This window comes from Streptomyces sp. NPDC059785 (genome assembly GCF_042732375.1).
Taxonomy (GTDB): Bacteria; Actinomycetota; Actinomycetes; order Streptomycetales; family Streptomycetaceae; genus Streptomyces.
Genome location: NZ_JBHWHV010000061.1, coordinates 1 through 56,124, shown reverse-complemented (window position 1 = coordinate 56,124; position 56,124 = coordinate 1). Strand labels below are relative to the sequence as shown.

The following is a 56,124-nucleotide window of genomic DNA, read 5'->3' as shown; positions in this document are numbered from 1 at the left end:
GTCTGCGTCGTCTCCACCAAGTGCTTCACCAACACCACGGTCGCCTTCGCGCTGCTCGCGCTGCACCTGGGCCGCACCCGTGACCTCTCCGTCCGCGACGGCAAGCGGATCATCGAGGGCCTGCGCCGCCTCCCCGCCCAGATCACCGAGATCCTGGAGCAGGAGGACGAGATCAAGAAGCTGGCCGAGCAGTACGCCCAGGCCCGCTCGATGCTCTTCATCGGCCGCGTCCGGGGTTACCCGGTGGCCCGCGAGGCCTCGCTGAAGCTGAAGGAGGTCTCGTACATCCACGCCGAGGCGTACCCCGCCTCCGAGCTGAAGCACGGCCCCCTCGCGCTGATCGAGCCCGCCCTGCCGACGGTCGCGATCGTCCCCGACGACGACCTCCTGGAGAAGAACCGCGCCGCCCTGGAGGAGATCAAGGCCCGCAGCGGCAAGATACTCGCGGTCGCGCACCAGGAGCAGCCGAAGGCCGACCAGACGATCGTCGTGCCGAAGAACGAGGACGAGCTGGACCCGATCCTCATGGGCATCCCGCTCCAACTCCTCGCCTACCACACGGCGTTGGCGCTCGGCCGGGACATCGACAAGCCCCGCAACCTCGCCAAGTCCGTGACGGTGGAGTAGCCACCGGTCCCGTCAGGGACCCTGCCCGGTCCTCGCCCGGACATGGACGATCCCTGCGCATGCCACCATCGCGCAGGGATCGTCCGGGGAGACCGGGGCCGCCCATTGCCCCGGCCGCCGGGAAGCGGGAGCCGCCCTCCCCCGGCTCCGGCGGAGCCAGGGGTGCATCCCTTCCCGGCCGGCGTCCGGTCAGCCGGTGACGGTGACGCCCCGGCCTCCGGCGTGTGCCGGCAGTGCGGTGGGCCAGTGGGCGAGGACCGCCGTGCCCGCGTACCAGGCGAGTGCCCCGTCGGCGACGGCGAACCAGCCGCCGGCCTGGGTGAGCCAGCCGGAACCGCGGAACTGGCCGAGGGCCAGCAGCACGAACGCCAGGAACAGCAGCACGTACAGCGCCCGGGTGAGCAGCGGGGCACCGCCCGATCCGGCCGTCAGGGTGAGCGCGACGAGGGCGAACAGCAGCAGGAAGAGACCGGCCGCGCCGGACGGCATCCGCTGGTCCGCGGAGACGCCCCAGGTGAACCAGAGCGCGCCGAGCAGCGCGAAGGCCGTGCCGGTGAGCACGTCGCGCTCACGGAGCGCGAACAGCCCGGCGATGAAGAGCGCGACACCGCCGACGTAGGTGGCGAGGGAGACGGAACCTGCCGCCGTGACGCCGTCTATCACTCCGGTGTTGCCGAGGCCGAAGGCCAGCAGGCTGATTCCGAGGGCGAGTTGGCCGAAGGCGGAGGTGCTGCTTCCCGCGGGAACTTCCTTGTCCACGGCGGGCTCCCTTCTTGCATGTGGTCGTGCGGGTGGTGCATGTGCGGTCGGGCTGTGCCCGATCGACCGGTACAGGAGGACCGGCGACCGGTATATGCCCTTCACAAAGGCACAAACACCCCTACGCGCGGGTAGATTTATGCAGTGGAGTGCGGAAAGCCGGTGCGCGCCCCACAACGCACGCCCGGCGAGCCGGAGTTGCGCACGGCGGCGGCGCCCGGGGGTTCGGGAAGCGAGAAGTGAGCCGGCAGCGGCTACGGAATGACGATCACGGGGCGTTTCGCGCGTTTCGCGAGCCGGCCCGCCACCGAGCCGAAGATCCGCCCGACGATGCCGTGCGTGGAGCCGACGACGATGGCGTCCGCCTCGTACTCCCGCCCCACCTCTTCGAGTTCGTGGCAGATGTCGCCGCCGCGCTCGACGAGGATCCACGGCACTTCGGACAGATAGTCCGCACAGGCCAGTTCCAGCCCGAGCACCTCGGTGCGGTGGTCCGGCACGTCGACGAAGACAGGGGGCTCGCAGCCCGCCCACACCGTGGTGGGCAGCCGGTTGGCGACATGCACGATGATCAGGCCCGAGCCCGAGCGGTGGGCCATGCCGATCGCGTACGCGAGGGCGCGCTCGCTGGACGTCGAGCCGTCGAAGCCGACGACGACACCGTGCTGGAACGCGGGATCGCAGGAATGACGTGGTTCTTCCGCCGCCGAGGGCTCGGCCGCCGTGGGGTCGGCGACGGGGCGCTTGCGGTCCGCGGGATCGAAGAATTCGTGACCGGCCATGGGTGTCTCGGCGTCTGGATCCTCAGTGGGTGGGACGGCAGAGTGCGGCGGAGCTGTGTCCGGGAATCATCTTCCCAACCCCATACCCCCAAGGGTACGGCGGCACGCCTCCTCCGCCCAGATCCCGCGCCTGCTGCGCGGGGTTCCAGGGAGCATGCATGAGGGGGCGCCCGTAACGCAATGGTTGCTGCCTCGTACAGGCGATTTGCACAGGGTTCACCCGCGCGGAGGGGTCGCGGCGCGGCCGTCCGGCGGACATCTCGCGCGCGTAAGCGGGAGCCGGGCCGCCCGGCAGTGACCGGCCGGTCGAACAGACGTTGAAGCGGTGAGCCGCCGCCCCGGAAGGCACGGGAGAGGCACGGGACAGGACGAGGGAGCACAGCGTGCCCGGAACAGAGACCGCGCCCGAGGCCGCCGACGCGACGCGGGCCGCCGCGCCGGACCGGACCGCCGGGGCGTCCGCGCCGGACGCGACGCCCGCCGCGGACGCGACGACCGGCATGGTGCGCTGGGCCGCCTTCAGCTGCGTCCTGGTCCCCGTGGTACTCGTCTGGTACGGCGCGTCCCTCGCCGGAGCGGCCGGCACGGCGCTGGGTCTGGCCGCCGTGACCGGGATCTGCCGGCTGCTGCTGCGGCAGTCCGAGCGGGGCTCGGTGCCGCTGCTCGAGGAGGAGCCGCTGCCGCACCGCGGACGGCACGGCAGGAGCGGCCCGCGGAGCCCGCGGGGCGGCCACGCGCGGGGCGCCCGTCCGGGGCGGTCCGGGGCCTCCGGCAGGGCCGGTTCCGGGGCCCGTCGGAGCGGCCGGCGAAATGGCGGGCATTCGCCGGTCGACTGACCGGTTTGTGCGCACACTCCCGCTTGTTTTCAGCCAACTTCTGCTACCCGTGCATGCCTTGGCCGAAGGACCCCCCAACTACCGTTCCACCTGCACAAAAGAGGTCTCGCAAGGTGCGCGCACCCTACGGGGACCGGCCACTGGGACGAGGCGCACTTCCCTGCACGGCCCGCGAGTGCAACGCTTCGTGATCGAATGCTTCACGCCAAGTTGCCATGTCGACAATGTGCCGGATGGTGAACTGGTCACGCCGGCACTGCGAGACACAGTAGATTCGATCTTGACTGTCTTACGGCGGGGGACTCGTGCAGGACCGAGGGGAAACGTGTTGGAGCGACAGACCCGAAAGGTTATGGGTGCCGCGACCACCGAGGGGGGCTTAGCAGTATGAGCCACGACTCCACTGCCGCGCCGGAAGGAGCGGCCCGGAAGCTTTCCGGGCGCCGCCGCAAGGAGATCGTCGCGGTGCTGCTGTTCAGCGGCGGCCCCATCTTCGAGAGTTCCATACCGCTGTCGGTGTTCGGCATCGACCGCCAGGACGCGGGCGTCCCGCGCTACCGGCTGCTGGTGTGCGCCGGCGAGGAAGGTCCGCTGCGGACCACCGGCGGCCTGGAACTCACCGCACCGCATGGGCTCGAGGCGATATCGCGGGCGGGCACCGTCGTCGTGCCGGCCTGGCGGTCGATCACCTCGCCGCCGCCGGAGGAGGCGCTCGACGCGCTGCGCCGGGCGCACGAGGAGGGCGCCCGCATAGTGGGTCTGTGCACCGGCGCCTTCGTCCTGGCCGCCGCCGGCCTGCTCGACGGCCGCCCGGCCACCACCCACTGGATGTACGCGCCGACGCTCGCCAAGCGCTACCCGTCGGTCCACGTCGACCCGCGCGAACTCTTCGTGGACGACGGCGACGTGCTGACCTCGGCGGGCACCGCGGCCGGAATCGATCTCTGTCTGCACATCGTGCGCACGGACCACGGCAACGAGGCGGCCGGCGCGCTCGCCCGCCGTCTGGTGGTCCCGCCGCGCCGCAGCGGCGGCCAGGAGCGCTACCTCGACAGGTCTTTACCCGAGGAGATCGGCGCCGACCCGCTCGCGGAGGTCGTCGCCTGGGCCCTGGAACACCTGCACGAGCAGTTCGACGTGGAGACGCTGGCGGCACGCGCGTACATGAGCAGGCGTACGTTCGACCGCCGCTTCCGCTCGCTCACCGGGAGCGCGCCGCTCCAGTGGCTGATCACCCAGCGGGTGCTCCAGGCGCAGCGGCTGCTCGAGACGTCCGACTACTCGGTGGACGAGGTCGCGGGCCGCTGCGGCTTCCGCTCGCCGGTGGCGCTGCGCGGGCACTTCCGCCGCCAGCTCGGCTCGTCGCCGGCCGCGTACCGCGCCGCCTACCGGGCGCGCAGGCCGCAGGGTGACAAGCCCTCCGACGGGGACGGCGCGACGGGGCCCTCGGGACCCCCGCTGTCGCTGCACCCGGAGGGACCCGTGCCGCTGCAAACCCGGCGTACGGCGGCGGCGAGCGCCTTCGGGCCGGCCGCCTCGCTGTCGACGGAGGCCGCCCGGCACCACGGCGACCTGTACGCGGCGGGACGGGCGAGCCTGCCCGGCCAGCGCAGCGCGCCGTAGCGGTGTGAGGACGGTTCCGGGCGGGGCCCCCGCGGCCGCCGCCCGGGCCGTCCGCGCGCCCGCCCGCGCGCAGGGGCGGCCCGGCCGCGCCGGGCGGGCCGTAGGGTAAGACACATGAACGATCGCATGGTGTGGATCGACTGCGAGATGACCGGACTCTCGCTGTCCGACGACGCGCTCATCGAGGTGGCCGCGCTGGTCACCGACTCTGAGCTGAACGTGCTCGGCGAAGGGGTGGACATCGTGATCCGCCCGCCCGACGCCGCGCTGGAGACCATGCCCGACGTGGTGCGCGAGATGCACACCGCGTCCGGCCTCCTCGACGAACTGGCCGGCGGCACGACGCTGGCGGACGCCGAGGAGCAGGTCCTCTCCTATGTGCGCGAGCACGTCAAGGAGCCGGGCAAGGCCCCGCTGTGCGGCAACTCGGTCGGCACGGACCGCGGCTTCCTCCTCCGTGACATGCCGACCCTGGAGGACTACCTGCACTACCGGATCGTGGACGTCTCCTCCGTCAAGGAGCTGGCCCGCCGCTGGTATCCGCGGGCGTACTTCAACAGTCCGGAGAAGAACGGCAACCACCGCGCCCTCGCCGACATCCGCGAGTCGATCGCCGAGCTGCGCTACTACCGCGAGGCCGTCTTCGTCCCGCAGCCGGGACCCGACTCGGACACGGCCCGCACGATCGCGGCGAAGCACGTCCTGCCTGCGCGGTAGGCCCTCCCCCGCCTCCCGCCCGCCACCGCAGAAAGGCGGGCGCGAGCACCCCTTCGGACCCTGTACACTTTTTCTCAGCCGGTCGGGGAACCACGCGGAGAACCGCCGGTCATGGTGGGTGTAGCTCAGCTGGTAGAGCACCTGGTTGTGGTCCAGGATGCCGCGGGTTCAAGTCCCGTCACTCACCCTGATCAGTCAGCCGGTGACCTGTTCGTCAGGTCACCGGCTGACTGCGTATCCGGCGAGGATTGGTGTGTGCCCCGCATGACCCCCCGGCTCCTCCGGCTCCTTCCCGCTCCCCGCCTGGACCTGGTCCCCCTGCGCGTGGCGCACGCCGGGGAGATGGCCGCCGTACTGGCCGACCCCGCGCTGCACACCTTCATCGGCGGCGCCCCGCTCGGCCCCGACGCCCTGCGCGCCCGGTACGAGCGACTGGTGGCGGGCTCTCCCGATCCCGGCGTGAGCTGGTGCAACTGGGTGCTGCGGCTGCGCACGGAGGACTGTCTGGTGGGCACCGTCCAGGCGACGGTCACCGCGGCGGAGGCGGAGATCGCCTGGGTGGTGGGCACGGACCGGCAGGGCCGCGGTTACGCCGTCGAGGCGGCCCGTACGCTGGTCGCCGCCCTGGTGGAGCAGCCGGAGGTCCGTACCGTCGTCGCCCATGTCCACCCCGGCCACAGCGCGTCCGCGGCCGTCGCCGCGGCGGCGGGCCTGGAGCCGACCGGCCGGGAACAGGACGGCGAGGTCAGGTGGGAGCTGCGGACCGGGGGCTGAAAGCCTGTGTCTAAACCCTGGTCGGATCAGCGCGCGGCGTCATGGGGGTCCCCCCTGCTCATGGGGGTCCCCCCGCTCGAGCGAAGCCGAGAGTGGGGGAGAAGCCGAGAGTGGGGGAGAAGCCGAGAGTGGGGGAGAAGCCGAGAGTGGGGGAGAAGCCGAGAGCTTGGGGGAGCGTGCGATCGCAAGGCGCCGGAGCGTCCTCGGTGGGGGTCCCCCTGGTCCTTAAGACCTTGGGGGAGGAGCTACCAGGGCGTTTCGGCAACGCGGCTGGGGGTCCCCCTGCTCGCAGAGCTAGGGGGAGTGCGTGCCAGGCGTCGCACGCCCGGCCGGGGTTCAGACACAGGCTCTGGACCCGGTGGGTCAGGACGACGCCCGGGGCACCAGTTCCGTGGGCAGGACGAGCTGGCGGCGTTCCAGGCCCCGGGAAGCGGCCGGGCGGCGGTCGGCGATCTCGCCGAGCAGGAGGTCGATCATCGCGCGACCCATCTCCTCGATCGGCTGGCGCACGCTCGTCAGCGGCGGGTCCATGTGCCGGGCGATGGCCGAGTCGTCGTAGCCGACCAGGGCCACGTCGTCGGGTATGCGGCGGCCGGCCTCGCGCAGCACCTGCCGGGCGCCGGCCGCCATCACGTCGGAGCCCGCGAAGACCGCGTCGAGCGCCGGGCAGCGCTCCAGCAGCTCCGTCATCGCGCGCCGGCCGCCCTCCTCGGTGAAGTCCCCGGGGACGATCAGCGACTCGTCGACCTCGCGCCCGGCCTCGTGCAGCCCCAGCCGGTAGCCCTCGATACGGCGCTGGGCGCCGAAGACGTCGAGGCGTCCGGCCAGGTGGGCGATGGTGCTCCGGCCCCGGGCGACCAGGTGCTCGACGGCGACCCGGCCGCCGCCGAGGTTGTCGGAGTCGACCGACGCCAGCGTCTCGTCCGCGGACCTGCGGCCGGAGATCACCGCCGGGATCTCGAGCTGGGACAGCAGGTCGGGCAGCGGGTCGTCGGCGTGCACGGACACCAGCAGCACGCCGTCCACCCGGTGCGCCGCCAGGTACTGGGCGAGGCGGCGGCGCTCCCGGTCGTTGCCCGCGAAGATCAGCAGGAGCTGCATCTCCGTCTCGGACAGCTCCGCGCCCACGCCGCGCAGCATGTCGGAGAAGTACGGCTCGGCGAAGAAGCGGGTCTCCGGCTCGGGGACGACGAGCGCGATGGCGTCCGTACGGTTGGCGGCGAGCGCCCGGGCCGCCGTGTTCGGCACATAGCCGAGCTCCGCCACCGCCGCCTCGACGGCCGCGCGCGTGGCGTCGCTGACCCTGGGTGAACCGTTGATCACCCGGGACACCGTGCCGCGGCCCACCCCGGCGCGGGCGGCGACCTCCTCGAGGGTCGGCCGTCCGCCGCTCCGGCCCCGCGCTCCGTGGCCTGCCATGGTCCGCCTCTCATCACACCGCTCGGCCTTGGAATCTAACAGCCCTGATCGAGGGCCGGTCGCCCGGAAGGGCCGGGGGCGCTGTCGGCCCGGTTCCCGCCCGGCGCCGCCTCGCACCGCGGCGGGCCCGGCCGGCGCCCGTCCGTTCCGCCGTTCGTGGCGCAATCGCTTGCGTCCCGCGGCCCGATCACCTTCCATGCTGTGAAGCATCTTTGTGGTCCGCCACCCCGCACCCGGACCACCGAGCGCGGTTAGTTAACGGGCCGATAACTGAAGACAACTGCGCCCTCCCCCACCCTTGACACCCTCGCTCGAACCGACGACTCTTCAACACATCACTTGTGGGAGCGCTCCCACGGTACCTGACACATACACAACCCGCACGTTCCCCGCCCGAGCCGCAGCGAGAAACCAACGGGCCCAACAATGCAGTTGGCCGGGGGGTCGGCACGTCAGGGCAACAGGAGGACGCAAAGATGCGAGCACGAACCCTCCCCCTCTCTCGGCTTCGTTCGAGCGGGGGGATCCCGATCGTCCGCAGGGCACTGGCCGTCACGGCCGTGGTGTCGCTGGGCGCCGGGCTGCTGGCCGGCTGTGCCGACGACGGAGGCGACGATTCCAGTTCGTCGTCCGGTGACAGCAGTGGCAAGACCGTGATCTCCATGGGCCTGTTCGGCACCCAGGGCTTCAAGGAGGCGGGGCTCTACGCCGAGTACGAGAAGGCCAACCCGGACATCAAGATCCAGGAGAACGTGGTCGAGCGGAACGAGAACTACTACCCCGCTCTCGTCAACCACCTGACCACCAACAGCGGCCTCCAGGACGTCCAGGCCGTCGAGGTCGGCAACATCGCCGAGGTGGTGCAGACCCAGTCCTCGAAGCTGATGGACCTGTCCAAGGTCTCCGGCGTGAAGTCGAGCGACTGGCTGGACTGGAAGTGGAAGCAGGCCACCACCAAGGACGGGCAGACCGTCGGTCTCGGCACCGACATCGGCCCCATGGCCATCTGTTACCGCAAGGACCTCTTCGAGAAGGCCGGTCTGCCCAGCGACCGCGAGGAGGTGGGCAAGCTGTGGGCGGGGAGCTGGGACAAGTTCGTCGAAGCGGGCGAGAAGTACCAGAAGAACGCTCCGAAGGGCACCACCTTCCTCGACTCCCCCGCCGGTCTGATCCAGGCCGTCCTCGGCGGTGAGAGCGAGAAGTTCTACGACTCCTCCGGCAAGGTCATCTACAAGACGAACCCGGCCGTCAAGGACGCCTTCGACCTGACCGCCAAGGCGGCCAAGGAAGGGCTGACCGGCAATCAGACGCAGTTCCAGCCCGCCTGGGACACCACGATCGCCAACAGCAAGTTCGCCGCGATCTCCTGCCCGCCGTGGATGCTCGGCTACATCAAGGGCAAGTCCAAGCCCGAGTCGGCCGGCAAGTGGGACGTGGCCGCCTCCCCGAAGGCCGGCAACTGGGGTGGCACCTTCCTGGCCGTGCCCAAGTCGGGCAAGCACGCCGAGGAGGCCGCCAAGCTCGTCGCGTGGCTGACCGCGCCCGCGCAGCAGGCCAAGCTCTTCGCCAAGCAGGGCAGCTTCCCGAGCGCCCCGGGCGCGTACGACCTGTCGCAGGTCACCGGTGCCAAGAACGACATGACCGGTGACGCCCCGATCGGCACGATCTTCGCCGACGCCGCCAAGCAGATCCCGACCCAGGTCATCGGCCCGAAGGACCAGATCATCCAGCAGGGTCTGACGGACAACGGCGTCGTCCTCGTCACCCAGGGCAAGTCGCCCGAGGAGGCGTGGAAGAACGCCGTGAAGACCATCGACAACAACCTGGAGAAGTGACCGGAATGTCCACCCGGCACGACACCGCCGCGCCCCCCGTCGAGGGGGGCGCGGCCCCGGGTCGCCCCCCGGCCGACGCCGTGTCCGAGGAGGCGGCGAGGAAGCGGGCCAGGCTCTCCCGCCGCTGGCAGCGGGACATCCGCTGGAGCCCGTACGCGTTCGTCTCGCCCTTCTTCCTGCTGTTCCTCGCGTTCGGCCTGTTCCCGCTGATCTACACCGGCTGGGCCTCGCTGCACACGGTGGAGCTGACGGCGCCCACCGACATGGAGTGGGCGGGCCTGCGCAACTACACCCGCATCTTCGACGACGACTTCTTCTGGAACGCCGCGAAGAACACGCTGACCATCGGCATCATCTCCACCGTCCCGCAACTGCTGATGGCGATGGGCCTGGCGCACATCCTCAACTACAAGCTGCGCGCCTCGACCTTCTACCGGGTCGTCATGCTGGCCCCGTACGCGACGTCGATCGCCGCCGCGTCCCTGGTCTTCGTGCTGCTCTTCGGCCGCGACTACGGCATGATCAACTGGGTTCTGAACAGCATCGGCATCGACTCGGTCGACTGGCAGAACGACAAGTGGCCCTCCCAGATCGCCGTCTCGTCCATCATCATCTGGCGCTGGACCGGCTACAACGCGCTGATCTACCTGGCCGCGATGCAGGCGATCCCGCAGGACCTGTACGAGTCGGCGGCGCTCGACGGCGCCAGCCGCTGGCAGCAGTTCCTGCACGTCACGCTGCCCTCGCTGCGCCCGACGATCCTGTTCACCGTCGTGGTGTCGACCATCGGCGCCAGCCAGGTGTTCGGTGAGCCGCTGCTCTTCGACGCCAGCAAGGGCGCCTCCGGCGGCTCCCAGCACCAGTTCCAGACGCTGGGCCTGTACCTGTACGAGCAGGGCTGGGTCAACCAGCACCTGGGCCGCGCCTCCGCGATCGCCTGGACGATGTTCCTGATCCTCATCGTGATCGGGCTCGTGAACTCCGTCATCTCGCGCCGGCTGCGCGCCAGTAGTTAGGAGAACTGGCCGTGACGACGACCATGACACCGACCCCGCCTCCGCCGGAGGCGACCGCGAAGAAGAAGCCGGAGCGCGTCCGGCTGTCCAAGGCGGCCCGGGCCGGCGGGCAGCTGCACGCCGGGCCGATCGCCTACATCATCCTCGCCCTGTTCACCGTCGGCTCGCTGTTCCCGCTGGTGTGGACGGCGATCGCCGCCTCGCGCGACAACCAGCGCCTGGCGGAGAACCCGCCGCCGTTCTGGTTCGGCGCCAACCTGTTCGACAAGCTGGAAGTGGCCTGGACCGAGGCCAACCTGGGCGAGGCGTTCCTCAACACCACGCTGGTGGCGGGCATTTCGGCGTTCACCATCGTGTTCCTCTCCACGATCGCCGGGTTCGCCTTCGCCAAGCTGCGCTTCAAGGGGCGCAACGCGGCGATGCTCATCGTGATCGGCACGATGATGGTGCCGCCGCAGCTCAGCATCATCCCGCTGTACATGATGGTCGCCAAGCTGGACTGGACCGACCAGCTCCAGGCGGTCATCTTCCCGTCGCTGGTCAGCGCGTTCGGTGTGTTCTTCATGCGGCAGTACCTGATCCAGGCGCTGCCGGACGAGATCATCGAGGCCGCCCGGGTGGACGGCGCGAGCAGCTGGCGCGTGGTGTGGCACGTGGTGTTCCCGGCGGCGCGGCCCGCGATGGCCGTGCTCGGCATGCTGATGTTCGTGCAGACCTGGAACGACTTCCTGTGGCCGTTCCTGGTGCTCACCCAGAACGGCAACCCGACCGTGCAGGTCGCGGTCGCGGGCCTGGGCCGCGGCTACACCCCCGACCAGTCGCTGATCATGGCGGGCGCGCTGCTCGGCACGCTGCCGCTGCTGCTGGTCTTCGCGATCTTCGGCAAGCAGATCGTGGGCGGCATCATGCAGGGTGCCGTCAAGGGCTGACCTCCGGACCGAAACCCCGGGGCCGTTCCCTTTGTTGCGAGGGGGCCGGGCCACCGCCGACCCGGCCCCCGTTGTTTCCCGTACCTCGTCCCTTCCCGAACCCCCACCCCCGTCGGTCATCCGACCTCCAATGGGAGCGCTTCCATGTCAGACTCCGTGGCATCTGTCACTTTTCCTCCCGCCTTCCTCTGGGGCGCGGCGACCTCCGCGTACCAGATCGAGGGGGCGGTGCGGGAGGACGGCCGTACGCCCTCGATCTGGGACACCTTCAGCCACACGCCCGGGAAGACGGCCGGCGGCGACACCGGTGACATCGCGGTCGACCACTACCACCGCTACCGCGACGACGTGCAGCTCATGGCGGACCTCGGCCTTGGCGCGTACCGCTTCTCGGTCTCCTGGTCCCGGGTGCAGCCCACCGGGCGCGGTCCCGCCGTCCAGCGCGGCCTGGACTTCTACCGCCGTCTGGTCGACGAGCTGCTGGCCAAGGACATCAAGCCGGCCGTCACCCTCTACCACTGGGACCTGCCCCAGGAGCTGGAGGACGCGGGCGGCTGGCCCGAGCGCGACACGGCGTACCGCTTCGCCGAGTACGCGCAGATCGTCGGCGAGGCGCTCGGCGACCGCGTCGAGCAGTGGATCACCCTCAACGAGCCCTGGTGCAGCGCCTTCCTGGGCTACGGCTCCGGCGTGCACGCGCCGGGCCGCACCGACGCCGCGGCCTCGCTGCGCGCCGCGCACCACCTCAACCTGGCGCACGGCCTGGGCACCACCGCCCTGCGCGCCGCGATGCCCGCCCGCAACTCGGTCGCGGTGAGCCTCAACTCGGCCGTCGTCAGGCCGCTTTCGCAGGACCCGGCCGACCTGGACGCCGCGCGGCGCATCGACGACCTCGCCAACGGTGTCTTCCACGGCCCGATGCTGCACGGCGCGTACCCGGAGACGCTGCTCTCGGCGACCTCCTCGATCACCGACTGGTCGTACGTCCAGGACGGCGACCTCGCGCTGATCAAGCAGCCGATCGACGCCCTCGGCCTCAACTACTACACGCCGTCGCTGGTCTCGGCCGCCGAGAACGGGCCGAGCGGCCCGCGCGCGGACGGGCACGGCACGAGCACCTCCTCGCCCTGGCCGGGCGCGGACGACGTCGCCTTCCACCAGACGCCGGGCGAGCGCACCGAGATGGGCTGGACGATCGACCCGACGGGGCTGCACGACCTGATCATGCGCTACAACCGCGAAGTGCCGGGGCTGCCGATCTACGTCACCGAGAACGGCGCCGCCTACGACGACAAGCGGGACGCCGACGGACAGGTGCACGACCCGGAGCGGATCGCGTACCTGCACGGCCACCTCTCCGCCGTGCGCCGGGCGATCGCCGACGGCGCCGACGTCCGCGGCTACTACCTGTGGTCCCTGATGGACAACTTCGAGTGGGCGTACGGCTACGAGAAGCGCTTCGGCGCGGTGTACGTGGACTACGCGACGCTGGCCCGCACGCCGAAGTCCAGCGCCCACTGGTACGGCCGGGCGGCGAAGACCGGCACGCTGCCGCCGGTCACCGCCGCCGAATAGACCGTTCACCGCGGGGGGAGCGGGGGAACGGAGCGCGCCCCGGCCGGGTGGGGGGAAGACCGGCCGGGGCGCGTGCCCCCCCCGTAGGGAGGGTGCCTACCGCGTGGGGCTACCTGTAGGCACCGCAGGACCGCGGGACTGACGGGGGCCGCTGGGGGTGTGCTCGGGGTTGCTCGGGGCTGCTACTTGTAGGCGCCGAAGGCCTTGGAGAAGGCGTTCGCGTCCTGGACGATCGAGCTGCACGTGGCGTCCGCGGTGTCCTTGGCGCCGCCCGAGCACTGCTTGTCGCGGGTCGCGGACCACATGGAGAGCCAGCCCAGGCCCTTGGACTCGGCGAACTGCACGAGCTGCGTGGCGTCCTCGACCTTGAAGATCTCGCTGGCGACGTCGTTCACGCCGATCATCGGGGTGACCGCGACGGCCTTCCAGGCGGCGCTGTCGGAGAGCCCGAGGACGCTCTTGACCTGGGCCTGCGTCGCGGTGGCCGCCTGCTCGGCGTAGGTGCCCATGTCACCGCTGTACGAGGCGCCGTAGTCCATCGCCATGATGTTGACGGTGTCGATGGCCACGCCGTTGGTCTTGGCGTTCGACAGCAGGTTCACGCCGTCCTGGGTCAGGCCCTCGGGCATCACCGGCAGCGTGAAGGAGACGTCCAGGTCCGGGTGGTCCTTCTGGAGCTGGGCGATGGCCTGGGCGCGGCGGGTGTTGGCGGCCGTGTTCGGCAGCGCGCCGCCCTCGACGTCGAAGTCGACCTTGGTGAGGTCGTAGGCGGCGACGACCTTCTCGTACGCCGCCGCGAGCGCGTCCGCCGAGGAGCAGGTGGTGGCCAGCTCCGAGCCTGAGGCGCCGCCGAAGGAGACCCGGACGTCGCCGCCGAGCGCCCGCAGGTCGCCGATCTGGGCGGCGACCGCGTCACTGCCGAGGTCGCTCACGCCGCCCCACTTCGGGGTGCAGCCGCCGCCGTCGGTGACGAAGGCGAGGTTGTAGTTCTTGACGCCGGTCGCCTGGGCCGTGCCGACCAGGTCGAAGGCGGGGTAGAGCGAGGTGTCGACGTAGGGCGCGAAGCCGGCGCTGGTGGTGGTGCCGCTGCCGCTGTCGCCGCTGCCGGAGGTCTCGGAGGCCGTGGGCTCGGCGGTGGCGGTCTCGCTCGCCTCGGGGGCCGCGCTTGTGGTGGGGCTCGCGCTCTGCGTGGGCTCGGTGGATTCGGTCGGGCGGCCGCTGGGCTCGGGCGTCGCGCCGGTGTCCACCGAGCAGTCGGCGCCGTCGATGAGACAGCCGGTCGGGTCGTCGGAGCCGTTCACGACGAAGCCGACGGTGACGGACTCGCCCGCGGCCAGGCCGTCCTTGTCCCAGGACGGCGCGGTCACGGTCACGTGCTGCCCGCTCACCTTCGACGAGGCGTTCCACAGCGAGCTCAGCTTGGCACCGGCCGGCAGGTCGAACTCCAGCTTCCAGTCGGTCTTCACCTGGTCGCTGTCGTTGGTGACGACGTACTGCCCGGTGTAGCCGGTCTCCCAGTCGCTGGTCTTGGTGTACGCGGCACCGACCCCGGCCGCCTGCGCGGTGCCGGTGAACAGGAGGGCGCCGCCGCCGACCACGGCCGCCGCGACGACGCCGCCTATCGCCTTGTTCCTGCCACTGACCTTGCGCCGGTGCGTACTGCTCATCGCGTGCCTGCCTTCGCCGTTCGCGGGGGATCGCAGGGAGGCCGGACGCCGGTGACGGGTGCGGATTCCCTGGGTGGGTGCGGCAGCACGCTAGCGATCCGGAACCCGGCAAATCGCCTGATCCGGACGGCGGTCGGGGATCTTAGGGTGCGCTTAAGGAAGGCATCGGGGACGGTTAAAGGTCGAGACCATTGGGGTCCGTTCGGGCGGCGTGCGGTCGCGATGGCGCGGCGTGCGGGGTCGGCTCGGGACGGCGCCCGGTGTCGGCTCGGCGCCGCGTCCGCGGCGCGGGCCGCGCGCCCGGGGACCTTGTCCGCGTCCGCGTCCGTCTCCGCGTCCGGGTCCGGGTCCGCGTCCGGGTCCGGGTCCGGGTTGGAGTTCAGGTCCTGGTTCGGGTCCGGGCCGCGCGCCTGGGGCCAAGTCCGGTGCCAGGTCCGAGTTCGGGGCCGGTGCCGGGTCCGGGGCCGGGTTCGGATCCGGGGTCCGGGTCGCGGGCCCCGGGTCCCCGGTCAGCCGACGGTCGCGCCGCGTCTGCGTCGTCGTACGGAACCGCGGTGGCCGCGGCGGACCGGTGCGCGGCCGTCGAGCTGGATCCAGATCCGGACCTCGGTCCCGCCGAGCACGGACGAGCCGATGCGTACGTCGCCGCCCGTCGACTCGGCGAGCCGGCGCACGATGTCGAGGCCGAGGCCGGTCGACCCGTCGCTGCCCGAGCCGCGCCCGCGCGCCATCGCCGCGTCGGGGTCCGCGATCCCCGGGCCCGCGTCCGAGACCAGGACGATCACCGCGTCCTCGCCGTTGTGCACGTCGACGGCGAAGGCCGTGCCCTCCGGGGTGTGCCGGAACACGTTCCCCAGCAGCGCGTCGAGCGAGGCCACCAGGTCGGCACGGGCGACCGGTATGCGCACCGGGCGGTCCACGCCCGCGACCCGCACCTTGCGTCCCTCGTCCTCGGCGAGCGCCGACCAGAAGTCCATCCGCTCCCGGACCACCTCGGCCGCGTCGCACCCGGCGCCCGCGCCGACCGCCGCCGTCTGCGGCTTGGCGTCCCGGGCGGTCCTGATGATCGTGTCGACCTCGCGCTCCAACTGCTCGACGGCGGCGCGGGTCTGCTCGGCCGCCGGACCGTCGCCCAGCGAGGCGGCGTTCAGCCGCAGCACGGTCAGCGGCGTACGCAGCCGGTGCGAGAGGTCGGCGGCCAACTCCCGTTCGTTGGCCAGCAGTTGCACCACTTGGTCGGCCATCGAGTTGAACGCGACGGCGGCCAGCCGCAGTTCGGTCGGGCCCTCCTCCGGCACCCGGGCGCCGAGCTGCCCCTCCCCCAGCTCGTGCGCGCCCTCGACCAGGCGCTGCGCGGGCTGCACCATCCGCACCCCGAGCCGGTCGGCGACCGCGACCGAGCCGATGACGAGCGCGACGCCGACCCCGGCGAGCACCGCCCAGGCCGTGTTGACGCCGTTGGTGACCTCGGACTCGGGAACGTACACCTCGACGACCGCTATCACAGTGGAGCTGAGCGCGGTGGGCTGGAGCAGCACGGAGCCGCCCGCGACCTCCGCGGTGGAGGCCCGGCCCAGCTTCCGGGTCATGGTGATGTCCTTGCCGGCGGCGCGCTGCTCGCCGATCTCGACGGCGGGGCTGTCCCCCGCGGCCGGTATGTGCACCGCCATCCCGGAGTCGGAGCCGGCCGAGGCGACCACGCGCTCGAGCTGTTCCCGGTCGGTGGTGATGGACAGCGCGGGCGCGAGTGTCGCGGCCTCCCGCTCCGCGTTCGAGAATGCCCGGTCCCTGGCCATCTCCTTGACGACGAGGCCGAGCGGGACCGCGAAGGCCACCACCACCATCGTGGTGACCGCGACGCACACCTTGACCAGCGCCCACCTCATCGCGCGCTCCCCATCGCGCGCACCTCACCGCAGAGTCCGCGCCTCATGGCGTGGCCTCCGCGCGCGGTGGCTCCAGCTTCACGCCGACGCCGCGCAGGGTGTGCAGATAGCGCGGCTTCGCGGCCGTCTCGCCCAGCTTCCGGCGCAGCCAGGAGAGATGCACGTCTATCGTCTGGTCGTCCCCGTACGCCTGCTGCCAAACCTCGGCGAGCAGCTCCTTGCGCGGCACGACCACGCCGGGGCGTCCGGCCAGGAACGCCAGCAGGTCGAACTCACGGCGCGTCAGGTCAAGGCGTACGCCGTCCAGCTCGGCCTGGCGGCGCAGCGGGTCGATCGACAGGCCGCCGACCCGGATCACCCGCGACGGCGGGGCCTCGCCCACGACCGCCCGCGCGCGCCGCAGGACGGCCGCCATCCGCGCGGACAGGTGCTCGACGGAGAAGGGCTTGGTCAAGTAGTCGTCCGCGCCCGCGTTCAGCAGCCGGACGATCTCCGTCTCGTCGTCCCGCGCGGTCGCGATGATCACCGGGACGTCGGTGATCCCGCGCAGCATCTTCAGCGCCTCGGACCCGTCCAGGTCGGGCAGTCCGAGGTCCAGGATGACGACGTCGAAGGAGAAATGGGCGACCTCGCGCAGCGCCTCCAGGGCCGTCCCGACGCTGCGCACGGTGTGCGCGGCTTCGGTCAGATGCCTGATGAGGGCCGAGCGTACGAACTGGTCGTCCTCGACCACGAGCACACTTGCCATGGGCGGCACCGTACGCCATTCGCAGGACGCGGGTCCGGCGCCTGTGGACAACCTGTGCGGTGGAACACATGTGAGACACCAGTGCGACGCGTGGTGCAGTATGGCCGCGATGCGCAGAGGTCTCGTACACGTACTGGCTTGGTCGCTCGCCACGGGCGCGGCGGTCACCCTGTCCTGGTGGGGCGTCCACACGGTGATGTCCGGGACGGCCTACGATCCGCCGCGGGCGCTGCCCGTGCCGACCGGCGACACCGGCACGCAGGAGATCGACGTGCTCGCCTCCTCGACCAGCCGGCCCGCCCCGTCGAAGAGCGCCACCCGCGAGCCGGAGCGCAGCGGCAAGCCGTCCGCGACCCCGTCGCCCACCAAGTCGCCGTCCACGAGCCCCGACCCGGACGACTCCCCCGGCGCCACGGCCGCCGCCGACAACGATGCCGCCGCCTCCGGCGAGGTGAAGAGCTACGACACCAAGGGCGGGCGGGCCGCCTTCGACCTCGGCGAGACCTCCGCGACGCTGGTCTCCGCGACGCCGGCCTCGGGCTGGTCGATGCAGGTCTGGAAGACGGAGTCGTGGATCCGGGTGGAGTTCACCTCGGGCGCGGACCGGGTGTCGGTCTTCTGCACCTGGCACGACGGACCACCGCGGGTGGAGATCGGCACCTACTGAGAGCCGGTACGGGCCCGGCTGAGTGGCGGTACGGGCCTCGGGCTGGGGGCGCGGTACGAGCCTCGGCTGGGGGCGCGGTACGAGCCTCGGCTAAGAGGCGACACGGGACCCGGCCGTCGGCGTCAGCCGAACGCGGACGGCGGCGTCAGTCGAACGCGGACGGCGGCGGCGCGGGCGAGGCCACCGCCGACGCGTCCGTCACCGGCACCGCTCCCCCGGTGAAGTCGGTGAGCGCGCGACCGTGTTCGACCCGCGCGGGGTGCGGGTCGGAGGCCGCGCGCCGGGTCAGTTCCGCCACCGGGAGCGGCCGGGCGGAGCCGACGAGCACGGCGTTGCCGAACCGCTTGCCGCGCAGCACGGCCGGGTCGGCGACGAGCGCGAGTTCGGGGAGGACGGCCGCGGCGGTGGCTATCTGGCCGCGCAGATGGGCGAGCGGCGGCCCGTCGGCGAGGTTGGCGACGTACAGGCCGTCGGGCCGTAGCGCCCTGCGGACCTCGCCGAGGAATTCCACCGAGGTGAGGTGGGCGGGGGTGCGGGCCCCGCTGAAGACGTCCGCGACGACCAGGTCCGCCCAGCCGTCCGGCACCTTGGCGAGCCCGTCGCGGGCGTCCGCCGAACGCACCCGGATCCGGGCGCCCGGGTTCAACGGCAACTCCCGTCGCACCAGTTGGACCAGGGCCGCGTCCCGCTCGACGACCTGCTGGGTGGAGCGGGGGCGGGTGGCGGCCACGTAACGGGCCAGGGTGAGGGCGCCGCCGCCGAGGTGGACGGCGTGCACGGGCTTGCCGGGCGGCGCGAGGAGGTCGATGACGTGGCCGATGCGGCGCTGGTACTCGAAGCCGAGGTACGCCGGGTCGTCGAGGTCCACGTGCGACTGCGGGGCGCCGTCGACGAGCAGCGTCCAGGCCCGTGCCCGGTCCCGGTCGGGTACGAGCTCGGCCACTCCGCCGTCGACCGGCTGGACGACGGACGCGGTGGCCTGCTGCCCGCGCCGCGCGCTCCGCGCGCTCCTCGACTTTCCCATCAGCCCATTATCGGCGCCCGGGGGACGGTCGGCGCACCGGAGGAGACCCCTCGGGGCGACGGCTGTGCGGGAGCCGGGCCGTGCGGGATCCGGGGCGGTACGGGGAGCGGGTCACCGGGGGTGGAGCAGGGGGCGCGGGCGGCGCGTGGCTGGGTCAGGTGCAGTTGTCGGCGGCCTCGATCAGGCGGGCGGCCTCGCCGAGCGCCGCCCGCAGCACCGCCGGGTCCGTCGCCATGTCCGTCTCCCCCGGCGGCAGCAGCCAGTCGGAGCCGTCCGAGCCGTCCGAGCCGTCGGAACCGTCGCCCGGGGACTCAGGGGGCACCAGGCTCATGCCGCGTCCGTTGGTCTGCGTACAGGTGCTGCCTGGCACGTCCCAGGCGTCGGCGGTGCCGGGTGGCACCACGAAGCCGAGGGTGTCGCAGCCGTCGTCGTGCAGCACGGGACCGACCCCGTCGCCGGGGCCGCGGCGCAGGATGTCGACCGCCTCCAGGCCCTGCCGGGCCGGCACGGTCACGAGGTCGCAGTCGGCCTCGGGACACGGTGGGCCGCCCGGCTCCGGGGCCGCCCCGTGCGGTGCGGCCGGCACCGCCGCGAGGAACTCCGCGTGCTGTCTGGTGGTCTCCATCCCGGCCTCCAACTAGGAACCCTCCTGCTGACGTGCGGCACGGAAGCGCGGACAGCTCCCGGCCCACGGGGTTCAACGCGTCAACCCGTCAACGGCTACGGCGGAACTGCGCCACAAAGGATGGCAGTTCATGGCGGATCGGGTATGAGATATCCGGTTTGCGGCCAAACCAGCGGCCACCGCGCCGCCCCAGCGAGTACGTTCGTGACCCGCCGGAAGCAGGGCGCCGCCTGGGCGGTCGACGGACGAACCGCTCTGGATCCGGCACGGTTCGGCGGTTCTACGGTTCGCAAGAGAGGCCCGGCCATGACGTCGTCGACGGTGACCTCGTCCCAGCCACCACGGCCGCAACGGCCGAATATCGTCTTCCGGCGGCTGCGCGGACAGCGCTCACCGGGCGAGTTCGCCGCCGCGGTGCGGCGGGCGGCCCGGGACATCGGCGAACGCGTGAGCTGCGACGCCCGGTACATCGGGCGCGTCGAAGCCGGTGAGATCCGCTGCCCCAACTACGCGTACGAGCGGGTGTTCCTGCACATGTTCCCCGGGCGCACGCTGACCGACCTCGGCTTCGCACCCCGCTCGGCGGTGCGCGGCCGTGGGTCGCGCCCGGCCGACGAGCCGCCCCCGGAGCACGCCGAGAGCCGCCCGGACGGACCGTACGCGCCGACGGACGAGCAGGACGAGCCGTACGAGTCGTACGGGCAGTACGAGTCGCGCGAGCCGTACGGGCCTCAGGCCCCGCAAGACACGTGCGAGACGCGGGAGGCCCGCGCCGCGCACGAGTGCCACGAACGGAACCACGAGGAGAGCGACGTGCGGCGTCGCGCATTCATGACCGGCTCCACCGCCACGGTGGCGGCCGCCTCACTGGGCGCCTTCGGGATGGCGTCCGTCTCCCCCGCCACGGCCGCCGGCCGTCCCGTCCACCGGGCCGGCACGTCCGACGCGGGCGCCCTCCAGGAGGCCGTCCGCCGGATCCGGGTGCTGGACGACCGGCACGGCGCGGACGGCCTGTACCGGCGTGCCGCGGCGCCGCTGCGCACGGCGTACGCGCTGCTCGACGCGGGCGCGACCCGGCAGGCGACCACCGACCGGCTGTACTCGGGCGCGGGCGAGCTGGCGATCTCCGTGGGCTGGCTGGCCCATGACTCGGGCCGCTTCGACGACGCGCGCTCGCACTACGCGGAGGCGCTCGCGACCGCCCGGATGTCCGGGGATCCGGCCCTGGAGGCGCACGCCTTCTGCAACTCCGCCTTCCTCGCGCGCGACGCGGGCCGCCCGCGCGAGGCGGTGCGCGCGGCGCAGGCCGCCCAGCGCGCGGCCCGGCCCCTGGGCTCGGCGCGGCTGATGTCCCTGCTGGCGCTGCGCGAGGCGGGCGGCTGGGCGGGGCTCGCGGACCGGGCCGGCTGCGAACGGGCGCTGGCCCGGGCGCAGGCCCTGTACGAGCGGGGCCCCTCGGAGGCCGATCCGGAGTGGATGAGCTTCTACGGGGAGGCCGAACTGGAGGGTCTGGAGGCGCAGTGCTGGTCGATGCTGGGCGACTGGCTCCGCGCGGCCCGGCACGCCCGGCGGGCGGCACACCTCCAGGACCCGCACTTCACCCGCAACATCGCCCTCTACACCGCCGAGCTCGCCGACGACCTGGCGCGCGGGGGCCGTCCCGACGAGGCGGCCGCGGCCGGGCTGCGCGTCCTGGACCTCCTGGACGAGGTGCAGTCCTCCCGTATCCAGACGATGCTGGCGGGCACGGCGCGGGTCCTGCTGCCGCACCGCAGGGCCTCCGGGGTGTCGGCCTTTTTGGACCGGCACGCGAGCCTGCCGCGGCTGGCCTGACGGGCCCCGGGCGGGCAGACGGGCAGACGGGCAGGCGGGGTCAGGCGGCCGGGCGGCCGGGCGGCCGGGCGGCCGGGCGGGGTCAGACGGTCAGGTGCCCGCAGTCGTTCCACACCTCGACGGCGGGCTCGCCGTACGCCCAGCCGAGCACCGACAGGGAGGTCGGGTTGAGCCGGATGCGGGCGGCGAAGTCGATCGGGAGGCCCAGCCAGCGGGCGCCGATGGAGCGCAGGATGTGGCCGTGCGCGAAGACCAGCACGTCGCGGTCGGCCGAGCGCGCCCAGTCGACCACCTCGTCCGCGCGCGCGGAGACCTGCTCCAGGGTCTCGCCCCTGGGCACCCCGTCCCGCCAGATGAACCAGCCGGGCCGGGCCTCCTGTATCTCGGCCGGCGTCATGCCCTCGTACGCGCCGTAGTCGTACTCCATGAGGGCGTCCCAGGTGGCCGCGCGGTCGCCGAAGCCGGCCAGTTCGCAGGTCTCGCGCGCGCGGACCAGCGGGCTCGTGCGCACCTCGGCCTCCGGCAGGCCCTCGAACGGGGCGCGGTGCAGGCGCTCGCCCAGGAGTTTCGCGCCGCGCCTGCCCTCTTCGAGGAGCGGGATGTCCGTCCTGCCGGTGTGCTTTCCGGACAGCGACCACTCGGTCTGTCCGTGCCGGGCCAGCAGGATGCGCGGTGCCATGAAAAGGCCTTTCCGGGAGAAACGAGAAACGGGTCACTCCATCATCGCGTACCCCACGACGGCGCAACCCGGCGGGCGATCTCTGCGTCTTTGAGGGCCGGGGCGCCCCACGGGGGAGCGCGCACACACCGTAATGTGGCCTGTCCGGACCGACCGTCCGGGAAGCAGTCAGAAGGGGGAGGGCGATCGGATGCCGCAGACCGAGGCACCCGGCAGCAAAGCGATCGCACCGGTCCGCTTGCGCTGGTGGACCGAGCTCCCGCTGATCCTGCTGGTGTACGGGTGCTACTCGGCGGGCCGGCTGCTCGCCCGGGGCGACGTGTCCAGCGCGGTCGACCACGGCCTGGCGATCCTGCGCGTCGAGAAAACGCTCCGGCTGAACGCCGAGCACCCGCTGAACCGGCTCTTCACCCACCACGCCTGGCTCGGCGTACCCGCGGACTTCTGGTACGCCTCGCTGCACTACGTGGTCACGCCCGCGATCCTGGTGTGGCTCTTCCGCTCCAGGGCGGGCACCTACAGAGCCGCCCGCACCTGGCTCATGACGTCCACGTTCATCGGTCTGATCGGCTTCACCCTGCTGCCCACCTGCCCGCCCCGGCTGCTGAGCGCGGGCCACGGGTTCGTCGACACGATGGCCCAGTACAGCGACTACGGCTGGTGGGGCGGCGAGGCGAGCGCGCCGCGCGGCATGGGCGGCATGACGAACCAGTACGCGGCGATGCCGAGCCTGCACGTGGGCTGGGCGCTGTGGTGCGGGGTGATGCTCTGGCGCCACGGGCGCACGCCCGCCGCCAGGGCCGCGGGCGTCGCCTACCCGCTGATCACCACGATCGTGGTCATGGGCACCGCCAACCACTACTTCCTCGACGCGGTCGCGGGCATCGCCGTGATGGGCGTCGGGCTGCTGCTGGCCCCGTCGGTGACGCGGCTCGCGGACGCGGCGAAGGCCCGGCTCACCGCCCGGTTCGCACCGGTCACGGCCGCCTCTCGCGACACGGGTTCCTCGATTGTCAGTGGCGGATGCCAGACTTCCGCGGGTGAGCGAATTCCCCGACAGCGCGAGTCCCGCACCGGACCCGGAGCCGGGCCGGGTGCCGCCCCCACGGACGCGGGGGACGGCGCTCCGGCGGCTGCTCGCTGACCTGCGCGGCCCCGACGTACCGCCGAAGGCACTCGACGCGCGCGCCCTCGCCGCGCTGGCCGCCAACCCCAGCTGCGACAGACGCGCGCTGCTCGACGGGGCGGGGGTGGACAAGGCGCGCCTCGCGGACTCGCTCGGCGCGCCGTCCGCGTTCGGCCAGTCGCAGTTCGCCTTCACCCGGGGGAACGCGTTCGAGGCCCGGGTCAAGGCCGACGGCGGTGCGGAGCTGCTGCGGCTGGTGCACGAGAAGCTGGACCCCGGTGCCGAGCCGCCCGCCGCGGGCGCCGTCCCCGACCTCACGGCGGACGGTCCCGCGGGCCGCGCGGCGCGTACGGCGCTGGCGTTGCGCGAGGCCACCGCGGCCGGCGGCTGGACGCTGCTCGACCACCCGATGCTCGCCCTCGACGTCGCGGGCACGCCCGCCTTCCTGGAGCCGGACGCGGTGGTGGTGCACCCCGACGGCGGCTGGACGGTCGTGGAGATCAAGTCCTTCCCCATGCTGGACGGGTCCGCCGACCCGGCGAAGGTGGGCGCCGCCGCCCGCCAGTCCGCGGTGTACGTACTGGCCCTGGAGAACGTCGCGGCGCAACTGGCCCCCGCCCCCGAGGTCCGCCACCGGGTCCTCCTCGTGTGCCCGAAGGACTTCTCCAACCTGCCCACGGCGTCCGCCGTCGACATCCGCAAGCAGCGCTCGGTGACCCGCCGCCAGCTTGCCCGGCTGACCCGCGTCGAGGACATCGCCGCCGCGCTCCCCGAGGGCACCTGCTTCGCCCCGGACCTGCCGTCCGCCGAGCTGACGGCGGCCGTGGAGGCCGTCCCGGCGACGTACGCGCCCGAGTGCCTGGCCGCCTGCGAGCTGGCCTTCCACTGCCGCGAGCGCTCGCGCGCGCGGGGCGCCGTGACGGCGCTCGGCCGCTCGCTGCGCGCCGACCTCGGCGGCCTGACCACGATCGGCGAGGTACTGGCCGCGGCATACGGCGAGTCCGGCGACCCGGCCGACCCGGCGGTGGCGGCCCTGCGCCGCGCGGCCCGCTTGCGCGCCGAGGCCCTGGGGACCGCCGGGACACCCCCGACCAACCGGCAGCCCCTGCCGGAGGCCGCCACGACCGCGTCCCCGCCGACCGCCACGGAGGTCGCCGCGTGTCGCTGATCAGCACCCTCGCCCGACTGGAAGCCATCAGCAGCGGGCGGGCCCAGGCCGCCGCGACCGTGCGGCACCGGCATCTTTCCGAGCGGCCACTCGTCTTCGTGCCGCTGACCACCGCCGGTGAGGCCGGGGCGCCGCTCGGTGCGCTGGTCGGGACCGACCGGGACGCGCCGCGGCTGCTCGTCGTGCCCCAGCCCCGCGACCGCGACCTGCGGTTCGTGTTCCTCGCCGAGCTGGCCGACGTCGTCCTGCCCTACATCGACTCCTACGCGGACGTGGTCGAGGCCGCCGAGCGCACGGAGACCGACCCGGAGACCGGCAAGCGGGTCAAGGTCGAGGTGGAGCTGTGCGCGGACGCCCCCCAGCTCATCGTCCCGAGCCGCGCCGGCGTGGAGTTCGTACGGCTCCTCGGGCGCTCCATGCGGTTCCGGCGCACGGCGGAGCAGGAGCCCGAGGCACCCCATCCCGCACCGCCCCGCGTACCGCTGCTCGGCCGCTGGCTGACGCACTACGGGGAGCGCGCCAGGGTCCCCGGCTCCGCGCTCCTGCTCGCCGCCTCCGACCTGCTGTCCCGGCACTGGGCGACCGGGCAGAGCAGCCTGGAGGACCAGCACCTCGGCGCGCTGCTCGCCTGGATCGACCCGCCCGAGGGTGAGACGGGCGCGCTGGCGGCTCACCGCGCGGAGCTGGCGCGCGACGCGGACGGGCAGCTGCTCTGCCCGCCCGCCGGACCCGCCACGGACCCCGCGTTCGACAACAAGCTGCTGGCGCCCGCCATCGAGCGGTACGACCGCGCGCGGACCGCGCTCGCCGCCGCCGAGGACGGCCTCGAGGCGGACGACCGGCTGGGGGACGTGACGGCCGCCGAGCGGCACATCCGCGACCTCGTCGCGAGCCGCACCCGGCCCACCTGGGACGCCGTGTGGCGCGGTCTCGACCTGCTGCGGGAGCTCCCGCCGGGCGCGCACGCCGCCGACCGGTGGACCCGTGACCGCTGGTCGTTCACCGGCCACCGGGACCGGATCACCGCGGGCGAGCCGCCGCAGCCGCGCCACGACGACGCGGTCACCGCGGCGAACAAGCTGGCCACCCGCGAGCGCGAACAGGCCCGCCTGGAGGCCCAGGAGGCCCTGGACGACCCGCTCGTCATGGCCGGCCGGCGGCTCGCCGGGGAGGCGTTCGCGGGCGAGGTCACCGACGTCGTCATGGCGTACAGCGAGGGCAAGCGGCCGAGCCCCCGCCCGCTGGTGACCGTACGCACCGAGGACCGGCCGCACCTCGCCGAGCGCGCGAAGGTCTACCGCTCGCTCGGCGGGAAGCCGCAGGGGGCCGAGTTCGTCGGGTACGTCGAGACGGAGGGCGAGCCGGGTGCGGAGGCGTGCACGGACCCGGGTCCCGAGCCGCACGCGGACCCGGGGCGTGGGCCGCACGGAGACCCGGGCCCGGACACGGACGTGAACGCGGCTGCGGACCCGGCCGGGTCCGGGCTCCTCGTGCTGCGGATCGTCGACAAGATGGGGCGCGGCAAGGAGCCCGAGGCCGGTTCCGTGCCGGAGAAGGGGGACGTGGTCTGCTTCACGCTGTTCGAGCACGAGCAGCGGGGCGGTGCGAAGCTGCCCGACCCGGAGCAGACGCCGTGGACCCACGGCGGCCCGCCCGGCGAGACCGAGGCCGCGCCCGCCCCCGACCCGGTGACCGAAGAGGACGTCCTGTGACCGGCCTTCCCCCCGCACTCGACCCCGCCGCACTCGACCCCGCCGCGCTCGACCCCGCCGCGCCCGGTCCCGCCGCGTTCGACCCGGGCGCCGCGGCGACGCGCGCGACCGACGCGATCCTGCGCGACACCCTGCACGGCACGGCCCGCGGCGTCGTCGTGGACTCCCCGCCCGGCGCCGGCAAGTCCACCCTCGTCGTACGGGCCGCGCTCGAACTGGCCGCCGCCGGGCGCCCGCTGATGGTGATCGCGCAGACCAACGCCCAGGTCGACGACCTGGTCCTGCGGCTCGCCGAGAAGGAGCCGACGCTGCCGGTGGGCCGCCTCCACAGCAGCGATCCGGACCCGTACGACAAGGCGCTCGACGGCCTGGAGCACGTCCGCAAGTCCACGAAGGCCGGGGACCTGGCGGGACTGCCGGTCGTCATCTCCACCTCCGCCAAATGGGCGCACGTGAAGGACGTCGAGCCCTGGGGGCACGCGATCGTCGACGAGGCGTACCAGATGCGCTCGGACGCGCTGCTCGCCGTGGCGGGGCTGTTCGAGCGGGCGCTGTTCGTGGGCGACCCGGGGCAGCTCGACCCGTTCGCGATCGTGGGCTCGGAGCAGTGGGCCGGGCTGTCGTACGACCCGTCCGCGTCGGCCGTCACCACGCTCCTCGCCCACAACCCCGGGCTGCCGCAGCACCGGCTGCCGGTGTCCTGGCGGCTGCCGGCCTCCGCCGCGCCGCTGGTCTCGGACGCGTTCTACCCGTACACGCCGTTCCGCAGCGGCACCGGGCACGGGGACCGGGCGCTCGCCTTCGCCGTCCCCTCGGACGGTTCGGGTCCCGACCGGGTGATCGACGAGGCGGCCGGGGCGGGCTGGGGCCTGCTGGAGCTGCCCGCCCGGCACACTCCGCGCACGGACCCGGAGGCGGTACGGGCGGTGGCCCAGGTCGTACGCCGACTGCTGGACCGGGGCGGCGCGGCCACCTCGGAGCGGTCGGCGGACCCGGTGCCGCTGACCGCCGACCGGATCGCCGTCGGCACCGCGCACCGCGACCAGGCCGCCGCCGTCCGCGCCGCCCTGGCCGACCTGGGCGTCACAGACGTCACCGTCGACACGGCGAACCGGCTCCAGGGCCGCGAGTTCGACGTGACGGTGGTCCTGCACCCCCTGTCGGGGCGCCCCGACGCCACCGCCTTCCACCTGGAGACGGGCCGCCTCTGCGTCCTGGCCTCCCGCCACCGGCACGCCTGCATCGTGGTCTGCCGGGAGGGCGTCGCGGACCTCCTGGACGACCACCCGTCCACGGAGCCGGTCCAACTGGGTGTCACGGTGAAGTTCCCGGACGGCTGGGAAGCCAACCACTCGGTCCTGGCCCGCCTCTCGGAACACCGGGTGCGCTGGCGGCCGTGAGCGACGCCCCGGCGCCCGCCCGCCGACGCCCGCCAGTCCGCCGGACGGAGTCCGGCACGCCGCCGGAGGCGGCCAAAGATCACAGCCCCGGACGGCTGGGAAGCGAACCTCGCCGTCCTGGCCCGCCTCTCGGAACACCGGGTGCGCTGGCGGTGGGCGCCGGTGTCGGGCGGGTGGCTCGGCGGTTGCGACCGCGCGGTGGGCGCCGGTGTCGGGCGGGTGGCTCGGCGGTTGCGACCGCGCGGTGGGGCACGGTCTCGGCCGGGTGACCTGGTGGTCGTGACGGTGCGGTGGGCGGCAGTGGCGGGCGGGCCGAGGCCCACTTGCGCGGGCGTTGGACAATGGACGGTGGTCCGCCGCACCGGCGGGCCGGCGAACGTACGAGGAGGAGAAGACATGGCGGAGCCCACGCCGCGTCGGAACGAACCGCGGCTACGCCCCGCGCCCCTGCTCTTCGAGCCGGCCGAGGCGGCCGCCGACCCGGAGCATTTCTTCGACCTGGAGTCGATCGACGACCCGCGCGCCCTGCTGAGCCGCGCCACCGAGCTGACCCTCGCCTTCCGCGCTGCGGCCGACCGCGCCGTCGAGTTCCAGGCCGTCGCCGCCGCCCAGCTCGCCGACCCGCGCCGGTTCGACCGGCTCACGTACGCCGCGATCGCCGAGCGCGCCGAGTGGACCGAGGACTACGCGAAGAAGATGGTCGAGTTCGGCCGCGACCTGCTCCGCGGAGCCGACGGCCAGGAACACGGCCTGGGCCACGGTTACGGCCCCGGGATCAGCGACCACGCCTGACCCGGCGGTAACGGGCGACGACGGGCTTGCGTACCTCGGCGCCGATGTCCCGCCTGGCATATGCCAGGCGGGCAAGATACTCCACACCGCACCCACCTGTCCCGATTTCCGGCAACTCGGGGAAACGGAATGCTCACGACCGGTAAATATCTGCGTCATGAGCGACCGAGGGAACGCAATCAGCGGCGGCGGCGCGGAGAACGCCGAGAACGTCCCGCACGGCACCTGCGACGCCGCCGGTGTCACCGCCGAGGGAGCCGAATGGCTGGCCTCCGCCGGCATGTACCCACGCAGCACCCTCGCCCTCTGGGAGGCGCAGCCCACCGCCCCCGTCGTCCTGCCCTGCGGCACCGCCTTCGACGTCGTCAACGTCCCCGCGATCTTCGGGCGGCGCATGCTCGACCGGCTCTGGGAGGAGGGCCCGGGCTCCGGACCGGTGGCCACGTACGGGGGCCGCGTGCTGCTCTTCGCCTCCTCCGGCACCGCCCAGCGCCTGCCCACCCTCCTGGACTGGGAGGACTGGAACCCCGGCGCCGACGGGCGGACCGGCCGCCGCGGCGCCGTCCCGCCTCTGCTCTGCCACGGCACCGGCGACGCCGTCACCGTGCCCGCCCTGACCGCCCCGCCCGCCGCCCGCGCCGGTGACCGGCCCGAATCCCGCTGGCTCGTCGCCCCCGACACCCGTCACCCCTGGCTCCCCGGCCCCGAGGTACTGCTCTGGGCCGCCGTCCGCGCGGCCCGTGCGACCGCCTCCGCCGCGGTCCGCATATCGATTTTTCCTCCCGCCGATCAGGGTGCTAAGGTCTACGACGTCAGCAAGCGCCGCTAGCTCAGTTGGTTAGAGCAGCTGACTCTTAATCAGCGGGTCCGGGGTTCGAGTCCCTGGCGGCGCACGATGGCGATGGCGAGGCGTGTTCGCGGAAAGCGCGAACCACCTCGCCATCGTTGTTTTTGCGCGGCTTCGCCGCGCGTTTGTGGGGGCTTCGCCACCCACACCCCCCATCCTGTGTGGCTGAGGCAGTGGGCCGGGTGCGGGTGGCCGAGGCCAGTCGTTTGAGTGCGGGCGTCCGCCGGCCGGAGCCGGAGAGAGAAGTCAGCGGCTCAGCGCACCGCTCGTGCGAGCCCTCCCCCAGCGCCCCCAAGCACCCCCCAAGCCCTCCAAGCGCCCGACAGGCGCCTTCAGGCACCCATCCCAGATGTTCAGTTCGTCGTGATCTTGACGACCCACGAGCCCGCCGCCGTACGGTTCTCCACTTCGACCTTCGCGTGTCCGCCCGGCACCGTGTAGCTCTCGCCGAGGCTCACGGGGGCGTCCGCGAGGGGCGGGTAGACCGACTGGTCCCAGCAGTCCTCCGAGCGTGGGTGGCCGTCCAGCACCTCGACCGGGCCGCCGCCCGACGCGGCCCCGCTGCGGATCCGGTACACGAGGACGCCCTCGGTGCAGGCCCCCGCGTCGTTGCCCGTGGACGCCCGTACCTCGAAGGCCAGCGCGCTGTCCCGTCCGGTGCGGACCACCGCGAGCTTCGTACCGCGTCCCGAGCCGAAGGGCTGCGCCCCGGGGCCCAGCGCCGGCGGCCCGGCCCCGATGAACTGGCCTGCGCTCCCGACGACCCGCCCGTCCCCGCCGACCGCCTGCGCCCCGGCACCGACCGTCAGCGCACCGGACCCGACGACCGTCCGCGCCTTCGACCCGGCGACCGCCCGCGCCGCACCGCCCTCCGGCACGGGCACCCCTGGCAAACCCTGACTCGGTCCCCCCGCCGACGCCGGCCCCGTCCCCAGTGGCTCCAGCGACAGCCGCGTACTGCCGCGGCCCGCGACGCACGCCACCTGCCGCGGGTCCAGCCAGCCCAGCTTCCACTTGTGCCAGCCGAACAGGTCCGGCGAGAGACCGAATTGGCTGCCCATGAGGTCCCAGTCCCCGACGTACGTGTCCCAGTCGCCGCGGTCGCCCGAGGGGCGGTGGTAGAGGTCCGGCAGGTCGAAGACGTGGCCCGTCTCGTGGGCCAGGACCAGCCGGTCCGGCGGGTGCTTCTCGAAGACCGTGACCACCCGCCGGATGTCCTTGCCGTCGGCGCGCAGCGGAGTGTCCAGGTTGACCACCTTCGTCGCGTCCGAGTCGACGCCGGGCGCGTCCGGATCGGCGACGAAGTAGACGATGTCGTAGCGGGAGAAGTCGATCTGCCGGTCCGACGCCTTGAGGGCGTCCCGTAGGTAGGCGCTCCGGCGCGCCGCGCTCCAGTCCCGCTGTATGGCGTAGGCCGTGGAGGGGTGCGGCATGCGGATCCAGTCGGCCCGCGGGTGCGGGCGCAGCGTGAACCGGCCGTACGAGGCACGCTCGAAGAAGCGGGAGGTGGCCGGAAAGTAGTCGGCCGTGAGTTCCGCGGGTGAGGTCGCCGGCCGCGCGTCCGGGAAGGACAGGAAGACCATTACCGCGTTCAGCGGGCGGGTGGGGCGCGGGTAGGAGGTGTTCCAGGAGTCGACGCCCTCGGAGTGGTGCGCCGGGGTGCGCTTCAGCGCACAGGGGGTCTGAAGTGGCCCGGCCAGCGCGGGACCGGAGATCAGCGAGGTCGCGGCGAGCGCGGTCATCGAGGTGAACACGGCGGCGGTGCTGCGCAGCCGGGGCGCCCCGTCCCGGGCGAGAGCCCGCAGAGTCTCGCGGGTGAGCCCCTTCAGTGGGAGCGGACGCGGCACGTTCGACCTCCGGATGCGGTTTTCAGGACACCGCATCCAGCCTCAGTCTTATCGTCACACTTCGCCCTGTTTGTCTGGTCCGTGAGAGTGAGAATGCCTGTTGGCCGACACCCCGGGCACTTACGGAACGTCACAAGCGATCGCCGCAGGAAGGAACGTGTCCAGGACCGAGCAGAAACGATCTGTCAGAAGGGGCGGTTGTTCCGCGAGACTGGACAATGGCTGGAAGGCCCCTGGGCCAACCTCTATGATCGGCACACTTTCCTGCATGGACACGGCTTGTGCGGCCTCATCCAAATGGCCGAGCACCCCGAAGAGACCCATACGAAGAACGACTGCACTGCGGGAGCGAGCGGTGAGCGGAACGCCCGAAGGGCCGGCGCCTACGGCAGACCTCGTCCGGTCGGCCGTCACGGAGAGTCACCATGGCACGTCCGACGGTGTGCCCACGGCGGTGCGCCCGCCGACGGGCGCACCGCCCGCCGCGGGCCCCGGGCCGTCCCCCGGCGCGCCCCCCGTGCCGTCCCCCGGCACGTCAGGGGCCGCCTTCGCCGCCGCGCCCCTCGCGATGGCCGTCGTCGACCGCGAGGGTCTGATCTCCGCTGCCAACGACTCGCTGGGCGCGCTGCTCGGCGCCGCCCCGGACGCGTTCGCCGGGCGGATCGCCGCGGATCTGGTGGACCTCAGCTCCGACGCCCGTACCTGGCACGCCTACCGCGAGGTGCTGCGCGGCCGGCAGGCCAGGCTCCGCTGCACCCGCCGGATCAAGCACCCCGACGGGCACTCGCTCTGGGTGCAGGTGACGGTCTCGCCTCTGCCGGGCGAGGAGGCCGTGCTGCTTTCGGTCGCCGACATCAGCTCACGGCGTGAACTTCAGGCCAGGTTGCGGCACTTGCAGATGCACGACCCGGTGACCCGGCTGCCCAACCGCACCCTGTTCTTCGAGCGCCTCACGGCCGCGCTCGAAGCGGCGGCGTACGAGGAGAGCGGGACCGGCCGGATCGGCCTGTGCTACCTGGACCTGGACGGCTTCAAGGCGGTCAACGACACTCTCGGGCACCGGGTGGGCGACCGGCTGCTCGCGGCGGTCGCCGAGCGGCTGACCCGCTGCGCCGACCAGGCGGGCTACGCGAGAACGGCCACGCCCCTGGTCGCCCGGCTCGGCGGCGACGAGTTCGCGCTGCTCGTCGACGACTCCACCGGCACCGATCAGCTCGCCGAGCTGGCCGAGGCCGTGCTCGACGCCCTTCAGGCCCCGTTCGACCTGGCGGGGCAGCGGATGTCGCTGTCGGCGTCCATCGGTGTCGTGGAGCGCAGGGCGGCGGGCACCAGCGCCACCGGTCTGATGCAGGCCGCGGACACGACGCTGTACTGGGCGAAGGCCGACGGCAAGGCCCGCTGGACGCTGTTCGACCCGGAGCGCAACGCGCACCGGATGACCCGCCAGGCGCTGGCCTCCACCCTGCGCCCGGCCGTCGACCGGGGTGAATTCGCCCTCGAATACCAGCCGTTGGTCAGCATGGAGGACGGCGGGGTGCGGGGCGTCGAGGCACTGGTGCGATGGAATCATCCGCAGTTCGGCGTACTGACGCCGAATCGGTTCATCGGACTGGCCGAGGAGGACGGTTCGATCGTCCAGCTCGGCCGCTGGGTGCTGGTCACCGCCTGCCGCCAGGCCCGGCGCTGGCAGCTCGACCACCCCGATCTGCCGCCGATCTTCGTCAGCGTGAACGTGGCGGTGCGCCAGGTGTGGGACTCCGATCTGGTCGCGGACGTGGCGCAGACCCTCGCGGAGACCGGACTCGCCCCCCAGCTCCTGCAACTGGAGCTCACCGAGTCGGCGGTGATGGGCTCGGCGGGCCGCCCGCTCCAGGCGCTCCAGGCGCTCAGCGACATGGGTGTGGGTATCGCGATCGACGACTTCGGCACCGGCTATTCGAACCTGGCCTACCTCAGCCGGCTGCCCGTCTCCGTACTGAAACTGGACGGTTCTTTCGTACGCGGTTTCCAGTACGAGAGCCGGGACGCGGCGGAGGCGGACGCCCGGTCCAACCCCGCCGACGCGGTCATCGTCGAGGCGCTGATCCAGCTCGCCCACCGGCTCGGCCTGTCGGTGACCGCCGAGTGCGTGGAGACCTCCGCGCAGGCGACCCGGCTGCGCGGGATCGGCTGCGACACCGGGCAGGGGTGGCTCTACTCACGCCCGGTGGCGCCGGACCGTATCTCCGAACTGATCGGCAGACCGGGCGTTCAGGCTCCGGCCGGCAACCCGTAGGCGTCCGCGATCAGTTCGTAGGAGCGCAGCCGTACGTCGCCGCTGTGGGCGTTGGCCGTGAGCATCAGCTCGTCGGCGCCGGTGCGCTTCTGGAGGTCGTCGAGGCCCGCCCGGACCTCGTCGGCGGTGCCGTGGATGACGTTGGCGTTCCAGCTGTCGATGAACTCGCGCTCCAGCGGCGAGAAGTCGTACGCCTCGGCCTCCTCGGGCGTGGGGACGAGGCCGGGGCGGCCGGTGCGCAGCCGGACCATGTTGAGGGCGGCGGCCATGACCTGGCGGCGGGCCTCCTTCTCGTCGTCCGTGGCGAGGGCGGAGACGCCGATCAGGGCGTACGGGGTGTCGAGGACGGCGCTCGGCCGGAAGGACTCGCGGTAGAGGTCCAGGGCCGGGATCGTGTTCTGCGCCGAGAAGTGGTGGGCGAAGGCGAACGGCAGGCCGAGGGTGCCGGCCAGGCGGGCGCTGAAGCCGGAGGAGCCGAGCAGCCAGACCGGCGGCCGGTGCGGGGACTGCACACCGCCGGGCGAGGTCGCCTGGACCGGCCCGGGGACGGCGTGGATGCGGGCGTAGGGGTGGCCGTCGGGGAAGTCGTCGTCCAGGAAGCGGATCAGTTCCGCGAGCTGCTGGGGGAAGTCGTCCGCGCCCTCATTGAGCCTGTCGGTGCGGCGCAGGGCGGCGGCGGTGGCGCCGTCGGTGCCGGGGGCACGGCCGAGGCCGAGGTCGATCCGGCCGGGGGCCATGGCCTCCAGCGTGCCGAACTGCTCGGCGATCACCAGGGGCGCGTGGTTGGGCAGCATCACGCCGCCCGAGCCGAGCCGGATGCGCTCCGTGTGGGCGGCCAGGTGGGCGAGGATCACGGCGGGCGAGGAGGAGGCGACGCCCGGCATGGAGTGGTGCTCGGCGACCCAGTAGCGGTGGAAGCCGCGGTTCTCGGCGAGCCGGGCGATCCGCACGCCGGTGCGCAGGGCGTCGGTCGCGGTGCGGCCCGCGCCGACCGTGACCAGGTCCAGTACGGACAGGGGTACCGGGGCGGTGCCCGGCGCCTCGCCGCGGATCTCGTCCGTGTTGTCCACTGCCGCCACGGGGGTGCCTCCTGTTGTCGGGCGTCGACTGCTCCGGGGGTTAACAGGAGGCTGTCCCCGTTTATTCCGGTGACCGGTGGCGGGCGGCGGCGTGCGCCGGTGCTCAGACCTGCACGATCGGCTCCCTGGTGAAGAGGGTGCCGAGGCGCGGCGCGTTCACCCGGCGGTCGGCCAGGCGCAGCGCCTCCCAGACGGTGACCTGGTTGGCGGTGAGGACCGGCTTGCCGAGGGCCTGCTCGACGGCCGTGAGGTGCGAGGCGGTGTGCAGGGCGGTGTCGGGCAGCAGGACGGCGTCGGCGTCGGGGTGGTCGCCCTCGCGGGCGAGCGCGAGTACCTCCGCCTCGCCCCAGGTGCCGACCTCCGCGGCCGTGACGACGCCCGCGCCGCGGACCGAGACGACCTCGACGCCGGCGTCCTTCAGGAACGCCGCGAAGAGCGCCGCGACATCTTCCGGATAGGTGGCCGCGACGGCGACCCGGCGCGCCCCGATCTCCTTGGCCGCGTGTGCGAACGCGAAGGACGTCGACGAGGCGGGCAGTCCCGCCGCGAGCGCCAGCGCGCGCACCTGTTCGTGCGCGCCGTCCCAGCCGTACACGAAGCTGCCGCTGGTGCACGCCCACACCACCGCCTCGGCGCCGGACAGCCGCAGCTCCTCGACGCCCGCCGCGAGCCGCGTGGCGGACCCCATCTCCAGGAGCGCGTCCACCCGGTGGGCGTCCTCGCCGATGTCGGTGTGCACCAGGGGAAGGCGGATGTCACTGCCCAGGAGCTGCTCGATGCGCGGATAATCGTCCTCGGCCGAGTGGCCCGGATAGAGGAATCCGAGTGCGGTCATGCCCAACCTTCCTGTTCTTCCGGCAGTACGGGCCCCTGCCGCGCGGCCCGGTCGATCAGCCGCTGGTAGGGCCCCACTGCCCGCGTACCCAGTTGGCGCAGCGCCGCCCACATCGTGACCTGGTTGGCCGAGATCACCGGGATCCGCAGCTCCGCCTCGAGCTGCGGGATGACGTCGTACGTCGGAAGGTTGGTGCAGCTGATGAAGAGGGCGTCGGCGGCGGTGTCGACCGCCAGGCGGGCCATGTCGACGACGTCGCGGTAGGGCACCTTCCAGATGTGCCTGGTCAGGCCCATGAAGGCCCGGCCCGTGACCAGGACCCCGGCCTCGGCGAGGTATTCCTGGAGCGCCTGCGTGACCGACACGGTGTACGGCGTGACCAGGGCTAATCGGCGGACGCCGAGCTCGGCCAGCGCGTCGACGAGGGCGCCGGAGGTGGTGACCGCGGGGACGGCGCCCGCCCGGATCATCGCCTCGCACATCGCCCGCTCACCGGGGATGCCGCCGACGAAACTGCCGGAGGCGCAGGCGTACGCGACGATCTCGGGGGCGACCTCGTTCAGCGCGCGGACCGCGTCGCCGAGGGTTTCGTGCTCGGAGACGATCCGGGCCAGATCGAGACTGACCTCGACGGGCACGAACGGTGTCCTGGTGAGATGGAGCGAGACCTCGTCCGGGACCCAGCGCCACAGCTCGCGGTCGAGGGCGAAGTCGAAGGGGGCGACGATACCGACACCGCGCTGCGGGCGCGGACCACCAAGGAAGGAAACGTCCACACAGACACCGGCCTCACGAAACGAAACGGGTGGGGGACGGACCGTGACGGGGTCCGTGTTGACCGAAGGTAGGTTCAGGTGCCAGCGTGGTCAATCCGCGCATCTCAGACGGCCGCGCCAACCTTCCCTCCCAGAGAAGCGGACCCGCATTGCGTAACGGTTTCGCCCCGATGTCCGATCGCCCGTCCGTTCCGGTTGTGCTCGTCCTGGACGCCGATCCGCCGCCCCGGCTCGGCCGGTTGACCGGGCGGGTACGCGTCACGCACGCCGACGAATCGACCCTGGCGGAGCTGCTGCCCGCCGCCGACGTCCTGCTCGTGTGGGACTTCACCTCGCACGCGGTACGCCGCGCGTGGCCCGGCGCGGGCCCCAGACCGCGCTGGGTGCACACCGCGAGCGCCGGAGTGGACCACCTGATGTGCGCCGAACTCGCCGCGTCCGACACGGTGGTGACCAACGCGCGCGGCGTCTTCGACGGCCCGATCGCCGAGTACGTCGCGGCCCTCGTCCTCGCCCTGGCCAAGGACCTGCCGCGCTCCTGGGAGTCGCAGCGCGCGCACCGGTGGCACCACCGCGAGTCGCAGCGGGTGGCGGGCACGCGCGCGTGCGTGGTGGGCTCCGGTCCGATCGGGCACGCGATCGCCGCCGTCCTCAGGGCGCTCGGCATCACGACGGCGCTGGTGGGGCGCACGGAGCAGACGGACGTGCACGGGCCGGAGGACCTGGACCGGCTGATCGCGCGCGCCGACTGGGTGGTGTCCGCGGCACCGCTCACCGACGCCACGCGCGGCATGTTCGACGCCCGCCGCTTCGCGCTCATGCAGCCGTCGGCGCGGTTCGTGAACGTGGGGCGCGGACAGCTCGTCGACGAAGCGGCGCTGGCCGCAGCGCTGGCCGGGCGGGGGATCGCGGGCGCGGCCCTGGACGTCTTCCAGCACGAACCGCTCGGCCCGGACAGCCCGCTGTGGGACGCGCCGGGGCTGCTGGTCTCGCCGCACATGAGCGGGGACACGATCGGCTGGCGGGACGAACTCGGCACACAGTTCATCGAGTTGTACGAGCGCTGGGCGGCCGGGAAACCGCTGCGGAACGTGGTGGACAAGGAACGCGGGTACGTACCCGGGCACTGAACGCACGCAGGGTGAAACACCCGCAGGGCACGCAACTCGCGCAGGGCGCTGACCCCTTGGAGGGCGGATGACCGAGCTCACCGAGCTGACCGCGGTACAACTCCTCGACGGCTACCGCAAGGGCGATTTCAGCCCTGAGGACGCGACCCGGGCGGCCCTGGAACGGGCCGGGCGGATCCAGGGCGCCGTGAACGCCTTCGTACGGTTCGACGCGGAAGAGGCGCGGGCGCGGGCCCGGGAGTCGGCGGACCGCTGGCGGCGCGGGGAGCCGGCCGGGCTTTTGGACGGCGTGCCGGTCACCGTGAAGGACATCTTCCTCCAGCGCGGCGGCCCGACGCTGCGCGGTTCGCGGACCGTCGAGGCGGCCGGGCGCTGGGACGAGGACGCGCCCGCGGTGGCCCGGCTGCGCGAGCACGGCGCGGTGTTCCTTGGCCGCACGACGACGCCGGAGTTCGGCTGGAAGGGCGTGACGGACTCGCCGCTGTCCGGGGTGACGCGCAACCCGTACGACCTGACGCGCACGGCGGGCGGCTCCAGCGGCGGGAGCGCGGCGGCCGTGGCGCTCGGCGCGGGCCCGCTGTCACTGGGCACCGACGGCGGCGGCAGCGTCCGTATCCCGGCCGCCTTCTGCGGGATCTTCGCGCTGAAACCGACGTACGGGCGGGTGCCGCTGTATCCGGCGAGCGCGTTCGGCACGCTCGCCCACGCCGGGCCGATGACCAGGGACGTCGCCGACGCGGCGCTGATGATGGACGTGATCTGCGGGCCCGACGCACGCGACTGGTCGGCGCTGGAACCGGCGCGCGGGTCGTTCTCGGACGGGCTCGGGGACGGGGTGCGGGGGCTGCGGGTCGCCTACTCGCCCTCGCTCGGCGGGCAGGTCGCGGTGCGGCCCGCGGTCGCCGCCGCGGTGCGCCGCGCGGTGGAGCGCCTGGCGGGGCTCGGCGCCCATGTGACGGAGACCGACCCGGACTTCACCGATCCGGTCGAGGCGTTCCACGTGCTCTGGTTCAGCGGGGCGGCCCGGGTCACCCAGCGGCTGGGGCCGCGGCAGCGGGAACTGCTCGACCCAGGTCTCAAGGAGATCTGCGCGCTCGGCGCCGGGTACGGGGCGCTCGACTACCTGGCCGCCGTCGACGTACGGATGGCGCTGGGGCGGCGGATGGGCCGCTTCCACGAGTCGTACGACGTGCTGGTCACGCCGACACTGCCGCTGACCGCGTTCGAGGCGGGCGTGGAGGCGCCCGCCGGGTCGGGCCACCGCCGGTGGACGGGCTGGACCCCGTTCACGTACCCCTTCAACCTCACCCAGCAGCCCGCGGCGACCGTGCCCGTCGGGACGGCTCCCGACGGGCTGCCGGTCGGCCTTCAGATCGTGGCCGCCCGGCACCGCGACGACCTGGTCCTGCGGACGGCCCACGCCCTGTACGAGGCGGGCGCGGCGGGGGTGGCCCCGCCGGTCCTGGAGCCGGCGTCGGCGTCGTGACGGACGCTCGGCCGGCCGGTGCTCACGCCCGCCGGAAGCTGAGCGTCTCCCCCGCCGCGCCCGTGCGCCACAGGTCGTTGCTCGCCTCCGCGAGCGCGTCGAGGCCCTCCGTGATCTGACCCCAGACGATGCCGGGCACCCAGCCCACGTCGCCGTTGATCAGCAGGTTGTTGCGCTCGTAGAACAGGGCGAGGTCGACGACCGTGGTGCCCGCCCGGTGCTCGGTGTCGTAGCCGTACGCCTTGGAGCCCAACTCGGCTCCGGCGAAGGAGAAATAACACAGATCGCCCGGGATCGGAGTGATGGTGGGATTCTCCATCGGTGGCTCTTGTGCCGCGAACGGCGGGAAAAGGGCGTAGATCTCATTGCGCGCGTACTTCGCGTGGTAGACGTCGCCGCTCAGCGGCAGCGCCTCCCACACCGCCGCGCAGGTGATCGGCGCGCGGTCGTCGAGGAGTTTCGCCTTGCCGTGGACACCCCGCTTGAGCAGGGACACTTCGATGTAGCGATCGGCCATGCCCTCCATGGTCCAGCCGCGGTCAAGGGGACGCGCCCGGACCTGGGCCGAAATTGACCCGCATGATTCATCCCAAGTCGGGTAAGCGCGCCGCCATGGCTCCACCACATAGGTACGAAGCTCAGGACTCAGACATAAGAAGACCGAGCCGGCGAACGCTGCTCACGGGTGCCTCGGCGCTCGCGGCGGCCGGCGCGCTCGGTGCTGCGGGCTGCAGCCGCGTGGACACGGGCGATCTGCTCGAACGGCTCAAGGCCCAGGGTGTGGTCCGCCTCGGCATCGCCGGAGAGATCCCCTTCGGTTACATCGACAAGAACGGTGACCTGACCGGCGAGGCGCCGGAACTGGCGAAGGTCGTCTTCAAGCGGCTCGGCATCGACCGGGTCCAGCCGGTCCCGACGGAGTTCGGCTCCCTCATACCCGGGCTCAACTCCCAGCAGTTCGACGTGGTGTCGGCGGGCATGTACATCAACGCCGAGCGCTGCGAACAGGTCCTCTTCGCCGACCCGGACTACCAGATGCTGGACGCCTTCATCGTCCGCAAGGGCAATCCCAAGGGGCTCCACAGTTACAAGGACGTCGTGGAGAAGAAGGCGAAGTTCGCCACCGGCACCGGCTACGCGGAGATCGCGTACGCCGTCGAGGCCGGGTACAAGGAGAGCGACATCCTGATCGTGCCGGACCAGGTGGCCGGCCTGAACGCCGTGGAGGCGGGGCGCGTCGACGTCTTCGCCGGTACGGCGCTCACCACGCGCTCCGTGGTGCGCAAGTCGGCCAAGGCGGAGTCCACCAAGCCGTTCGCCCCGCTGGTCAAGGGCAAGCCGCACATCGACGGCGGCGGTTTCGCGTTCCGGCTCACCGAGACCAGGCTGCGCGACGCCTTCAACGCCGAGCTGGCGAAGATGAAGAAGAGCGGCGAGGTCTTCCGGATCCTCAAGCCGTTCGGCTTCACCCAGGACGAGATGACGGACATGACCGCGAAGGAGCTCTGTCGCGGATGACATCGGGTCTGTGGGAACTCGTCCTCAACGGCGTCTGGGTCACCATTCAACTGCTCGTGCTCAGTGCCCTGGTGGCCGGAGCCGTCTCCTTCACCGTCGGTATCGCGCGCACCAGCCGGCTGTGGATCGTCCGCTTCCTCGCGGGCTTCTACACCGAGGTGTTCCGCGGCACCTCCGCGCTCGTCATGATCTTCTGGGTGTTCTTCGTGCTGCCGCTGGCCTTCGGCTGGCAGCTGGTGCCGCTGTGGGCGGGCACCCTGGCACTGGGACTGACCTACGGCGCCTACGGTGCCGAGATCGTGCGCGGCGCGCTCAACTCCGTCGATCCGGCCCAGCGCGAGGGCGGTATCGCGCTCAGCTTCACGCCCTGGCAGCGGATGCGGCTGATCCTGCTGCCGCAGGCGGTGCCGGAGATGATCCCTCCCTTCTCCAACCTGCTGGTGGAGCTGCTCAAGGGGACCGCCCTGGTCTCCGTCATGGGCATGGGCGACCTCGCCTTCAGCGGCAACCTGGTACGGCTCGCCCTCCAGGAGAGCGCGGAGATCTACACGTACATCCTGCTGATCTACTTCGTCATCGCCTTCCTGCTCACGCGGGTGATGCGCGGCCTGGAACGGAAGCTGAAGGCCGGGGTCGGGAAACCGTCCGAGTCCGGGAAGAAGCGTGAACTGACGCGTCCCGAGAACACCGGGATCGGTGCCGGCGGAGGTGTCGCATGAACTGGGACTGGGACGCGGTCTGGGACTTCATGCCGCAGTTCTGGGACGGGCTGCTGGTCACGCTCCAGGCACTGGTGCTCGGCTCGCTGCTCTCCTTCTCGCTCGGCCTGGTGTGGGCGCTGCTGATGCGGGCCCCCACGCGCTGGGTGCGCTGGCCGGTCGGGGTCGTCACGGAGTTCATCCGCAACACCCCGCTGCTGGTGCAGCTGTTCTTCTTCTTCTACGTGATGCCCGAGTGGGGCGTGACGTTCTCCGCGCTGACCACCGGCGTGATCGCGATCGGGCTGCACTACTCGACGTACACGATGCAGGTCTACCGGGCCGGCATCGAGGCGGTGCCCGTCGGGCAGTGGGAGGCGGCCACGGCGCTGAACCTGCCGCTGCGCCGGACGTGGACCGCGGTGATCCTGCCGCAGGCGATCCGCCGGGTCGTGCCCGCGCTGGGCAACTACGTCATCTCCATGCTCAAGGACACGCCCCTGCTCATGGCGATCACCGTGCTGGAGATGCTCGGCGAGGCACGGCTGTTCTCGCAGGAGCACTTCCAGTTCACCGAGCCGCTGACCGTCATCGGCGTGGCCTTCATCCTCATTTCGTACCCGGCTTCCCTCCTCATGCGAGCCCTGGAGCGTCGTCTTGTCCGCTGACACCAATCCCGCAGAAGACGCAGGCAGCGTCGTGAATTCCCCGGTGGACGGCAGCGAGCTGATCCGCTTCGACAAGGTCACCAAGCGGTTCGGGCAGCACACCGTGCTCGACGAGCTGGACTTCACGGTCGACTCCGGCAAGCACGTCACGCTGATCGGCCCGTCCGGCTCCGGCAAGACGACGATCCTGCGGCTGCTGATGACCCTGCTCAAGCCCGACGAGGGCACCATCAAGGTGGGCGGCGACTACCTGTCCCACGAGGAGAAGAACGGCAAGCTGGTGCCGGCCGGCGAGAAGCACATCCGCGAGGTCCGCAAGAACATCGGGATGGTCTTCCAGCAGTTCAACCTCTTCCCCAACATGAAGGTGCTGCGCAACATCACCGAGGCGCCCGTCACCGTCCTCGGCCTGTCCAAGGACGAGGCCGAGCAGCGGGCCCGGGACCTGCTCGACCTGGTGGGACTCACCGACCATCTCGACAAGTACCCGAGCCAGCTCTCCGGCGGCCAGCAGCAGCGGGTGGCGATCGCCAGAGCCCTGGCGATGCGGCCCCAGGTGCTGCTGCTCGACGAGGTGACGTCCGCGCTCGACCCCGAGCTGGTCGCGGGCGTCCTCGACGTGCTGCGCGACATCGCCCGCACCACCGACATCACGATGCTCTGCGTCACCCACGAGATGAACTTCGCCCGGGACATCTCCGACCAGGTGCTGATGTTCGACTCAGGGCGGGTCATCGAGGCCGGATCGCCGGAGAAGATCTTCAGCGAGCCCGAGCACGACCGGACCCGGGAGTTCCTCGGCGCCGTGCTGTGACACCGGCACCGCCGGACGGCTCGGCCGTCCGGCGGCCGGGCATGTCCGTGGCATATGCCAGGGTGGCGAGCCGCTGCTGAGGCAGGTAAGGAGCAGGCAAAACGCCGCCCCATTTGGCCGATAGCCGCCCCGGGCAAACTTCTCGCCCCTATCGTGGAGGGAGCCCGCTGTCCGGGCGTTCCTGTCCGAGCGGGGCCGAAAAGCGCGGGGGGAAACCGTGGCGCTGAAGAACGAGCCGACCGCGCCGTACCACTCGGCCCAGGAGGCGCTGCGTCTCCTGGAGACGGTGACACGGCACCCGACCGGCGTCACCGACGCCGAACTGGCCCGCGGCCTCGGCCTCGGCACGGAGCGGCTGACCACCCTCCTGCGGATGCTGGCCCGCGAGGGTTACGTGGAGCAGATCACCGAAGGCGTCTTCGTCCCCGGCGCAGCCCTCGGCAGACTCGGCTCCGCTCACGGCCGTGACCAGGCCCTCCGCGACAAGCTCCAGCACACCCTCGACCGGCTGCGCGACTCGGTGGGCGCCGCCGTCTACATCAGCCGCTACATCGACGGCGAGGTCCGGGTCACCCAGTGCGCGGCGGGCCCGGCGACCCCGGCGGTGCACGAGTGGGTGGACTTCCGCTCCGCCGCGCACGCCAGCGCGGTCGGCAAGAGCCTGCTCGGCCAGCTCGATCTGAACGGCCGGCGCGACCATCTCGCCCGCCACAAGATGGCCCGGCTCACCTCGCGCACCATCACCAGCGAGCGGGTCCTGCTCAGCGCGCTCGACGCCCAGCCGCCCACGGTGCCGGTCCTCGACCTCCAGGAGTACGCGGTCGGCACGGTCTGCGCGGCGGTCCCCATCACGGCGGGCTCGGCCGTCGGCTGCCTCGCGCTGTCGCTCCCGGTCGAGCACGCCCACCGGCTGCGGCGGGCCGCGGAGAGCCTGAACCGGGGTGCGGCCCCGGTCCTGCTGTCACTGGCCCTGTAGCCGATCGATCTTGGTCATCACCACCCCACCGGACCAGGTAGTATTTCTTTTGTCGCCCGACGCGAAAGCGAAAGGCGGGAGTCATGCGCCGCTAGCTCAGTTGGTTAGAGCAGCTGACTCTTAATCAGCGGGTCCGGGGTTCGAGTCCCTGGCGGCGCACGATGGCGATGGCGAGGCGTGTTCGCGGAAAGCGCGAACCACCTCGCCATCGTTGTTTCTGCACGGCTTCGCCGCGCGTCGTGGGGGCTACGCCACCCACACCCCCACTCGCGTCGATCCGGTCCCGGCGTTTTCCGGTGACCGGTTCGCGGGGACGCGGACCGGCCCACCGGCTTCTCACGTCCTGGTCGCAGGCTTTCTCACGTCCGGGTTGCGCTATCCCCGCAGGAAGGCCAGTACCGCCAGGACCCGGCGGTGGGTGTCCTGGGCGGGTGGCAGGTCCAGTTTGCCGAGTATGTTCCCTATGTGTTTGCCGACGGCGGCCTCCGTGACGACCAAGTCGCGGGCGATCGCGCCGTTCGACCTGCCCTCCGCCACCAGCGTGAGCACCTCGCGCTCGCGGGGCGTCAGCGCCACCAGCGGGTCGCGTCGGCGCCGCAGCAGTTGCCGTACCACCTCGGGGTCGACGACCGTGCCGCCGGCCGCGACCCGGGTCACCGCCTCGGCGAACTGCTCGACCTGGCCGATCCGGTCCTTGAGCAGATAGCCGACGCCGGTGCCGTCCCCGGTGTCCAGCAGCTCGGCGGCGTACGCGCGCTGCACGTACTGGCTGAGCACCAGGACCGGCAGCGCGGGGTCGGCGGCGCGCAGGGCGAGGGCCGCGCGCAGCCCCTCGTCCTGGTGGCCCGGCGGCATCCGGACGTCGGTGACGACGAGGTCGGGCGCGTGTTCCGGGACCGCCGCGAGGAGCGCGTCCGCGTCGCCGACGGCCGCGACGACCTCGTGCCCGAAGCGGGCGAGCACCCCGACGAGCCCTTCGCGCAGCAGCACGCTGTCCTCGGCGAGCACGATTCTCAGGCGGGCAGACACGGGATCTCCAGTCGCAGCACGGTCGGCCCGCCGGCGGGGCTCGTGACGGTCAGTGTGCCATCGAGCACGGCGAGCCGGTCGGCGAGCCCGGCCAGTCCCGTGCCCCTCGCCGGGTCGGCGCCGCCCGTCCCGTCGTCGCGTACCTCCATCGCCAGCCACCCGTCCCCGTACCGCCCCTCGATCCACGCCCGGCGGGCGCCGCTGTGCCGGCCGACGTTCGCGAGCGCCTCCCGGGCGGCGAAGTACGCGGCGGACTCGACGGCCTCGGGCAGGCGCGGCAGCTCGGCCGTCACCTCGACCGGTACGGCGGAGCGGTCGGCGGCGTCGGTGAGCGCGTCGGCGAGGCCGTAGTCGGCGAGGACGCGCGGGTGGATGCCGTGGATCAGCTCGCGCAGTTCGTCCAGGACCCGGCCCGCCTCGCGGTGCGCGTCGTCGAGCCGGGCGGCCAGTTCCGGCGGGGCGTCCAGGCGCAGCAGTCCGAGGCGCATGCTCAGTGCGACCAGGCGTTGCTGGGCGCCGTCGTGCAGATCGCGCTCGATCCGCCGCCGCTCGGCCTCGAACGCGGCCACCAGGCGGGCCCGCGAGCGGGTCACCTCGGCCAGCCGCTGTTCGGCCGCGCGGGGTTCGAGGAGCAACCGGGTGAGGGCGGCGCGGGCCCGGGCGTACCTGCTCAGGGGCCAGGTGAGGGCGAGCAGGAGTACGGCGCCCGCGGCCGTGCACAGGGCGGCCTGCGGGTAGCCGTCGATCAGCCAGAGCTTGACGATCCGGGTGTCGTCGCCGGAGAGGGCGAGCTGGAGGGGCGCGCCGAGCAGGACGCACGGGACGGCGACCGCCGCCGTCAGCGCCAGCAGGTCGAGCGGCCACAGGACGAGGGCGAGCAGGGCGGCGTGGCCGAGCTCGCGCCAGGTGGCCGGTTCGGTGAGCCGGAGCCGGGCCCAGGCGGCGAGGCCCGGCTCGGCGGGGGTGCGGTGCGGGTTGGCCCAGGGCGGTCCGGGGGCGAGCAGCCGGGCGCGCCACCGTTCCAGGATCCCGACGGGTACGCCCGCCAGCGCGAGCAGCGCCAGCAGCGGCAGGCCCACGAGGACGGGGGCGAGGGCGACGCCGGTGACGGCGAGCACGGTCAGGCCCAGGCAGAGCGGGAGGCCGACGAGCACGCCGGTGAGGAGGTAGGCGACCGCCCGCAGCGGGTCCCGGCCGAGGTGGCTGATCATGCGCACACGGTAGGCGGCACGCCTCGGCAACGGCCATATGCGCAGCGGGCGTTACGGGGGTAGGGGCAGCCCTACCCCGCAGGCACAGGGGCGCCCCTACCGTCAGGGTCGCAGGGGCGCCCCTACCCCCAGGGGCGTACGGGCGGGCCCCACCGTCAGGGTCGCAGGGGCGGCCCCACCCTCGGGGGCATACGGCGCCCCTACCCCTGCGGGCGCAGGAGCGGCCCCTACCGTCAGGGGCATACGGGCGGGGCCCCACACCCAGGGGCGCAGAAGCGGCCCCACCCTCGGGAGGGCATACGCCGCCCCTACCCCCGCGGGCGCAGAAGCGGCCCTACCCCAGGGGCGTACGGGCGGCCACCCCCGTGGGCGTACGGGCGGCCACCCCGTGGGCGTACGGGCGGCCCTGCCCTCCACGGGCCGTCCCGTCTCAGCCGTATCCGTCCAGCAGTTCCGCGCGGCCGTGCGCCCGGTACTGGGCGAGCAGCGCCCGGGTGTCCTGCTCGCGCAGCGGCCGGTAGGCGCTCTCCCCCGGCGGCCGCCACCACACGGGCCCCGGGCAGCGGAAACCGGCCCGGCGCAGCTCGACCCGGTGGATCTTGTTGGTGGCGGTGACGGGCATCCGGTCCACGATCCGTACGAAGCGGGGGGCCATCTTGGTGCCCAGGTCCGGCTGGGCGAGCAGGAACTCGGCGAAGGCGAGCGGGTCGAAGGGGGCGGCCCCGTCGGGCGGGGCGAGCGCGGCCATCACCTGGTCGCCCGCCACCGGGTCGGGGACCGCGTACACGGCGACGGCGGCGGCGCCCCGGTAGCGGGCGAGGATGTGCTCGATGGCCGCGGCGGCCAGGTTCTCGCTGTCGACCCGCAGCCTGTCCTCCGTGCGGCCCGCGAAGAACAGGAAGCCGTCCGCGTCGCGGTAGAAGAGGTCGCCGGTCCAGTACCAGTCGCCGCCGGTCCCGGCCCGGCCCGGGCGCCGCCGGGCGGCCTCGGCCTCCGGGTTGCGCCAGTACCCCTCGAAGGCACAGGTCCCGCGGTTGACCAGCTCCCCGATGGCGTCGCCGCCGTTGAGGAGCCTGCCGTCGGTGTCGAAGACGGCCGCCGGGCACTCCTCGCCCGTCGCCGGGTCGACCACGGCGAGGTCGTCGCCGGGTGCCGCGCGGCCGACGGCGCCGGGCGGTGTCCCGGGCGTCCGCCGGACCGCGGCTCCGCCCTCCGAGGACCCGTAGCCCTCGACGAGCCGCACGCCGAAGCGGCGCTCGAAGGCCGCCGCGTCGACGGGGCCCGCCTCGGTGCCGAAGCCGGTGCGCAGCGGGTTGTCGTGGTCGTCGGGGCGGGCCGGGGTCGCCAGGACGTACTGGACGGCCCGGCCGACATAGGTGAAGTACGTGGCGCCCGAGGCCCGTACGTCCGGCAGGAAGCCGGATGCCGAGAAGCGCCGGCGCAGCGCGGTCGCGGCGCCCGCGGCGAGGGCGGGCGCCCAGTCGGCGATCACGGCGTTGCCATGGAACATCGGCATGCAGATGTAGTGCACGTCGTCGCGGCGCACCGCGAAGTGCTCCGCGAGCGCGTGCCCGGCCGCCGCCAGCCGCCCCTGGGTGACGATCGCCGCCTTGGGGGCGCCGGTGGATCCGGAGGTGAAGCAGAGCAGGAGCCGGTCGGACGGGGCCGCCCGCGAGCCGTCCGGTCGCGCGCCCGTGTACGGGACGAGCAGCTCGGTGTATGTGTCCGTGCCGGTGACCAGGAGGCGTACGCCGGGCAGGTCGAGGCCGTCGAGGAGCGGCAGGTGGGCCGGCTCGGTGACCAGGATCCGGCATTCGGTGTGCAGGATGTCGCGGGCCAGTTCGGGGCCGCGGCGGGTGGGGTTGATCCCGGCGACGGCCGCTCGGGCGAGGGCCGCCGCACCCAGCCACATGGGGTACTCGGGGACGTTGTCGAGGAGCACCCCGAGGTGCGGCGGCGCGCCCTGCGGCAGCAGGTCGGCCAGCAGCGCCGCCCGCGCCGCCGCGCCCGCGGCCACCCGGTGCTGACTGACCGTCCGCCCCTCGAACCACATCCCCGCCCGGTGATCACCCCACCGCTCCGCCACCAGCTCCGCGACGGTGGGTCTGGAGGAGTCCATGCGGCGCACCGTAACTGACGACACGTCAGGTATGCACCGCGGGAACCGGCCGACCACCGGCGTGCACCGCGACCCGACATGGCCGCGGCGCACGGCGTCCTGGGCGGGACCCGTCAGAAGGTGACGTCCGAGCAGGCGTAGAAGGCGTTCGACGTGTCGGCGATCGTCCACACCGCGAGGATGACGTGGTGGCCGCTGAGGCCGCTGGGGATGGTGCCGCTGTGCGAGAGCGTGGCCGGCGGCTGCTGGTTGTTGTAGGGGACGGTGAGGAACGGCGTGGTGTTCAGGTCCGCGCGGGTCAGTGCGTGGTTCTGGTTCCAGCCGCTCCTGGTGATGTAGTACTTGAAGTCGGTCGTGGCGTGCCGGGCCGTGAACTGCCAGCGGAACGTGTAGCTCTGCCCGCCGGTGACCTTGGTTGTCGGCCAGGCGCCGCCGTCCGGCTTGGCCGGCTTGTCGAGCGCGCCGAAGTTGGTGTGGTTCGCGGAACAGATCTGTCCGTCGGCGGGCCCGGACGCGGGGAAGCCCTTGGGGCCCTCGACGCTCTGCGGCTCCCACTGGATGTCACCGCAGCCGGTCACGGTGCCGTTCTGGCAGAGCTTCTGCCGGCTGACGGGGAGGTCGGTGTAGCCGTGCCCGCTCGCGCCACCGGCCGAGAGCACCAGGGCTCCGGCGGTGGCCAGACCGAGCGCCCCGGCGTACCACTTCGCTTTTCTTCCGGGCGTGCGTATGCGCATGCTGCCGCTCCTGGAGGACGTGGGGGAAGTTCTCGTGAGCTGTGCGTGAGCCGTGCGCGCGCTCTTCAGGTCTAGACCAAGCCCAGATTATGACCGACAGTTGAACATGTCCATACCAATGGACGAGGCAGTTGCTCCCGGCGACCCCGGCGCACGGCCGGGATCTACGAGGACTCCCCGGAGCCGTCCGGACCGGGGCCTACGAAGACTCCCCGAAGCCGTCCGGACCGGGGCCTACGAAGACTCCCCTGACCGGCCCGTGCAGAACGCCACCGTCAAGTCCTTGACCAGCGCCTTGCGTTCGTAGTCGTCCAGCTCGACCAGGCCGCGCCGGGTCAGCCGGGTCACCGTGTCCTCGACCGAGTCGACCACGGAGGTCAGCACGGTGTCGCGGTGCTGCGCGTCCAGCGCCGCGATCCGGCGCCGCCGCATCAGGGCGGCGACCTCCGGCGCGTACTCGACCCGCACCGGCTGAGCCGAGAACACCTCGATGCCGACCGGTGCCGCGTCCGCCGCCACCAGCCGGGTCAGCGCGTCGCCGACCGCCCCGGTGTCGCGGAGCGTCGCGCCGTCCTCGCCGAACCGGCCGCGCAGCACCGCCGGCACATCGGCAGGGCGTTGCGAGAAGACCCGCCCGAGCGCCGCCTCCACGCATTCGCGCAGATACGACTCGTGATCCTCGACGCCCAGCGCCGCCCGCGCGGTGTCCTTCACCCGCCACACCACGAGCACCACCGCCCGCAGCCCGACCCCGTTCGCGTCCACCGCGGCGAGCGGCTCACTGCGCCAGTGCCGCAGCCGTACGTCGATCCGGCGGCGCAGCACCAGCGGGTTGACCCACATCAGCCCGGTGCGCCGGACCGTGCCGCGGTACCGCCCGAAGAGGCCGAGCACCCACGCCCGCCCGGCCCGTCCCCGCGCCAGCCCGCCGAAGCCGAACAGACCGAGGGCGCCCGCCCCGGCGAACGCCGCCCACTGGGCCGGGCCGAGCCCCGCACCCGCGGCCGCCTGCCCGGTCAGCGCCTGCGTCACGGGCGCCGGAAGCACACCGGCCCACCAGGAGGTGAGGGCGCATCCGGCCACCCCGCAGGCCCCGGCCAGCACACCCGCCGCCCCGGGCAGCACCCGCGCCGGGCGCTCCGCCAGCTCCGGGTCGACCTCCGGGACCGGTCGGGCCGGTACGGGCGCGGGGCGCCGGACCCGCGGCTGCTCGCCGGTGCCGCGCCGCCGGCCCACCACGGCGGGCGCCATCGGCACCGCCACCGGGGCGAGTTCGTCGCGGAACAGCAGGTGCACCGGGATTTCGGTGGTCGACTCGTTCTGGATGAGCCGGGCGGGCCGCGATCCGCCCTCCGGCACGGGTTCGGACGGTGCAGACGGTGCAGACGGTTCGGACCGTGCGGTCGATACGGACGGTGTGGTCGATACGGACGGTGTGGTCGGTACGGATCCGGAGGGTGCCGGCTCGGACGCCGGGGTCCGTTCGGCCGCGGCCTGCCGGCTCGTCGCGGCCCGTTCGCCCGTCCTGGTCCGCCGGCTCGTCGCGGCCTGTTCGCCCGTCCTGATCTGCCGGCTCGTCGCGGCCTGTTCGCCCGTCCTGATCTGCCGGCTCGTCGCGGCCTGTTCGCCCGTCCTGATCTGCCGGCTCGTCGCGGCCTGTTCGCCCGTCCTGGTCTGCCGGCTCGTCGCGGCCTGTTCGCCCGTCGCGGCCGGTGCGGTCGCCGTGGTCTTCTCGGTCGTCGTGGTCATAGCTGCCTCCATGCCTCCGCGCCTGGAAGTGTGGTCTTGAGCTGCGCCGACGCGCCCCGCGCCGGTTCCGGCCGCCGGGTCAGGCGAAGAGCCGCCGCCAGGTCTCGGGCCCCGGATAGCCGTCCGCCGCGCCGCCGCGCCAGCCCTGGGCCCGCTGGAACGCCTCGACGTTGCGCCGGTCCGCCTCCGACCAGCGCGGCCCGGGACCCCGGGTGTAGTGCCGCCCGAACCCCTTCTTCACCAGTTGCCGGCCGAGCCGGGTGACGTACGCGTTGTCCGCGCCGGGCCGGAACAGCGCGCGCCCCGGATAGCCGGGCACCCCGTGCGAGGAGCCGCCCTGTCCCGCACCGGCGCCCGCCGGGATGTTCCGCCCCTTCTTGCCGGCCAGGTACGACCAGGTGACCGGGCCCGGCAGCCCGTCCGCCGCCGCCCCGCGCCAGCCCTGCGCCCGCTGGAACGCCCGGGTGGCCCGCCGGTCCGCCTCCGTCCAGCGCGGCCCGGGCCCCGACGCGTAGAAGCGGGCGCCGCCGCGGGCCGCGAGCATCCGGCCGAGCCGGGTGACGTGCGGGTTGTTCGCCCCGGGCCCGAAGTACAGCGCCCCCGGGTACGCGGCCCCCTTCCCGTCCCCGCCGCTCGTGCCGCCGCCCGGACCCTCCGGCGCGGGCACGCCGCCGCCCGGCGTCTCGCTCAGCCCCTTGTAGCGGTAGGCCACATAGCGCTCGGAATTGCTCCAGTACGCGTAAGGGGTCGCCTTCCTGCGGGTCTCCGGAGGGGTCTGTTCGTAGGCGACGTAATACGTCCGGGTTTCGTCCGTCCAGCCCCCGAAGATGGTCACGTGCGATCCCTTGTTGGGGTCGTCCGGGTTGTGGAAGAGCAGGATGTCGCCGTTCTGGAGCTGGTCCTTGCCGATGCGGGTGCCGAACTTCTGCAGGCTGCCCGTCCATTCGTTGGCGTCCAGGTGCCAGGCCATCGAGACGAAGCCGGAACAGTCCTGCCGGTAACCGTCCTTCCAGTACTTGGTCATGCTGTACGGCACCTTCGCCTCGACCCAGGTCGTGGCCCGCTTGATGATCTCGGCCCGGGTGATCAGGGGCGCCCTGGCCGCGTTCACCGGCCGGATCTGCGCACCCCCGGGACCATGCAGCGGCGACCGGCCACCCTGCGGGGTGTCACCGTCGTCACCCGCCCCGTCGTCACCCGCCCGGTCGTCACCTGGTCCGCCGTCACCCGCCCTGCCGTCACCTGCGGGAGCGCCCGGCAGGGCGGGTCCGTGGGCGGCCGCGGCCGCCGGTGCCGGATGGCCCGCGGCGAGCACGGTGCCGGTCACCGCGGCCAGCGCGAGCGCCCCGCGCGCGGCCGGGCGCCCGGTCGGCGGCACGCCCCGTTCGAGCGCCACCGGGCGCCCCCGCACGGGCGCACCGGCGGCCCGGTCCCGGCCGGTCCGCCGTACGCAGCCGGGGCACTCGCAGTCGCCCGCCGGATCGATCTCCTCGAATACCGGAGTCGGCATGCGATTCCCCTCACACTCCATGTGGAAATGTCCGCACTTCTGCACGTTCGTCAGTTTCGCAACTGTTCGCGAAAGTCGCATGCTGACGGTCCGAATGATGTACAGGCCCCCCTCCGCGCCCGCCCGCCGGTGCCGCCCGCGGTCCGGACCACTCGCCGGGGTCGGGTAGAGTTCTCCAGGTCAGCGCGCGCCGCTAGCTCAGTTGGTTAGAGCAGCTGACTCTTAATCAGCGGGTCCGGGGTTCGAGTCCCTGGCGGCGCACAGACCTACGGGGTCCCTCGTCAATCACGAGGGACCCCGTAGTCATTTCGGACCACTTATTCGCGCAGACGTCCCATTCGCTGAGGTATGACCGGCAAACACCGCGTTTCGCATCTTGCGATCATGCTGAACGCCATAGAACCCTGGGCCGTAAGAGACTGTGGATACACGGCGATTTGGGGGGCTAGGACCGGTTACGCGCGGTGGGGGCAGGGGGTTCCCGCCGGCTGATGCCGAGGGGGCGTTCGCGACGGTCCAGGGGGGACCCGCGCGGACGCATTGAACCGACGAACACGCACCGACCGTGCGTGTTGGGGGGATGAACTCATGACGTCGACGCCGACGGGCGCCCGACAGGGCTTCGACCCGTCAGAGACGACCCAGCTCAGGGTGGATTCGCACCGGACCGGCGGCTTCCGCCGGATAAGAAAGTCGCTGCCGCGCTACGACTACGAGCACTACAGCCGGCTCGCCGGCCCCCTCACCCAGCCCGACCCGGCCAGACCGTACAAGGTGCAGTACCGCTCGCTGCTGTCGCAGGAGCCGCACCGGCTGCGGGCCGCCCTGATGCTCGGCGCCGCGCCGCTGCTGTCCCTGGTCCTGCTGACCTGGCTGCTCCAGCCGGCGCACTGGACCGAGCGCGACTACCCGGCGTACGACTTCCTGCCGGCGCTCGACACCGTGATGCTGGTCTCGATCGGTCTGATCGAGTTCTTCCGCTGCATGAACGTGCTGTCGAACGCGCACGCCACCCTGATCGCCCGCGACCCGGTCCCGGTGGTGCCGGAGACCGGCACAAGAGTCGCCTTCCTCACCTCCTTCGTGCCCGGCAAGGAGCCCCTCGAGATGGTGACGAAGACCCTGGAGGCCGCCGTCAGGCTGCGCCACCGGGGCCTTCTGCACATCTGGCTCCTCGACGAGGGCGACGACCCGGAGGTGAAGGCGGTCTGCGAGCGCCTCGGCGTGCACCACTTCACCCGCAAGGGCGTCGCGCGGTGGAACCGGCCCAAGGGCCCGCACCGCGCGAAGACCAAGCACGGCAACTACAACGCCTGGCTCGACGCCCACGGCGACGCCTACGACTTCTTCGCCTCCGTCGACACCGACCACGTACCGCTGCCCAACTACCTGGAGCGGATGCTCGGCTTCTTCCGCGACCCGGACGTCGGCTTCGTGATCGGCCCGCAGGTCTACGGCAACTACGACACGTTCGTCACCAAGGCCGCCGAGTCGCAGCAGTTCCTCTTCCACGCGCTGATCCAGCGCGCGGGCAACTTCTACGGGTCACCGATGTTCGTCGGCACCTCCAACGCCGTACGCATCAGGGCACTGAAGCAGATCGGCGGCCTGTACGACTCGATCACCGAGGACATGGCGACCGGCTTCGAGATCCACCGGGCGAAGAACCCGGCGACCGGCCGGAAGTGGCGCTCGGTCTACACCCCCGACGTACTCGCCGTCGGCGAGGGCCCGAACGCCTGGACGGACTTCTTCACCCAGCAGCTCCGCTGGTCGCGCGGCACCTACGAGACGATCCTCAAGCAGTACTGGAAGGGCTTCTTCTCGCTGCCTCCGGGCAAGCTCTTCAACTACACGATGATGATCATCTTCTATCCGATGTCGGCCCTCAACTGGATCCTCGCGGCGCTGAGCTGCGCCCTCTTCCTGGGCCTTGGCGCCTCGGGCGTGAACATCGACCCGGCGGTCTGGCTGATGCTGTACGGCAACGCCTCGGCGCTCCAGATCGGCCTGTACATCTGGAACCGCAGGCACAACGTCTCCCCGCACGAGCCCGAGGGCTCCGGCGGCGTGGCGGGCATGGTGATGTCGGCACTGTCGGCGCCGATCTACGCCCGCTCGCTGATGGACGCGGTGCTGCGCCGCAAGAGCAAGTTCGTGGTGACCCCGAAGGGTGACTCGGCGAGCCCCGACACCCTGTTCGGGACCTTCCGGATCCACCTGTTCTTCATCCTCGTCTTCGCCGGTTCGATCGCCGCGTCCTTCGTCTACGGACACTCCCACCCGGCCATGCTGACCTGGGCCTCCTTCGCGCTGCTGATCACCGCCTCGCCGATCTTCGCCTGGCGCTGGACACTGCGGCAGACGAAGAAGCGGGCCGCCGCGGAGCCGCGGGACGCCGAGCCGCGCGACGCCGTGCCGGTCGGGGTGCCGGGCCCCGCCCCGCACGCCCCGCACGCCCCGCACGCGCCGCAGCCCAAGCCGAGCTGGGCCGCCGCGCAGGGCGGCCACGCGAGCCGCCCGGCCGGCTCCGAACAGACCGTGCAGATCGCCCTCGGGGGACGTGAGAAATGAAGGACCGGGCAGGCCGCCGTCGCGCCCGCCGCCTGGCGATCGGCGCGGCGGTGGTCCTCGCACTGGCCGGAATGAACGGGCCCTGGCTGTACCGCTTCGGGACGGAGCAGTACCACGAGTACAAGATCAACCAACCGGAGTACAAGGCCAGGAACGGGCACTGGGACATCGTCGAGTTCCCGAAGCAGTTCCGGCAGAACACCATTCACGCGGCGCTGCTGCACACCGGCAAGATCCTGCTGATCGCCGGTTCCGGAAACAACCAGGACAATTTCAACGCGAAGCGGTTCGACACGCGTATCTGGGACCCGGCGAAAGGCACGATCAAAAAGATCAGCACGCCCAAGGACCTGTTCTGCACGGGCCACACCCAGCTCGCCAACGGCAATCTGCTGATCGCGGGCGGCACCAAGCGCTACGAGAAGCTGAAGGGCGACGTCACCAAGGCCGGCGGCCTGATGATCGTGCACAACGAGAGCCCGGACAAGCCGGTCACCGTCCCCGCGGGCACGAAATTCACCGGCAAGGAGAACCACAAGACCTTCGTCTCGAAGGACCCGGTGGTCGTGGAGCGGGCGACGAAGGTCTTCGACAAGAAGACGGGGAAGTTCCTGCGCAACGACCCGGGGCTTGGCCGCATCTACGTCGAGGCAGAACGGCGCGGCAAGCGGTACGAGACCGGTACGCAGGACAATTACCGGATCGCCGGGCTGAAAGGCGCCGACGCGCGCAACACGTACGGCATCGCGCAGAAGCTCGCCCTCGACAAGAAGGACTTCCAGGGCATCCGGGACGCCTTCGAATTCGATCCGGTCGCCGAGAAGTACATCAAGGTCGACCCGATGGAAGAGGCCCGCTGGTATCCGACGCTGACCACGCTGTCCGACGGGAAAATCCTCAGCCTCTCCGGTCTGGACGAGATCGGCCAGCTCGTCCCGGGCAAGAACGAGGTCTTCGACCCCAAGACCAGGAAATGGGCGTACACCAAGGGCGTCCGCCAGTTCCCGACCTATCCGGCGATCACCCTGATGCAGAACGGCAAGCTGTTCTACTCCGGCTCCAACGCGGGCTACGGACCCGACAACGTGGGCCGCGACCCGGGCATCTGGGACCTGGCGAGCAACAGGTTCACCAAGATCCCCGGGATGAGCGACCCGAAGCTCCTGGAGACATCCGGCACGGTGCTGCTGCCGCCCGCGCAGAACGAGAAGTACATGGTCATCGGGGGCGGCGGGGTCGGCGAGTCCGAGCGGTCGAGCAACCACACCCGGATCGTCGACCTGCTGGCGAAGAAGCCGCGGTTCAGGGACGGCCCGAGGCTGGAGAAGGGCACCCGCTATCCGCAGTACTCGATCCTGCCCGACGACACCGTGCTGGTGTCCGGCGGCTCCGAGGACTACCGCGGACGCGGCGACTCCAACATCCTCCAGGCCCGGATCTACGACGGCGGGACCAACGCCTTCAAACGGGTGGCCGATCCGTTGGTCGGCCGCAACTACCACTCCGGGTCGATCCTGCTCCCCGACGGCCGCGTGATGTTCTTCGGCTCCGACTCGCTCTACGCCGACAAGGCGAACACCAAGCCCGGCACGTTCGAGCAGCGCATCGAGATCTACACCCCGCCCTACCTCTACCGGGACTCGCGCCCGTCGCTGTCCGGCGGCCCGAAGACCGTGAAGCGGGGCGGCTCCGCGACCTTCTCGACCGCGCACGCGTCGGCCGTCAGGGCGGCCCGGCTGATCCGGCCGAGCGCGTCCACGCACGTCACCGACGTCGACCAGAAGTCCATCGCGCTGAAGCTGAAGCGGTCGGAACACACGGTGACGGTGACCGTCCCGAAGAACCGGAACCTGGTGGAGTCCGGCTGGTACATGCTCTTCGTGACGGACGACCAGGGGACACCGAGCAAGGCGCAGTGGGTGAAGGTGCCGTAGGACCGCCGCGCCCGTACGTGGCTGGGACCGCCGCGCCCGTACGTGGCTGGGACCGCCGCGCCCGTACGTGGCTGGGGGCGCCCTTCGTGCGAAGGG

General features: G+C 72.4%; 48 protein-coding genes and 4 tRNA genes (1 of these 52 only partly in view). 32 read left to right on the top strand and 20 right to left on the bottom strand.

Annotation, left to right across the window (positions count from 1 at the left end):
• A protein-coding gene (gene glmS, locus ACFV6E_RS34430; RefSeq protein WP_385176963.1) for a glutamine--fructose-6-phosphate transaminase (isomerizing) crosses the window boundary here: on the top strand, window positions 1-627 show its 3' end. 1,191 nt of this gene lie to the left of the window's left edge; the window shows 627 of its 1,818 coding nt (coding positions 1,192-1,818); its start codon lies off the left edge, out of view; its stop codon occupies window positions 625-627.
• 189 nt (window positions 628-816) lie between these two features.
• On the opposite strand, the gene ACFV6E_RS34425 is transcribed toward glmS, so the two are convergent.
• Together ACFV6E_RS34425 and ACFV6E_RS34420 are read right to left on the bottom strand one after the other, a co-directional pair.
• Window positions 817-1,386, bottom strand: a complete 570-nt coding sequence (locus tag ACFV6E_RS34425; protein ID WP_385176965.1) for a GPR1/FUN34/YaaH family transporter — start codon at window positions 1,384-1,386, stop codon at window positions 817-819.
• Window positions 1,387-1,640: 254 nt separating this feature from the next.
• The gene (locus ACFV6E_RS34420) at window positions 1,641-2,168 is read right to left on the bottom strand and encodes a universal stress protein (RefSeq protein WP_385176966.1); all 528 of its coding nucleotides are present in this window, start codon (window positions 2,166-2,168) and stop codon (window positions 1,641-1,643) included.
• A 500-nt stretch (window positions 2,169-2,668) separates the two neighbouring features.
• Here ACFV6E_RS34420 and ACFV6E_RS34415 point away from each other — a divergent pair, with 500 nt between their 5' ends.
• The 5 genes from ACFV6E_RS34415 (at window position 2,669) to ACFV6E_RS34395 (ending at window position 6,118) form a co-directional block, all read left to right on the top strand.
• Window positions 2,669-3,004, top strand: coding sequence for a hypothetical protein (locus ACFV6E_RS34415; RefSeq protein ID WP_385176973.1), 336 nt, complete (start codon window positions 2,669-2,671; stop codon window positions 3,002-3,004).
• Window positions 3,005-3,391: 387 nt separating this feature from the next.
• Window positions 3,392-4,627, top strand: a complete 1,236-nt coding sequence (locus ACFV6E_RS34410) for a helix-turn-helix domain-containing protein (RefSeq protein WP_385176968.1) — start codon at window positions 3,392-3,394, stop codon at window positions 4,625-4,627.
• A gap of 114 nt (window positions 4,628-4,741) precedes the next feature.
• The gene (gene orn, locus ACFV6E_RS34405; RefSeq protein ID WP_385176970.1) at window positions 4,742-5,344 is read left to right on the top strand and encodes an oligoribonuclease; all 603 of its coding nucleotides are present in this window, start codon (window positions 4,742-4,744) and stop codon (window positions 5,342-5,344) included.
• A gap of 114 nt (window positions 5,345-5,458) precedes the next feature.
• A tRNA-His gene (locus ACFV6E_RS34400) sits at window positions 5,459-5,531 on the top strand.
• 77 nt (window positions 5,532-5,608) lie between these two features.
• Complete coding sequence (locus ACFV6E_RS34395; protein ID WP_385176975.1) at window positions 5,609-6,118, top strand: GNAT family N-acetyltransferase; 510 nt, start codon at window positions 5,609-5,611, stop codon at window positions 6,116-6,118.
• Between the two features lie 363 nt (window positions 6,119-6,481).
• On the opposite strand, the gene ACFV6E_RS34390 is transcribed toward ACFV6E_RS34395, so the two are convergent.
• On the bottom strand, window positions 6,482-7,537 hold the full coding sequence (locus ACFV6E_RS34390; RefSeq protein ID WP_385175405.1) for a LacI family DNA-binding transcriptional regulator: 1,056 nt from the start codon (window positions 7,535-7,537) through the stop codon (window positions 6,482-6,484).
• A 476-nt stretch (window positions 7,538-8,013) separates the two neighbouring features.
• On the opposite strand from ACFV6E_RS34390, the gene ACFV6E_RS34385 reads away from it, so the two are divergent.
• The 4 genes from ACFV6E_RS34385 (at window position 8,014) to ACFV6E_RS34370 (ending at window position 12,892) form a co-directional block, all read left to right on the top strand.
• Window positions 8,014-9,372 carry an ABC transporter substrate-binding protein gene (locus ACFV6E_RS34385; protein WP_385175408.1) on the top strand — a complete coding sequence of 453 codons (1,359 nt, stop codon included), beginning with the start codon at window positions 8,014-8,016 and terminating at the stop codon, window positions 9,370-9,372.
• A 5-nt stretch (window positions 9,373-9,377) separates the two neighbouring features.
• On the top strand, window positions 9,378-10,388 hold the full coding sequence (locus tag ACFV6E_RS34380) for a carbohydrate ABC transporter permease (RefSeq protein WP_385175430.1): 1,011 nt from the start codon (window positions 9,378-9,380) through the stop codon (window positions 10,386-10,388).
• Window positions 10,389-10,411: 23 nt separating this feature from the next.
• A complete protein-coding gene (locus ACFV6E_RS34375) occupies window positions 10,412-11,317 on the top strand; it encodes a carbohydrate ABC transporter permease (protein ID WP_385175432.1) in 906 nt (301 codons plus the stop codon).
• Window positions 11,318-11,461: 144 nt separating this feature from the next.
• Window positions 11,462-12,892 carry a GH1 family beta-glucosidase gene (locus tag ACFV6E_RS34370; RefSeq protein ID WP_385175411.1) on the top strand — a complete coding sequence of 477 codons (1,431 nt, stop codon included), beginning with the start codon at window positions 11,462-11,464 and terminating at the stop codon, window positions 12,890-12,892.
• A gap of 182 nt (window positions 12,893-13,074) precedes the next feature.
• Here the strand turns inward: ACFV6E_RS34370 and ACFV6E_RS34365 are convergent, their stop codons facing one another.
• From ACFV6E_RS34365 to ACFV6E_RS34355, 3 genes are all read right to left on the bottom strand, one after another.
• Window positions 13,075-14,559 carry a cellulose binding domain-containing protein gene (locus ACFV6E_RS34365; protein WP_385467040.1) on the bottom strand — a complete coding sequence of 495 codons (1,485 nt, stop codon included), beginning with the start codon at window positions 14,557-14,559 and terminating at the stop codon, window positions 13,075-13,077.
• A gap of 509 nt (window positions 14,560-15,068) precedes the next feature.
• Window positions 15,069-16,445: a sensor histidine kinase gene (locus tag ACFV6E_RS34360; RefSeq protein ID WP_385175416.1), complete on the bottom strand. Its 1,377-nt coding sequence runs from the start codon at window positions 16,443-16,445 to the stop codon at window positions 15,069-15,071.
• 43 nt (window positions 16,446-16,488) lie between these two features.
• Window positions 16,489-17,193 (bottom strand): response regulator transcription factor, encoded by a 705-nt coding sequence (locus tag ACFV6E_RS34355; RefSeq protein WP_385175419.1) that lies wholly within the window; start codon window positions 17,191-17,193, stop codon window positions 16,489-16,491.
• Between the two features lie 109 nt (window positions 17,194-17,302).
• Here ACFV6E_RS34355 and ACFV6E_RS34350 point away from each other — a divergent pair, with 109 nt between their 5' ends.
• Window positions 17,303-17,860, top strand: coding sequence for a hypothetical protein (locus ACFV6E_RS34350; protein ID WP_385175422.1), 558 nt, complete (start codon window positions 17,303-17,305; stop codon window positions 17,858-17,860).
• A 145-nt stretch (window positions 17,861-18,005) separates the two neighbouring features.
• Here ACFV6E_RS34350 and ACFV6E_RS34345 read toward each other — a convergent pair whose 3' ends face one another.
• Together ACFV6E_RS34345 and ACFV6E_RS34340 are read right to left on the bottom strand one after the other, a co-directional pair.
• Window positions 18,006-18,884 (bottom strand): spermidine synthase, encoded by an 879-nt coding sequence (locus tag ACFV6E_RS34345; RefSeq protein WP_385467037.1) that lies wholly within the window; start codon window positions 18,882-18,884, stop codon window positions 18,006-18,008.
• A gap of 154 nt (window positions 18,885-19,038) precedes the next feature.
• The gene (locus ACFV6E_RS34340) at window positions 19,039-19,509 is read right to left on the bottom strand and encodes a hypothetical protein (protein WP_385467034.1); all 471 of its coding nucleotides are present in this window, start codon (window positions 19,507-19,509) and stop codon (window positions 19,039-19,041) included.
• Window positions 19,510-19,815: 306 nt separating this feature from the next.
• Here ACFV6E_RS34340 and ACFV6E_RS34335 point away from each other — a divergent pair, with 306 nt between their 5' ends.
• Window positions 19,816-21,342, top strand: coding sequence for a hypothetical protein (locus ACFV6E_RS34335; protein ID WP_385467031.1), 1,527 nt, complete (start codon window positions 19,816-19,818; stop codon window positions 21,340-21,342).
• Window positions 21,343-21,424: 82 nt separating this feature from the next.
• Here ACFV6E_RS34335 and ACFV6E_RS34330 read toward each other — a convergent pair whose 3' ends face one another.
• Entirely contained in the window at window positions 21,425-22,021 is a 597-nt protein-coding gene (locus ACFV6E_RS34330) for a histidine phosphatase family protein (RefSeq protein WP_385177220.1), read from the bottom strand.
• A 190-nt stretch (window positions 22,022-22,211) separates the two neighbouring features.
• Between ACFV6E_RS34330 and ACFV6E_RS34325 the strand changes: the two genes are divergently transcribed.
• The 7 genes from ACFV6E_RS34325 to ACFV6E_RS34295 all read left to right on the top strand — a co-directional run bounded on the left by ACFV6E_RS34325 (window position 22,212) and on the right by ACFV6E_RS34295 (window position 29,112).
• Complete coding sequence (locus ACFV6E_RS34325) at window positions 22,212-23,165, top strand: phosphatase PAP2 family protein (protein WP_385467029.1); 954 nt, start codon at window positions 22,212-22,214, stop codon at window positions 23,163-23,165.
• Window positions 23,116-24,315 carry a hypothetical protein gene (locus tag ACFV6E_RS34320; protein WP_385467046.1) on the top strand — a complete coding sequence of 400 codons (1,200 nt, stop codon included), beginning with the start codon at window positions 23,116-23,118 and terminating at the stop codon, window positions 24,313-24,315. The genes ACFV6E_RS34325 and ACFV6E_RS34320 overlap by 50 nt, the downstream gene beginning before the upstream one ends.
• A complete protein-coding gene (locus ACFV6E_RS34315; protein WP_385467026.1) occupies window positions 24,306-26,027 on the top strand; it encodes a hypothetical protein in 1,722 nt (573 codons plus the stop codon). Before ACFV6E_RS34320 ends, ACFV6E_RS34315 begins: the two co-directional genes overlap by 10 nt.
• A 116-nt stretch (window positions 26,028-26,143) precedes the next feature.
• Window positions 26,144-27,427 (top strand): AAA domain-containing protein, encoded by a 1,284-nt coding sequence (locus ACFV6E_RS34310; RefSeq protein ID WP_385467043.1) that lies wholly within the window; start codon window positions 26,144-26,146, stop codon window positions 27,425-27,427.
• Window positions 27,428-27,823: 396 nt separating this feature from the next.
• The gene (locus tag ACFV6E_RS34305) at window positions 27,824-28,219 is read left to right on the top strand and encodes a hypothetical protein (RefSeq protein ID WP_385177228.1); all 396 of its coding nucleotides are present in this window, start codon (window positions 27,824-27,826) and stop codon (window positions 28,217-28,219) included.
• 157 nt (window positions 28,220-28,376) lie between these two features.
• Window positions 28,377-29,048: a bifunctional DNA primase/polymerase gene (locus ACFV6E_RS34300; protein ID WP_385177229.1), complete on the top strand. Its 672-nt coding sequence runs from the start codon at window positions 28,377-28,379 to the stop codon at window positions 29,046-29,048.
• A tRNA-Lys gene (locus tag ACFV6E_RS34295) sits at window positions 29,039-29,112 on the top strand. Before ACFV6E_RS34300 ends, ACFV6E_RS34295 begins: the two co-directional genes overlap by 10 nt.
• Before the next feature lie 307 nt (window positions 29,113-29,419).
• On the opposite strand, the gene ACFV6E_RS34290 is transcribed toward ACFV6E_RS34295, so the two are convergent.
• Window positions 29,420-30,913 carry a M6 family metalloprotease domain-containing protein gene (locus ACFV6E_RS34290; RefSeq protein ID WP_385177931.1) on the bottom strand — a complete coding sequence of 498 codons (1,494 nt, stop codon included), beginning with the start codon at window positions 30,911-30,913 and terminating at the stop codon, window positions 29,420-29,422.
• A 355-nt stretch (window positions 30,914-31,268) separates the two neighbouring features.
• On the opposite strand from ACFV6E_RS34290, the gene ACFV6E_RS34285 reads away from it, so the two are divergent.
• A complete protein-coding gene (locus ACFV6E_RS34285; RefSeq protein ID WP_385467023.1) occupies window positions 31,269-33,188 on the top strand; it encodes a putative bifunctional diguanylate cyclase/phosphodiesterase in 1,920 nt (639 codons plus the stop codon).
• Here ACFV6E_RS34285 and ACFV6E_RS34280 read toward each other — a convergent pair.
• The 3 genes from ACFV6E_RS34280 to ACFV6E_RS34270 all read right to left on the bottom strand — a co-directional run bounded on the left by ACFV6E_RS34280 (window position 33,164) and on the right by ACFV6E_RS34270 (window position 35,878).
• A complete protein-coding gene (locus tag ACFV6E_RS34280; RefSeq protein ID WP_385170745.1) occupies window positions 33,164-34,267 on the bottom strand; it encodes an LLM class flavin-dependent oxidoreductase in 1,104 nt (367 codons plus the stop codon). The genes ACFV6E_RS34285 and ACFV6E_RS34280 overlap by 25 nt on opposite strands.
• 103 nt (window positions 34,268-34,370) lie before the next feature.
• Entirely contained in the window at window positions 34,371-35,102 is a 732-nt protein-coding gene (locus ACFV6E_RS34275) for a decarboxylase (protein ID WP_385170742.1), read from the bottom strand.
• On the bottom strand, window positions 35,099-35,878 hold the full coding sequence (locus tag ACFV6E_RS34270) for a decarboxylase (RefSeq protein WP_385170739.1): 780 nt from the start codon (window positions 35,876-35,878) through the stop codon (window positions 35,099-35,101). Before ACFV6E_RS34270 ends, ACFV6E_RS34275 begins: the two co-directional genes overlap by 4 nt.
• 170 nt (window positions 35,879-36,048) lie before the next feature.
• On the opposite strand from ACFV6E_RS34270, the gene ACFV6E_RS34265 reads away from it, so the two are divergent.
• Both ACFV6E_RS34265 and ACFV6E_RS34260 read left to right on the top strand, forming a co-directional pair.
• On the top strand, window positions 36,049-37,008 hold the full coding sequence (locus ACFV6E_RS34265) for a D-2-hydroxyacid dehydrogenase (protein WP_385170736.1): 960 nt from the start codon (window positions 36,049-36,051) through the stop codon (window positions 37,006-37,008).
• A gap of 67 nt (window positions 37,009-37,075) precedes the next feature.
• Window positions 37,076-38,494, top strand: coding sequence for an amidase (locus tag ACFV6E_RS34260; RefSeq protein ID WP_385170735.1), 1,419 nt, complete (start codon window positions 37,076-37,078; stop codon window positions 38,492-38,494).
• A 22-nt stretch (window positions 38,495-38,516) separates the two neighbouring features.
• On the opposite strand, the gene ACFV6E_RS34255 is transcribed toward ACFV6E_RS34260, so the two are convergent.
• A complete protein-coding gene (locus tag ACFV6E_RS34255; protein ID WP_385170732.1) occupies window positions 38,517-39,011 on the bottom strand; it encodes a DUF3830 family protein in 495 nt (164 codons plus the stop codon).
• A 95-nt stretch (window positions 39,012-39,106) separates the two neighbouring features.
• Between ACFV6E_RS34255 and ehuB the strand changes: the two genes are divergently transcribed.
• The 6 genes from ehuB (at window position 39,107) to ACFV6E_RS34225 (ending at window position 43,327) form a co-directional block, all read left to right on the top strand.
• Entirely contained in the window at window positions 39,107-40,012 is a 906-nt protein-coding gene (gene ehuB, locus ACFV6E_RS34250; RefSeq protein ID WP_385467020.1) for an ectoine/hydroxyectoine ABC transporter substrate-binding protein EhuB, read from the top strand.
• Window positions 40,009-40,731, top strand: coding sequence for an ectoine/hydroxyectoine ABC transporter permease subunit EhuC (gene ehuC, locus ACFV6E_RS34245; RefSeq protein ID WP_385170726.1), 723 nt, complete (start codon window positions 40,009-40,011; stop codon window positions 40,729-40,731). Before ehuB ends, ehuC begins: the two co-directional genes overlap by 4 nt.
• Window positions 40,728-41,378: an ectoine/hydroxyectoine ABC transporter permease subunit EhuD gene (ehuD, locus tag ACFV6E_RS34240; protein ID WP_385170723.1), complete on the top strand. Its 651-nt coding sequence runs from the start codon at window positions 40,728-40,730 to the stop codon at window positions 41,376-41,378. The genes ehuC and ehuD overlap by 4 nt, the downstream gene beginning before the upstream one ends.
• Window positions 41,368-42,192, top strand: a complete 825-nt coding sequence (ehuA, locus tag ACFV6E_RS34235) for an ectoine/hydroxyectoine ABC transporter ATP-binding protein EhuA (RefSeq protein WP_385170721.1) — start codon at window positions 41,368-41,370, stop codon at window positions 42,190-42,192. The genes ehuD and ehuA overlap by 11 nt, the downstream gene beginning before the upstream one ends.
• 217 nt (window positions 42,193-42,409) lie before the next feature.
• Complete coding sequence (locus ACFV6E_RS34230; protein WP_385170718.1) at window positions 42,410-43,168, top strand: IclR family transcriptional regulator; 759 nt, start codon at window positions 42,410-42,412, stop codon at window positions 43,166-43,168.
• An 85-nt stretch (window positions 43,169-43,253) separates the two neighbouring features.
• Window positions 43,254-43,327, top strand: a tRNA-Lys gene (locus ACFV6E_RS34225).
• A gap of 216 nt (window positions 43,328-43,543) precedes the next feature.
• On the opposite strand, the gene ACFV6E_RS34220 is transcribed toward ACFV6E_RS34225, so the two are convergent.
• From ACFV6E_RS34220 to ACFV6E_RS34200, 5 genes are all read right to left on the bottom strand, one after another.
• A complete protein-coding gene (locus ACFV6E_RS34220) occupies window positions 43,544-44,197 on the bottom strand; it encodes a response regulator transcription factor (RefSeq protein WP_385170715.1) in 654 nt (217 codons plus the stop codon).
• On the bottom strand, window positions 44,182-45,408 hold the full coding sequence (locus ACFV6E_RS34215) for a sensor histidine kinase (RefSeq protein WP_385467017.1): 1,227 nt from the start codon (window positions 45,406-45,408) through the stop codon (window positions 44,182-44,184). The genes ACFV6E_RS34220 and ACFV6E_RS34215 overlap by 16 nt, the downstream gene beginning before the upstream one ends.
• Before the next feature lie 430 nt (window positions 45,409-45,838).
• On the bottom strand, window positions 45,839-47,527 hold the full coding sequence (locus tag ACFV6E_RS34210; protein WP_385467014.1) for an AMP-binding protein: 1,689 nt from the start codon (window positions 47,525-47,527) through the stop codon (window positions 45,839-45,841).
• A 113-nt stretch (window positions 47,528-47,640) separates the two neighbouring features.
• Entirely contained in the window at window positions 47,641-48,261 is a 621-nt protein-coding gene (locus ACFV6E_RS34205) for a lytic polysaccharide monooxygenase (protein WP_385170706.1), read from the bottom strand.
• 234 nt (window positions 48,262-48,495) lie between these two features.
• Window positions 48,496-49,620, bottom strand: a complete 1,125-nt coding sequence (locus ACFV6E_RS34200; RefSeq protein WP_385170704.1) for an SPFH domain-containing protein — start codon at window positions 49,618-49,620, stop codon at window positions 48,496-48,498.
• 58 nt (window positions 49,621-49,678) lie between these two features.
• Between ACFV6E_RS34200 and ACFV6E_RS34195 the strand changes: the two genes are divergently transcribed.
• Window positions 49,679-50,050 carry a hypothetical protein gene (locus ACFV6E_RS34195; protein WP_385467012.1) on the top strand — a complete coding sequence of 124 codons (372 nt, stop codon included), beginning with the start codon at window positions 49,679-49,681 and terminating at the stop codon, window positions 50,048-50,050.
• Between the two features lie 39 nt (window positions 50,051-50,089).
• On the opposite strand, the gene ACFV6E_RS34190 is transcribed toward ACFV6E_RS34195, so the two are convergent.
• Entirely contained in the window at window positions 50,090-51,520 is a 1,431-nt protein-coding gene (locus tag ACFV6E_RS34190; protein WP_385467009.1) for a peptidoglycan-binding protein, read from the bottom strand.
• Between the two features lie 187 nt (window positions 51,521-51,707).
• Between ACFV6E_RS34190 and ACFV6E_RS34185 the strand changes: the two genes are divergently transcribed.
• The 3 genes from ACFV6E_RS34185 (at window position 51,708) to ACFV6E_RS34175 (ending at window position 56,028) form a co-directional block, all read left to right on the top strand.
• Window positions 51,708-51,781: transfer RNA gene (locus tag ACFV6E_RS34185), tRNA-Lys, on the top strand.
• Between the two features lie 327 nt (window positions 51,782-52,108).
• Window positions 52,109-54,094, top strand: coding sequence for a glycosyltransferase family 2 protein (locus tag ACFV6E_RS34180; protein ID WP_385467006.1), 1,986 nt, complete (start codon window positions 52,109-52,111; stop codon window positions 54,092-54,094).
• Window positions 54,091-56,028 (top strand): galactose oxidase-like domain-containing protein, encoded by a 1,938-nt coding sequence (locus tag ACFV6E_RS34175; protein ID WP_385467003.1) that lies wholly within the window; start codon window positions 54,091-54,093, stop codon window positions 56,026-56,028. Before ACFV6E_RS34180 ends, ACFV6E_RS34175 begins: the two co-directional genes overlap by 4 nt.
• Window positions 56,029-56,124 lie beyond the last annotated feature (96 nt).

Coding starts and splice junctions, on each gene's coding strand:
- ACFV6E_RS34355 (WP_385175419.1), bottom strand. CDS start 17,193: ATGGCAAGTGTGCTCGTGGTCGAGGACGACCAGTTCGTACGCTCGGCC.
- ACFV6E_RS34360 (WP_385175416.1), bottom strand. CDS start 16,445: ATGAGGTGGGCGCTGGTCAAGGTGTGCGTCGCGGTCACCACGATGGTG.
- ACFV6E_RS34215 (WP_385467017.1), bottom strand. CDS start 45,408: ATGATCAGCCACCTCGGCCGGGACCCGCTGCGGGCGGTCGCCTACCTC.
- ACFV6E_RS34275 (WP_385170742.1), bottom strand. CDS start 35,102: ATGACCGCACTCGGATTCCTCTATCCGGGCCACTCGGCCGAGGACGAT.
- ACFV6E_RS34325 (WP_385467029.1), top strand. CDS start 22,212: ATGCCGCAGACCGAGGCACCCGGCAGCAAAGCGATCGCACCGGTCCGC.
- ACFV6E_RS34205 (WP_385170706.1), bottom strand. CDS start 48,261: ATGCGCATACGCACGCCCGGAAGAAAAGCGAAGTGGTACGCCGGGGCG.
- ACFV6E_RS34335 (WP_385467031.1), top strand. CDS start 19,816: ATGACGTCGTCGACGGTGACCTCGTCCCAGCCACCACGGCCGCAACGG.
- ACFV6E_RS34380 (WP_385175430.1), top strand. CDS start 9,378: ATGTCCACCCGGCACGACACCGCCGCGCCCCCCGTCGAGGGGGGCGCG.
- ACFV6E_RS34375 (WP_385175432.1), top strand. CDS start 10,412: ATGACACCGACCCCGCCTCCGCCGGAGGCGACCGCGAAGAAGAAGCCG.
- ACFV6E_RS34390 (WP_385175405.1), bottom strand. CDS start 7,537: ATGGCAGGCCACGGAGCGCGGGGCCGGAGCGGCGGACGGCCGACCCTC.
- ACFV6E_RS34420 (WP_385176966.1), bottom strand. CDS start 2,168: ATGGCCGGTCACGAATTCTTCGATCCCGCGGACCGCAAGCGCCCCGTC.
- ACFV6E_RS34410 (WP_385176968.1), top strand. CDS start 3,392: ATGAGCCACGACTCCACTGCCGCGCCGGAAGGAGCGGCCCGGAAGCTT.
- ehuD (WP_385170723.1), top strand. CDS start 40,728: ATGAACTGGGACTGGGACGCGGTCTGGGACTTCATGCCGCAGTTCTGG.
- ACFV6E_RS34260 (WP_385170735.1), top strand. CDS start 37,076: ATGACCGAGCTCACCGAGCTGACCGCGGTACAACTCCTCGACGGCTAC.
- ACFV6E_RS34265 (WP_385170736.1), top strand. CDS start 36,049: ATGTCCGATCGCCCGTCCGTTCCGGTTGTGCTCGTCCTGGACGCCGAT.
- ACFV6E_RS34395 (WP_385176975.1), top strand. CDS start 5,609: ATGACCCCCCGGCTCCTCCGGCTCCTTCCCGCTCCCCGCCTGGACCTG.
- ACFV6E_RS34385 (WP_385175408.1), top strand. CDS start 8,014: ATGCGAGCACGAACCCTCCCCCTCTCTCGGCTTCGTTCGAGCGGGGGG.
- ACFV6E_RS34365 (WP_385467040.1), bottom strand. CDS start 14,559: ATGAGCAGTACGCACCGGCGCAAGGTCAGTGGCAGGAACAAGGCGATA.
- ACFV6E_RS34180 (WP_385467006.1), top strand. CDS start 52,109: ATGACGTCGACGCCGACGGGCGCCCGACAGGGCTTCGACCCGTCAGAG.
- ACFV6E_RS34255 (WP_385170732.1), bottom strand. CDS start 39,011: ATGGCCGATCGCTACATCGAAGTGTCCCTGCTCAAGCGGGGTGTCCAC.
- ACFV6E_RS34340 (WP_385467034.1), bottom strand. CDS start 19,509: ATGGAGACCACCAGACAGCACGCGGAGTTCCTCGCGGCGGTGCCGGCC.
- ehuC (WP_385170726.1), top strand. CDS start 40,009: ATGACATCGGGTCTGTGGGAACTCGTCCTCAACGGCGTCTGGGTCACC.
- ehuB (WP_385467020.1), top strand. CDS start 39,107: ATGGCTCCACCACATAGGTACGAAGCTCAGGACTCAGACATAAGAAGA.
- ACFV6E_RS34305 (WP_385177228.1), top strand. CDS start 27,824: ATGGCGGAGCCCACGCCGCGTCGGAACGAACCGCGGCTACGCCCCGCG.
- ACFV6E_RS34370 (WP_385175411.1), top strand. CDS start 11,462: ATGTCAGACTCCGTGGCATCTGTCACTTTTCCTCCCGCCTTCCTCTGG.
- ACFV6E_RS34210 (WP_385467014.1), bottom strand. CDS start 47,527: ATGGACTCCTCCAGACCCACCGTCGCGGAGCTGGTGGCGGAGCGGTGG.
- ACFV6E_RS34415 (WP_385176973.1), top strand. CDS start 2,669: ATGGTGCGCTGGGCCGCCTTCAGCTGCGTCCTGGTCCCCGTGGTACTC.
- ACFV6E_RS34350 (WP_385175422.1), top strand. CDS start 17,303: ATGCGCAGAGGTCTCGTACACGTACTGGCTTGGTCGCTCGCCACGGGC.
- ACFV6E_RS34175 (WP_385467003.1), top strand. CDS start 54,091: ATGAAGGACCGGGCAGGCCGCCGTCGCGCCCGCCGCCTGGCGATCGGC.
- ACFV6E_RS34190 (WP_385467009.1), bottom strand. CDS start 51,520: ATGCCGACTCCGGTATTCGAGGAGATCGATCCGGCGGGCGACTGCGAG.
- ACFV6E_RS34300 (WP_385177229.1), top strand. CDS start 28,377: ATGAGCGACCGAGGGAACGCAATCAGCGGCGGCGGCGCGGAGAACGCC.
- ACFV6E_RS34345 (WP_385467037.1), bottom strand. CDS start 18,884: ATGGGAAAGTCGAGGAGCGCGCGGAGCGCGCGGCGCGGGCAGCAGGCC.
- ACFV6E_RS34330 (WP_385177220.1), bottom strand. CDS start 22,021: ATGGCACCGCGCATCCTGCTGGCCCGGCACGGACAGACCGAGTGGTCG.
- orn (WP_385176970.1), top strand. CDS start 4,742: ATGAACGATCGCATGGTGTGGATCGACTGCGAGATGACCGGACTCTCG.